At 40.1% G+C, this 57,671-nt stretch carries 53 protein-coding genes (1 of these 53 cut by a window edge); 21 read left to right on the forward strand and 32 right to left on the reverse strand.

All coding sequences use genetic code 11. From position 1 onward, the window contains the following. Together R2Q80_RS05745 and R2Q80_RS05750 are read right to left on the reverse strand one after the other, a co-directional pair. Positions 1-775: the 5' portion of an esterase-like activity of phytase family protein gene (locus R2Q80_RS05745; RefSeq protein WP_316798684.1), read on the reverse strand. 383 nt of this gene lie to the left of the window's left edge; the window shows 775 of its 1,158 coding nt (coding positions 1-775); the start codon lies at positions 773-775; the stop codon falls past the left edge of the window. Positions 776-933: 158 nt separating this feature from the next. Then, positions 934-1,800, reverse strand: a complete 867-nt coding sequence (locus tag R2Q80_RS05750; RefSeq protein ID WP_316798685.1) for a DUF6515 family protein — start codon at positions 1,798-1,800, stop codon at positions 934-936. Between the two features lie 193 nt (positions 1,801-1,993). Here R2Q80_RS05750 and R2Q80_RS05755 point away from each other — a divergent pair, with 193 nt between their 5' ends. The 4 genes from R2Q80_RS05755 to R2Q80_RS05770 all read left to right on the forward strand — a co-directional run bounded on the left by R2Q80_RS05755 (position 1,994) and on the right by R2Q80_RS05770 (position 8,277). After that, positions 1,994-3,862, forward strand: a complete 1,869-nt coding sequence (locus tag R2Q80_RS05755) for a CocE/NonD family hydrolase (RefSeq protein ID WP_316798686.1) — start codon at positions 1,994-1,996, stop codon at positions 3,860-3,862. Positions 3,863-3,868: 6 nt separating this feature from the next. Then, entirely contained in the window at positions 3,869-5,731 is a 1,863-nt protein-coding gene (locus R2Q80_RS05760; protein WP_316798687.1) for a CocE/NonD family hydrolase, read from the forward strand. Positions 5,732-5,789: 58 nt separating this feature from the next. Then, positions 5,790-7,439: a M1 family metallopeptidase gene (locus R2Q80_RS05765; RefSeq protein ID WP_316798688.1), complete on the forward strand. Its 1,650-nt coding sequence runs from the start codon at positions 5,790-5,792 to the stop codon at positions 7,437-7,439. A gap of 106 nt (positions 7,440-7,545) precedes the next feature. Continuing rightward, positions 7,546-8,277 carry a head GIN domain-containing protein gene (locus tag R2Q80_RS05770; RefSeq protein ID WP_316798689.1) on the forward strand — a complete coding sequence of 244 codons (732 nt, stop codon included), beginning with the start codon at positions 7,546-7,548 and terminating at the stop codon, positions 8,275-8,277. Between the two features lie 66 nt (positions 8,278-8,343). Here the strand turns inward: R2Q80_RS05770 and R2Q80_RS05775 are convergent, their stop codons facing one another. Further along, on the reverse strand, positions 8,344-9,114 hold the full coding sequence (locus tag R2Q80_RS05775) for a patatin-like phospholipase family protein (protein WP_316798690.1): 771 nt from the start codon (positions 9,112-9,114) through the stop codon (positions 8,344-8,346). A 17-nt stretch (positions 9,115-9,131) separates the two neighbouring features. Then, positions 9,132-10,166, reverse strand: a complete 1,035-nt coding sequence (gldB, locus tag R2Q80_RS05780) for a gliding motility lipoprotein GldB (RefSeq protein ID WP_316798691.1) — start codon at positions 10,164-10,166, stop codon at positions 9,132-9,134. A gap of 26 nt (positions 10,167-10,192) precedes the next feature. Here gldB and R2Q80_RS05785 point away from each other — a divergent pair, with 26 nt between their 5' ends. Together R2Q80_RS05785 and R2Q80_RS05790 are read left to right on the forward strand one after the other, a co-directional pair. After that, entirely contained in the window at positions 10,193-10,864 is a 672-nt protein-coding gene (locus tag R2Q80_RS05785) for a porin family protein (protein WP_316798692.1), read from the forward strand. Between the two features lie 81 nt (positions 10,865-10,945). Beyond that, the gene (locus R2Q80_RS05790; RefSeq protein WP_316798693.1) at positions 10,946-12,586 is read left to right on the forward strand and encodes an NAD+ synthase; all 1,641 of its coding nucleotides are present in this window, start codon (positions 10,946-10,948) and stop codon (positions 12,584-12,586) included. 41 nt (positions 12,587-12,627) lie between these two features. Here R2Q80_RS05790 and R2Q80_RS05795 read toward each other — a convergent pair whose 3' ends face one another. The 5 genes from R2Q80_RS05795 to rsmI form a co-directional block, all read right to left on the reverse strand. Next, the gene (locus R2Q80_RS05795; RefSeq protein ID WP_316798694.1) at positions 12,628-13,044 is read right to left on the reverse strand and encodes an OsmC family protein; all 417 of its coding nucleotides are present in this window, start codon (positions 13,042-13,044) and stop codon (positions 12,628-12,630) included. 104 nt (positions 13,045-13,148) lie between these two features. Then, complete coding sequence (gene lspA, locus R2Q80_RS05800; RefSeq protein ID WP_316798695.1) at positions 13,149-13,670, reverse strand: signal peptidase II; 522 nt, start codon at positions 13,668-13,670, stop codon at positions 13,149-13,151. Further along, positions 13,663-15,297, reverse strand: a complete 1,635-nt coding sequence (gene lnt / locus R2Q80_RS05805) for an apolipoprotein N-acyltransferase (protein ID WP_316798696.1) — start codon at positions 15,295-15,297, stop codon at positions 13,663-13,665. Before lnt ends, lspA begins: the two co-directional genes overlap by 8 nt. Position 15,298: 1 nt before the next feature. Further along, positions 15,299-15,943, reverse strand: a complete 645-nt coding sequence (locus tag R2Q80_RS05810) for a PH domain-containing protein (protein WP_316798697.1) — start codon at positions 15,941-15,943, stop codon at positions 15,299-15,301. A 33-nt stretch (positions 15,944-15,976) separates the two neighbouring features. Further along, on the reverse strand, positions 15,977-16,693 hold the full coding sequence (gene rsmI, locus R2Q80_RS05815; protein WP_316798698.1) for a 16S rRNA (cytidine(1402)-2'-O)-methyltransferase: 717 nt from the start codon (positions 16,691-16,693) through the stop codon (positions 15,977-15,979). A 116-nt stretch (positions 16,694-16,809) separates the two neighbouring features. Here rsmI and serS point away from each other — a divergent pair, with 116 nt between their 5' ends. Beyond that, entirely contained in the window at positions 16,810-18,081 is a 1,272-nt protein-coding gene (gene serS, locus R2Q80_RS05820) for a serine--tRNA ligase (RefSeq protein ID WP_316798699.1), read from the forward strand. Between the two features lie 95 nt (positions 18,082-18,176). Here serS and R2Q80_RS05825 read toward each other — a convergent pair whose 3' ends face one another. The 7 genes from R2Q80_RS05825 to R2Q80_RS05855 all read right to left on the reverse strand — a co-directional run bounded on the left by R2Q80_RS05825 (position 18,177) and on the right by R2Q80_RS05855 (position 28,025). Further along, positions 18,177-18,491 (reverse strand): hypothetical protein, encoded by a 315-nt coding sequence (locus R2Q80_RS05825; RefSeq protein WP_316798700.1) that lies wholly within the window; start codon positions 18,489-18,491, stop codon positions 18,177-18,179. Between the two features lie 100 nt (positions 18,492-18,591). Further along, the gene (locus R2Q80_RS05830) at positions 18,592-19,278 is read right to left on the reverse strand and encodes an SIMPL domain-containing protein (protein WP_316798701.1); all 687 of its coding nucleotides are present in this window, start codon (positions 19,276-19,278) and stop codon (positions 18,592-18,594) included. Positions 19,279-19,425: 147 nt separating this feature from the next. After that, positions 19,426-20,166, reverse strand: a complete 741-nt coding sequence (locus R2Q80_RS05835) for a rhamnogalacturonan acetylesterase (protein ID WP_316798702.1) — start codon at positions 20,164-20,166, stop codon at positions 19,426-19,428. A gap of 2 nt (positions 20,167-20,168) precedes the next feature. Further along, positions 20,169-21,194, reverse strand: coding sequence for a pectinesterase family protein (locus tag R2Q80_RS05840; RefSeq protein WP_316798703.1), 1,026 nt, complete (start codon positions 21,192-21,194; stop codon positions 20,169-20,171). Between the two features lie 72 nt (positions 21,195-21,266). Then, positions 21,267-22,913: a DUF4957 domain-containing protein gene (locus R2Q80_RS05845; RefSeq protein ID WP_316798704.1), complete on the reverse strand. Its 1,647-nt coding sequence runs from the start codon at positions 22,911-22,913 to the stop codon at positions 21,267-21,269. A gap of 18 nt (positions 22,914-22,931) precedes the next feature. Beyond that, positions 22,932-24,767, reverse strand: coding sequence for a RagB/SusD family nutrient uptake outer membrane protein (locus tag R2Q80_RS05850; RefSeq protein ID WP_316798705.1), 1,836 nt, complete (start codon positions 24,765-24,767; stop codon positions 22,932-22,934). Positions 24,768-24,785: 18 nt separating this feature from the next. Continuing rightward, the gene (locus R2Q80_RS05855; RefSeq protein ID WP_316798706.1) at positions 24,786-28,025 is read right to left on the reverse strand and encodes a TonB-dependent receptor; all 3,240 of its coding nucleotides are present in this window, start codon (positions 28,023-28,025) and stop codon (positions 24,786-24,788) included. Between the two features lie 263 nt (positions 28,026-28,288). Here R2Q80_RS05855 and R2Q80_RS05860 point away from each other — a divergent pair, with 263 nt between their 5' ends. Together R2Q80_RS05860 and R2Q80_RS05865 are read left to right on the forward strand one after the other, a co-directional pair. Next, positions 28,289-29,311 (forward strand): LacI family DNA-binding transcriptional regulator, encoded by a 1,023-nt coding sequence (locus R2Q80_RS05860; RefSeq protein WP_316798707.1) that lies wholly within the window; start codon positions 28,289-28,291, stop codon positions 29,309-29,311. Between the two features lie 55 nt (positions 29,312-29,366). After that, positions 29,367-30,551: a class I SAM-dependent rRNA methyltransferase gene (locus tag R2Q80_RS05865; RefSeq protein WP_316798708.1), complete on the forward strand. Its 1,185-nt coding sequence runs from the start codon at positions 29,367-29,369 to the stop codon at positions 30,549-30,551. A 62-nt stretch (positions 30,552-30,613) separates the two neighbouring features. Here R2Q80_RS05865 and R2Q80_RS05870 read toward each other — a convergent pair whose 3' ends face one another. After that, complete coding sequence (locus R2Q80_RS05870; protein WP_316798709.1) at positions 30,614-30,865, reverse strand: DUF6814 family protein; 252 nt, start codon at positions 30,863-30,865, stop codon at positions 30,614-30,616. Positions 30,866-30,869: 4 nt separating this feature from the next. Beyond that, positions 30,870-32,390 (reverse strand): MFS transporter, encoded by a 1,521-nt coding sequence (locus R2Q80_RS05875; protein WP_316798710.1) that lies wholly within the window; start codon positions 32,388-32,390, stop codon positions 30,870-30,872. A 135-nt stretch (positions 32,391-32,525) separates the two neighbouring features. On the opposite strand from R2Q80_RS05875, the gene R2Q80_RS05880 reads away from it, so the two are divergent. Beyond that, positions 32,526-33,416: a bestrophin family protein gene (locus R2Q80_RS05880; protein ID WP_410478727.1), complete on the forward strand. Its 891-nt coding sequence runs from the start codon at positions 32,526-32,528 to the stop codon at positions 33,414-33,416. On the opposite strand, the gene R2Q80_RS05885 is transcribed toward R2Q80_RS05880, so the two are convergent. Both R2Q80_RS05885 and R2Q80_RS05890 read right to left on the reverse strand, forming a co-directional pair. Next, positions 33,413-34,042 (reverse strand): Pr6Pr family membrane protein, encoded by a 630-nt coding sequence (locus R2Q80_RS05885; protein ID WP_316798712.1) that lies wholly within the window; start codon positions 34,040-34,042, stop codon positions 33,413-33,415. The two genes, R2Q80_RS05880 and R2Q80_RS05885, sit on opposite strands and share 4 nt — an antisense overlap. Positions 34,043-34,144: 102 nt before the next feature. Next, complete coding sequence (locus R2Q80_RS05890; protein WP_316798713.1) at positions 34,145-35,131, reverse strand: alpha/beta hydrolase; 987 nt, start codon at positions 35,129-35,131, stop codon at positions 34,145-34,147. Between the two features lie 156 nt (positions 35,132-35,287). Here R2Q80_RS05890 and R2Q80_RS05895 point away from each other — a divergent pair, with 156 nt between their 5' ends. The 4 genes from R2Q80_RS05895 (at position 35,288) to R2Q80_RS05910 (ending at position 39,642) form a co-directional block, all read left to right on the forward strand. After that, positions 35,288-36,568: a replication-associated recombination protein A gene (locus R2Q80_RS05895; RefSeq protein ID WP_316798714.1), complete on the forward strand. Its 1,281-nt coding sequence runs from the start codon at positions 35,288-35,290 to the stop codon at positions 36,566-36,568. A gap of 55 nt (positions 36,569-36,623) precedes the next feature. Continuing rightward, on the forward strand, positions 36,624-38,096 hold the full coding sequence (locus tag R2Q80_RS05900; RefSeq protein WP_316798715.1) for a DUF5687 family protein: 1,473 nt from the start codon (positions 36,624-36,626) through the stop codon (positions 38,094-38,096). A gap of 2 nt (positions 38,097-38,098) precedes the next feature. Then, the gene (locus R2Q80_RS05905) at positions 38,099-38,791 is read left to right on the forward strand and encodes an ABC transporter ATP-binding protein (RefSeq protein WP_316798716.1); all 693 of its coding nucleotides are present in this window, start codon (positions 38,099-38,101) and stop codon (positions 38,789-38,791) included. A gap of 173 nt (positions 38,792-38,964) precedes the next feature. Then, positions 38,965-39,642, forward strand: a complete 678-nt coding sequence (locus R2Q80_RS05910; RefSeq protein ID WP_316798717.1) for an OmpA family protein — start codon at positions 38,965-38,967, stop codon at positions 39,640-39,642. 81 nt (positions 39,643-39,723) lie between these two features. Here the strand turns inward: R2Q80_RS05910 and R2Q80_RS05915 are convergent, their stop codons facing one another. Continuing rightward, on the reverse strand, positions 39,724-40,068 hold the full coding sequence (locus R2Q80_RS05915) for a hypothetical protein (RefSeq protein ID WP_316798718.1): 345 nt from the start codon (positions 40,066-40,068) through the stop codon (positions 39,724-39,726). A gap of 139 nt (positions 40,069-40,207) precedes the next feature. Between R2Q80_RS05915 and R2Q80_RS05920 the strand changes: the two genes are divergently transcribed. Genes R2Q80_RS05920 through R2Q80_RS05930 form a run of 3 tightly spaced genes read left to right on the forward strand, consistent with a single transcriptional unit; the run spans position 40,208 to position 42,965 of the window. Further along, entirely contained in the window at positions 40,208-41,233 is a 1,026-nt protein-coding gene (locus R2Q80_RS05920) for a Gfo/Idh/MocA family oxidoreductase (protein ID WP_316798719.1), read from the forward strand. After that, positions 41,199-42,047, forward strand: coding sequence for a zinc-dependent peptidase (locus R2Q80_RS05925; protein ID WP_410478728.1), 849 nt, complete (start codon positions 41,199-41,201; stop codon positions 42,045-42,047). The genes R2Q80_RS05920 and R2Q80_RS05925 overlap by 35 nt, the downstream gene beginning before the upstream one ends. Before the next feature lie 18 nt (positions 42,048-42,065). Continuing rightward, positions 42,066-42,965 carry a DUF6263 family protein gene (locus tag R2Q80_RS05930; RefSeq protein ID WP_316798720.1) on the forward strand — a complete coding sequence of 300 codons (900 nt, stop codon included), beginning with the start codon at positions 42,066-42,068 and terminating at the stop codon, positions 42,963-42,965. Between the two features lie 104 nt (positions 42,966-43,069). Here the strand turns inward: R2Q80_RS05930 and R2Q80_RS05935 are convergent, their stop codons facing one another. The 3 genes from R2Q80_RS05935 to R2Q80_RS05945 all read right to left on the reverse strand — a co-directional run bounded on the left by R2Q80_RS05935 (position 43,070) and on the right by R2Q80_RS05945 (position 45,477). Then, positions 43,070-44,350 (reverse strand): hypothetical protein, encoded by a 1,281-nt coding sequence (locus R2Q80_RS05935; RefSeq protein ID WP_316798721.1) that lies wholly within the window; start codon positions 44,348-44,350, stop codon positions 43,070-43,072. A 79-nt stretch (positions 44,351-44,429) separates the two neighbouring features. Beyond that, the gene (locus R2Q80_RS05940; RefSeq protein WP_316798722.1) at positions 44,430-44,975 is read right to left on the reverse strand and encodes a hypothetical protein; all 546 of its coding nucleotides are present in this window, start codon (positions 44,973-44,975) and stop codon (positions 44,430-44,432) included. Continuing rightward, positions 44,968-45,477, reverse strand: a complete 510-nt coding sequence (locus R2Q80_RS05945; protein ID WP_410478732.1) for an RNA polymerase sigma factor — start codon at positions 45,475-45,477, stop codon at positions 44,968-44,970. Before R2Q80_RS05945 ends, R2Q80_RS05940 begins: the two co-directional genes overlap by 8 nt. 196 nt (positions 45,478-45,673) lie before the next feature. Between R2Q80_RS05945 and R2Q80_RS05950 the strand changes: the two genes are divergently transcribed. Then, a complete protein-coding gene (locus tag R2Q80_RS05950; protein ID WP_316798724.1) occupies positions 45,674-46,078 on the forward strand; it encodes a hypothetical protein in 405 nt (134 codons plus the stop codon). 153 nt (positions 46,079-46,231) lie between these two features. Next, positions 46,232-47,977 (forward strand): aspartate--tRNA ligase, encoded by a 1,746-nt coding sequence (gene aspS / locus R2Q80_RS05955; RefSeq protein WP_316798725.1) that lies wholly within the window; start codon positions 46,232-46,234, stop codon positions 47,975-47,977. 75 nt (positions 47,978-48,052) lie between these two features. Here the strand turns inward: aspS and R2Q80_RS05960 are convergent, their stop codons facing one another. The 7 genes from R2Q80_RS05960 to R2Q80_RS05990 form a co-directional block, all read right to left on the reverse strand. After that, positions 48,053-48,490 (reverse strand): hypothetical protein, encoded by a 438-nt coding sequence (locus R2Q80_RS05960; RefSeq protein ID WP_316798726.1) that lies wholly within the window; start codon positions 48,488-48,490, stop codon positions 48,053-48,055. Next, positions 48,477-48,857, reverse strand: a complete 381-nt coding sequence (locus tag R2Q80_RS05965) for a phage holin family protein (RefSeq protein ID WP_316798727.1) — start codon at positions 48,855-48,857, stop codon at positions 48,477-48,479. The genes R2Q80_RS05960 and R2Q80_RS05965 overlap by 14 nt, the downstream gene beginning before the upstream one ends. 55 nt (positions 48,858-48,912) lie before the next feature. Beyond that, entirely contained in the window at positions 48,913-49,179 is a 267-nt protein-coding gene (locus R2Q80_RS05970; protein ID WP_047800161.1) for a YtxH domain-containing protein, read from the reverse strand. A 74-nt stretch (positions 49,180-49,253) separates the two neighbouring features. After that, positions 49,254-50,303: an AI-2E family transporter gene (locus R2Q80_RS05975; protein ID WP_316798728.1), complete on the reverse strand. Its 1,050-nt coding sequence runs from the start codon at positions 50,301-50,303 to the stop codon at positions 49,254-49,256. Between the two features lie 68 nt (positions 50,304-50,371). Further along, positions 50,372-51,787 (reverse strand): sigma-54 dependent transcriptional regulator, encoded by a 1,416-nt coding sequence (locus R2Q80_RS05980; protein ID WP_316798729.1) that lies wholly within the window; start codon positions 51,785-51,787, stop codon positions 50,372-50,374. Positions 51,788-51,950: 163 nt separating this feature from the next. After that, complete coding sequence (locus R2Q80_RS05985) at positions 51,951-52,730, reverse strand: enoyl-CoA hydratase/isomerase family protein (protein WP_316798730.1); 780 nt, start codon at positions 52,728-52,730, stop codon at positions 51,951-51,953. Between the two features lie 3 nt (positions 52,731-52,733). Next, positions 52,734-53,156 (reverse strand): cobalamin B12-binding domain-containing protein, encoded by a 423-nt coding sequence (locus tag R2Q80_RS05990; RefSeq protein ID WP_316798731.1) that lies wholly within the window; start codon positions 53,154-53,156, stop codon positions 52,734-52,736. A 112-nt stretch (positions 53,157-53,268) separates the two neighbouring features. Between R2Q80_RS05990 and R2Q80_RS05995 the strand changes: the two genes are divergently transcribed. Next, positions 53,269-54,924 (forward strand): glutamine--tRNA ligase/YqeY domain fusion protein, encoded by a 1,656-nt coding sequence (locus R2Q80_RS05995; protein ID WP_316798732.1) that lies wholly within the window; start codon positions 53,269-53,271, stop codon positions 54,922-54,924. Positions 54,925-55,026: 102 nt separating this feature from the next. Here R2Q80_RS05995 and R2Q80_RS06000 read toward each other — a convergent pair whose 3' ends face one another. Beyond that, complete coding sequence (locus R2Q80_RS06000; RefSeq protein WP_316798733.1) at positions 55,027-55,863, reverse strand: N-acetylmuramoyl-L-alanine amidase; 837 nt, start codon at positions 55,861-55,863, stop codon at positions 55,027-55,029. Positions 55,864-55,976: 113 nt separating this feature from the next. Between R2Q80_RS06000 and R2Q80_RS06005 the strand changes: the two genes are divergently transcribed. Beyond that, positions 55,977-57,656, forward strand: coding sequence for a dipeptidyl-peptidase 3 family protein (locus R2Q80_RS06005; protein ID WP_316798734.1), 1,680 nt, complete (start codon positions 55,977-55,979; stop codon positions 57,654-57,656). Positions 57,657-57,671: the final 15 nt, after the last annotated feature.

The following is a 57,671-nucleotide window of genomic DNA, read 5'->3' on the forward strand; positions in this document are numbered from 1 at the left end:
GCAACGCATCCAGACGATAAGCATACTGTGCAGTATTCTTTTTTGTTTTTATATTAAACTTCAAAATCCGGGTCACTGCTCTGTCAAAGCCAAAATGTGATTGCTCCCCGTCCTGATAAAGTGGCTCTTCCAGACTCGCAAATAAGGTTTTATAGTCGCTGGTGTAGCTCAATCCTTCAAAAAACGCATTCTTTCTCACCCCATATGCCCTTTTGGTGATGTGAAAACCTGCGGGTAGTGGAATCGTATCTATATATTTACCAGAAGTAGAAATAAGAGTCAACGCCGGCTGCACAATAGTGGTATCTGTTTTCCGGAACAAACGCTCTCCCTCATTGCTCCAGATAAAGGTTTTGTTTCGGGGATTGTATCTCAGGGATTCTCCATCAGCCTTTGAGTTTTTACCATACTCATATTTTGGATACGGTAATCCGTTCTCCTGCAATATAGAGGTAACCCCGGTGATATTTAACGTATCTATTTTATTTCTGCTGATATCAATCTTCGCCGTATAAATCCTTGCCGGACTAAATTGCGAAGGATCATCACTGATCAGGTAGTATTGATCTTCTTTACCATCGTAATCGATACCAGATAACCCGCCAACCAGGGTGTTCTGAAAAGTTTCGTTAAGCGGCAGAACGTATTCATCCAGAAAATGAACTGCTGATATGTTAAGTTCCTGTTTCTTTGTAGAAATACTTTTAATGGAGGCACAGGAAGAAATAATAGCAGCAAGTAATAACAGAATAATGCTAAAGGATGTTTTTTTCAAACCGGAACATTTTATTGGTAAAAGTATGGAAGCATATTGGAATTAAAAAACAAATGAAATTTAATAACCAAAGATTTGATTCCAAAAACCGATGAGTCGTCGCAAACAAAAAAAGCCGTTCCAAATGGAACAGCTTTTTTTGTTTTATCAGATATTTATTAAAAAAGCTTACCAATAACCCTGTACGAAATACTGCTTCCATCAACAACTTCTTCATAGTATACGTCATCAGGAGAAACATAATATTTCTCATTTTTGATGGTCACTTCTCTGCATCCTTCAGGTAGCTGCGTAATGATATCACCAATCTGGTGAGTATCTACCGGTCCGTCAGTCGTATTGAGTACGCCATCCTTTCCTGCAACAACATACACCGGCTTACCATCCGCATTTTCTCCCTGGGTGTAATAAACCCCTTTATATTCATAATAATCTACGCCATTGATGGTAACCAGATTCGCATCCTGAGGTAGCGATGGTACTTCTGCACCTACCGGTGGGATAACTACTTCGTATTGATTGTTATTTTGCTGATAAAACAAACCTCCCGAGTAATAGAACTGTGCATTGCCGTAATAAAAAGGATAATAACCATAGGGCAAAACACCTATCCGGAAACCTAGAAATGGTCTGTAGAAATTATAGTAGCTGTAATACGGGCGATAATAGGGTCTGCCATATCCCGGGCGACCACCATATCCTGGACGACCTCCAAAACCTGGACGATAACCCGGTCCGGGGCGATAACCTGGTCGGTTGTAACCGTAGCTCGGTCTGCCCGGCCTGCCTGGTGCCGGAGCATAATTACCACGATTAGGGGCCAGTGAAATTCTGTTTCCTGATTGTGCCTGACCTCCGCCTCTTGAAACAGAGCTACCTCTCGAGGGTGCTGCACTGGATCTGCTACCACCTGAAGAACCACCTCCCCTGCCAGGACGCTGAGCAAAAACACTTTCAGTACTCCATGTTGCAATCATCGCTGCTGCAGCGAAAACAACCAATCCTTTATTTAATAACCTATTCATCTTTTGTGTCTAATTCAATTGATAGTATGACGGGAAAAATTTCCTAAAGATTATCCCTTAACACAATTTAACTAAATTTTGATAAAGTGATGACGAATAGCTTTGTTCATGCTAACAAACCTTTTACGGGATGTTTTTTCTAATCAAATCTTAATCGCCTATATTTAAAGTTTATTCCTAAATATTAAATTAAATGAACTTTTCAAGATTTTTCAGCCTCCTGTTTTGTCTGTTTATTTCTCATCAATTGCTGGCTCAACAATCTGATTCGGCTTATGTACGGGAAAACTACAACAAAATAGAACGCCAGATTCCCATGCGAGATGGGGTCAAACTTTTTACCTCGATTTACATACCCAAAAATCAAACCAAAAAATACCCTTTTCTGATTAACAGAACCCCCTATACCGTAGCACCTTATGGTGCAGATAAGTACAAGATGACTCTTGGAAATTTCCCTGCCATGATGCGGGAGGGATTTATTTTCGTTTATCAGGACGTACGGGGAAGGTGGATGAGCGAAGGCAACTTTGCCGATATCCGGCCACAAACCACAAAAAAAAGTAAAAAAGATATTGATGAGAGCACGGACACCTACGACACTATAGATTGGTTGGTAAAGAACATCAAGGGGAACAACGGAAATGCCGGCATATACGGAATTTCTTATCCGGGATTTTACTCCACAACATCATTACCTAATGCACATCCTGCTTTAAAAGCAGTTTCGCCACAAGCACCCGTAACGGACTGGTTCATGGGCGATGATTTTCACCATCGTGGCACTTTGTTCCTGATGGATGCCTTCGGATTTATGAGCAGTTTCGGGGTACCACGTCCGAAGCCAATTACTCCAGATAAAGGGCCAAAAGGTTTTGAATTTCCTATTCAGGACAACTACCGTTTTTACCTGGAATCGGGTTCGGTTAAAAACCTGAAAGATAAATATTTTGCCGACAGCATTAAATTCTGGAATGACCTGTTTAAACACCCTAACCTCGATACTTTCTGGAAAGCCAGATTAATTACACCTCATTTAAAAAATGTGAAACCGGCAGTAATGGTTGTAGGTGGTTTTTTTGATGCTGAAGATGCTTACGGTACATTCGATACCTATAAAGCCATTGAAAAACAAAACCCTGGTGCCAACAACATTCTGGTAGCCGGCCCTTGGTTTCATGGCGGTTGGGTTAGAAGTGACGGTTCGTATTTCGGAGATATCCCCTTTGGACGAACAACCAGCATCGACTATCAGGAACAATATGAATTGCCTTTTTTTAAACACTATCTAAAGAATGAAGGTGATTTCAATGCGGCTGAAGCGAACATCTTTGTCACCGGATCTAATGAATGGAAAAAGTTTAAAACCTGGCCACCGCAGGATATAGAAAGCAAAAATCTTTACCTGCAGCCCAATGGAAAACTTAGTTTTGAAAAAGTGGGCAGAACCGACAGCTGGGATGAATATGTGAGTGATCCGAACAATCCCGTACCCTATCAGGATGGTATCCAGGCGCGACGTACACGCGAGTACATGATAGATGATCAGCGTTTTGCAGCACGCAGACCAGACGTTAAAACCTATCAAACCGATGCTTTAAGTGAAGACATCACCCTAACCGGACCCGTATTGGCTAACCTGGTGGTTTCAACAAGTGGTACAGATGCCGACTATGTTGTTAAACTTATTGATGTTTATCCTGAAGACGCACCAAACCCCAGTCCAAATCCTAAAAACCTGATTATGGGCGGATACCAAATGTTGGTTCGCGGTGAAATTATGCGTGGAAAGTACCGAAATAGCTTTGAAAAACCAGAAGCTTTCACTCCCGGAGTGGTGACTAAAGTGAATTATCCACTTCCTGATGTAGCGCATACTTTTAAAAAAGGGCATAAAATCATGATCCAGATTCAGAATACCTGGTTTCCTTTAGCGGACCGAAATCCCCAAAAATTTATGGATATTTATCAGGCTGAGCCGGCTGACTTTCAAAAAGCGACACACAGGATCTTTCACGACGTAAATAATAGTTCATTCATCACCATTTCTGTTTTAAAATAAACCCACATGAAATACCTCATTCTGTTTATCACGCTTTTTTCTGCTGCAACAACATTTGCACAGGAAGCTGGTTACCCTAAATCGAATTATGTAAAAAAAGAAGTGTATATCCCCATGCGCGATGGCACTAAGCTTTTTACCGCAATTTATAGCCCTAAAGACGCCGCAAAAGACAAAAAATACCCGGTGATCATGCAGCGCACCTGTTACAGTGTTGCACCTTATGGAGAAGACAAATTTCCGGTGCGTTTGGGCCCATCGGAATTAATGATGAAGGAGGGATACATTTTTGTTTATCAGGATGTACGCGGACGCTGGAAAAGTGAAGGCACCTGGACCAACATGACCCCGGTAATCGATAACAAAAAAACTAAAAAAGATGTAGACGAAGGTTCAGATACCTATGACACCGTTGATTGGCTGGTGAAGAATGTAGCCAATAATAACGGTAAGGTGGGGCAGTGGGGTATTTCCTATCCGGGCTTTTACACCGCAGCAGGTATTTTAAGTAACCATCCTGCGTTGAAGGCTTCTTCCCCACAGGCACCGATCTCAGATTTCTTCTTCGATGATTTTCACCATAACGGATCTTTCCTGCAAAGTTATTTTTCTACTTTCCCGGTTTTTGGCGTTCAAAAAACAGATACTACATCAAAGCCATGGTACAACATGCAAATGATCAATCCAAAAACAAAAGATGGGTATCAGTTTGCTTTAGATTTAGGACCTTTAACCAATGCCGACAAATACTATAAAGACAATTTCTTCTGGCAGGAAACAGTGAACCACCCTAATTACGATGAATTTTGGCAAAAACGGGGTTTATTAAAGCATTATAATACTGTAAAACCGGCCATAATGGTTGTAGGTGGATGGTATGATGCAGAAGATCTGTCTGGCCCATTAAACATTTACAAAACTATTGAGAAGAAAAACCCGAATGCCTATAACACGATTGTGATGGGTCCATTCGGACATGGCAGGTGGAGCCGTGAAACCGGGCATACGATGCATAGTAACGTATATTTCGGTGATAGCATCGCTACCTTTTATCAAAAAGAAATTGAGTCTAAATTCTTCAATCACTTCCTGAAAGGTAATGGCGATAAAAACACAGGTTTACCGGAGGCCTATATGTTTGATACCGGTAAAAAGCAATGGGAAACCTTTTCCAAATGGCCAACAGAAAAAGCAATAAAACAAAAACTGTATTTAGGCGCTGATGGTAAACTGACTTTCAGTCCTCCATCTTCGGCAGCCTTGGTAACTTACATCAGCGATCCTGCTAAACCTGTGCCCTACACCGAAGATATTACTACAACGCTCGGCTTCACGCCACACAATTACATGAGCGAAGATCAGCGCTTCGCAGGAAGGAGACCAGACGTCCTCGTTTTTCAGACTGACATTTTGGAAGATGATATTACCCTGGGCGGAGAAATCATGTCGCATCTTAAGATTGCCACAACCGGTACCGATGCTGATTTTATCGTCAAGCTAATTGATGTTTATCCGGCAGATGAGCCAAACAACCCATACATGCCAAGCAAAAGCATCACCTTGAGTAACTACTGGCAAATGGTGCGTTCGGAAATCATGCCCGCGCGTTTTCGCAATAGCTTTGAAAAGCCTGAGGCCCTGGTAGCAAACCAGAAAACTGATGTGAATTTCAAGTTACAGGATGTACTGCACACATTTAAAAAAGGGCATAGGTTAATGATTCAGGTACAAAGTACAGCCTTCCCATTATTTGCCCGTAATCCTCAAAAATTTGTAGATAACCCTTATAAGGCTACTGAGGCTGACTATATAAAGGCAACGCAATCTGTTTTTAATGATAGCTTTGTGGAGGTTGATGTAATTAAATAATGAACGTTGCGTCATTGCCTGTAACATATTAGGAAGCAATGATGAAAATGATAAATAAATGAAAAAATTCTTAATTCTTTTTATTGCAGCATTAGGTATATCTACCTCAAAAGCACAGATGCTGGGTAAAGACCAGGTTAACTCCACAGCAGACAGCCTGCGTGGAACACTTACCCCACTCAGGACGTGTTACGACATTAATTACTACCACTTAGATGTTAAAATCGATATTGACCACAAATCGGTTTCTGGAAGTAATCAATTTGCTTTTACGGCTATTCAGGATTTCACCAGACTGCAATTTGATTTATTTGATAATCTACAGGTAGAAAAGGTTGTTTACAATGGTCAAGACATCCCCTTCACACGCAAATATAATGCAGTATTCGTCACTTTCCCCAAAACGATAAAAAAAGGGAGCAGAGATCAATTTACAGTATTCTACAGTGGCAATCCACGCGTAGCCAAAAATGCACCCTGGGATGGAGGCTTTATCTTCAAAAAAGATCCAGCCGGAAATCCGTTTGTTTCTGTAGCCTGCCAGGGATTAGGGGCAAGTGTTTGGTGGCCAAATAAAGACCATCAAAGTGATGAAGTAGACAGCATGCTGATTAGTATCAGTGTTCCTGGAGATTTGCAGGAGATTTCAAACGGAAGGCTCCGAAATACAATAAACAAGCCAGATGGATACAAGCAATACAATTGGTTCGTAAAAAATCCAATCAACAATTACGATGTGACTTTCTATATTGGTAAATATGCACATTGGACTGATCAGTACGAAGGAGAAAAAGGGAAACTCAGCATTGATTTCTGGGCCTTGCAAACCGACAGCGCCAGGGCGCGCCCGCACTGGGGTGCTGATGTTAAGCCTATGCTAAAATGTTTCGAATACTGGTTTGGGCCATATCCATGGTATGAAGACGGGTATAAGCTGGTAGAGGCTCCGCATCTGGGCATGGAACACCAAAGTGCAGTGGCATACGGTAACAAATTTATGAAAGGATACCTGGGAAGAGATTTGAGTGGCACGGGACTGGGTTTAAAATTTGATTTCATTACCGTGCATGAGAGTGGTCATGAATGGTTCGGCAATAACATTACGGCGAAAGATATTGCTGATATGTGGATACATGAAGGCTTTACAAATTATTCTGAAGTACTGTTCTCAGAATGTATAGGATCAAAAACCGCTGGTGATGAATATGCAATCGGCCTGAGAAAGGGAATCAATAATGATGTACCGGTTATCGGTCCTTATGGCGTGAACAAGGAGGGCTCAGGAGACATGTACCCTAAAGGTGCAAACCTGATCCACACCATCCGTCAGTTGATTGATAATGATGAGAAGTTCAGGCAAATTCTTCGCGGACTGAACAAAGCCTTTTATCATAAAACCGTTACTACTGCTGAAGTCGAAAATTATATCTCTAAACAAAGCGGATTGAAACTGGATAAAGTTTTCGACCAATACCTTCGCTTTACGAAAATTCCGGTTTTTGAATATAAAATCAGTAATGACATCCTTTCTTATAAATGGAATACCGATGTTAAAGGTTTTGACATGCCGGTAAAGGTAAGTCTTAATTCAGGTGGGTATACGTTAATTAAACCTGGAAACGATTGGAAAACAATCAATCTTAGTGGCATTACGGCCGAGAATTTCAAAGTTGATCCTTCATTTTATGTTGAGGTAAAGAAAGATTGATAAATGATACAAATTTTCTTTCCTGTGCAACTTTTTGATCATCTATCCGTCTTATAGAAAAGAATACATTATCATCTATTAAACTAACATTTATTCTCCTGAAATTATGAAAAAGATATTTTCCACACTATTAGTTGCTTTAACACTTACTGCAACTATTGATGCAATCGCGAAAGACCAGATTAACATTTCCTCATCAAAACGTTTTGAAGACGAGCGTGCTGTAAAAAGCTTTAATGGTGTTGCTGCGGCAGGTCCGATTAATGTAGTGCTAACCATTGGCAATACCGAAAGTTGCCGGTTAGAGGGCGATGAAGAAGCTTTGGAAACGATTGTAACTGAGGTTAAAGGAAACATACTGATCATTCGCCCACAAACCAGTATTACCAGCTGGTCGAGAAAGTATGATGGCAAGAAAATCACTGCCTATGTTACCGCAAAAAGCATTAGCAGTTTAGCGGTAAGTGGTTCAGGGAGCATGGTGGTGAATGGTAAAGTGGATGCACAGTCTTTAGCAACTACAATTAGTGGTTCTGGAAGTATCAAAGCTACTGCGGATGTTGATAATCTGAGTGCAGTAATCAGCGGATCAGGATCAATCAACCTCAGCGGGACTGCGGAGCATGCTAAAATTGTAATGAGCAGCTCAGGTGCTTTTGCTGGTAAGTCATTTTCAGTAAGCACGCTGTCTGCCACCATCAGCGGCTCAGGCCAGGTAAACATTAAAGCAGATGAAAGTATCAAAGCAGTCATCAGCGGGTCGGGAAGTATTAATTATTCCGGCAACGCCACAGTAGAAAAAACGGTGATTGGATCTGGCGGTGTTAGAAAGGTTTAACTAATTACTAACAAAGCAAAAAGCCCCGATTAATTCGGGGCTTTTTGCTTTACAGCATACTGCGTATTATTTAGTAATCAACTCTCTTATTGTCGGACTGTTTTTGATCGTAATCAATGCCTCCTCATGGGCCAGCCAGTAAATGTCTTCCGCACGCTTCATATCAAAAGTACTGATCGCTCCCAGTCCCTTAGGTTCAATCATTACATTACAAAACTTTGCTTTTCTTTCCATATCGTGGTTAATAGACATCACTCCCGCTCTCCCCATCAGATTGGTAATACCTGTAATCTTATCCACTGGTTTAAGGTGATTGCAGGAAGAGCCAATGATGAAATCGCAATTCTGCATTAGCGGTTCGACCGGAAAATTATTTAGAATTCCACCGTCTACATACATCTGCCCGTCAATCATAATAGGCTTAAAAATCCCAGGGATACAGCTTGAAGCATGTATAGACCTGATTAATGGACCTTTTGTAAAATACACCAGTCTTCCCTCACTAAAATTAACGGCTGCAATAGTTAGTGGAATTTTAAGTTTTTCTATTGAATCTTCAGGAAAATACTCTTTTAAAATTAAAGCCGTATTTTCGATATTGATGAGACCCAAAGAACCTACCGCCGGACGAACAAAGCGCCACAGTTTGGTTTTTAGAAAAATACTTAATCCCTCTTCCGGATCAATACCAGCTGCAAAGAAAGCACCAGCTATTGCACCCGCACTTGTTCCGCTAATGTGACTGAAAGTGATACCAAGATTACTGAACGCTTTTAAAACACCCAAATGTGCTATCCCCCTGATTCCTCCTCCAGATAATACGATTCCTACTTTCATTGATCAGATTTTTGTGTCTATTTCTGTTTAGGTTTATACTTTGACTGGTTTAGAATTTTCTGCGCATCATTATCAGCCATGAGTTGTTGCAAAGTAGTCTTCGGATTTTCCTGCATGTACTTTTTAACGATTTGCCAACCAGTGTAAACACCTAACTTGGGAGCAGAATCTCTGTTTTCCCCAAGGCCTGGGGTAAACGGGCCTTCCGATAAAAAAACCTGAATCTTCTGGTAATCCGTTTCATACAGAAAGTTGTTCTCCAAAAAGTATGCCCATATATCGCCTTCAAAATTCTGTGCCCACTTCAACTGTTCTGCACTATAGCCTATCTTTACAGAGTCCGCCATATTTTCTGGTAAAACCTGATCAAGAAAATAAAGAATCTTACCCTGAAAGATCATTTTAGCAAGCAAAGATCTGTCTTCATCAGGCTCCTGAAAAAGCTCCTCGTGCGCATAGGTTTCAGCTACCCTTGGAACAATGTATTCAGGACTAAAGCGCCTCGAAAGGTATAGAGGGACGCTTTGTACTATGGCCTTATAAAACTTGCTGTCTTTCCCCAAAAACATGTCAAGGCCAATGCCCAGATACTGATCTCCTACCGGCATCTGGTAGGCAAAACCAGAAACGAAAGCTATAAATTTTGGAAGCTTTGCTTTTGGGTAGTAATATCTGATATATTTAAAAGTTTCAGTAAGTCCTTCTTCCTGAATTTTCAGATTAGGATAAACACTGTCTACCTCTTTAGTCAGATCGGTATAGGCCTGATCTCTGAAAAGGGTGTTCAGTACCTCTCCATTGCTATAATCTGGCGACCCCACCATCTTTTTGATGTAGTCATCGTAAAAGAAACCATATTTATTCGACAGTAATGTGTTTGTTTTTTCAACATCTTTACCCTTCCGGGCAAATAGTTCCTGATCAAATCTTTGAATCTTCACGTCGACATTTACCTGGCTAACATCTGGCCGCTTACTTTCATTGCAGGAAATAAATGCAAGGGCAAAAAGAAAAATTAGATAAATTTGCTTAGCTTTTACGTTGTACATCATGTAAAGCAAATATAATCACATAAAGCATGAAAAAACTAGCGACAATTTTAATTTTATCATTTATAAGTACAGGCCTTTGGGCACAAATTTCACCCCTAACCAGTTATGGTTTCAGATTGGGACTTACTGCTACTCCTACTGTGGGATGGATAAAACCTGAACAAGGAAAAACCAATGGAATCAGTCTGGGTTTCTCATACGGTTTAATGGGTGATTTTAATTTTGCCCCGAATTACAGCTTTTCCACAGCCTTAACCATTACTACTATTAACGGAAAAAGTACAGAAGCCAACGTAATGCCTTATTTCGGCGTAAGCGGCAGTACAGACCCGAAAGCGTACGATCTGAAGTATAAGCTTCAGTATGTTGATTTACCGCTTACCATTAAACTTAAAACTGTTAAAAACAACGACACCAGATGGTATGGCCAGTTTGGGTTATCCAATTCTGTAAATATCAGCGCCAAACAGGATGCAATTTCAAACGGCGTCAAAATTGCAGACGGTACTAAAATATCAGATCAAACCAGATTTTACCGTGCTGGTTTAATTATTGGAGGCGGAGGTGAATTTGACATTAGCGGTAATGCCAGTATCATGGCTGGTTTAACCTTTAACAACGGTTTTACAAATATTGTAACTGACGGCAGAACGGTCAAAAACCATTATCTTGCCCTTAATTTCGGCGTATTTTTTTAAACAGCCTATACCTGGCAATTGGCTATCTGATACCCGCCTTTTGATACTTGATACTAATACTTAATACCTGATACGACTAACATGAAAATAGCCTTAGCGCAACTCAATTACCATATTGGAAATTTTGAGTCTAATACACAAAAGATTATTGAAAACATTCATACTGCAAGAAAAAAAGGTGCAGATCTGGTTGTTTTTGCGGAGCTCGCCATCTGTGGCTATCCTCCACGTGATTTTTTAGAGTTTGATGAATTTATTGCACTGTGTGATCAGGCAGCTCTGGAGATTGCCAAACATTGCGGCGACATTGCCTGCATTGTCGGTCTACCCATCAAAAATGAGGTGTTGCAGGGTAAGGATTTGTTCAATGCAGCCTATTTCATAGCAGATGGAAAGGTACAATCGGTGACTAAAAAAGCATTGCTTCCTACCTATGATGTATTTGATGAATACCGCTACTTTGAGCCTGCTACCTCTTTCAATTGTATCGATTTTAAAGGAAAGAAAATTGCCTTAACCATCTGTGAAGATTTATGGAATATTAATGATAACCCCTTGTATGTTTCGAATCCTATGGATGAGCTCATCAAAGAGCAACCTGATCTGATGATAAACATTGCAGCTTCGCCATTTTCTTATACGCATGATGATGAACGGATCAAAGTGCTTTCAGATAATGCCAGAAAATACCAGTTGCCTGTTTTCTACGTTAACCAGGTAGGTGCACAAACCGAAATCATCTTCGATGGTGGCTCATTGGTTTTTGATGCTGAAGGAACAATAAAAGCGGAAATGAAGTATTTCGAGGAAGACTTACAGGTATTTGATCTGGAAGAAGTCGAAAACGTCCGTAATAAATATCCGCAGCCACAAAGATTAACTGATATCGAACAAATTCATGATGCGCTTATTTTAGGGATTCAGGATTATTTTCAAAAATCAGGCTTTAAAAAGGCTGTTTTAGGACTTTCAGGCGGAATTGATTCAGCGGTAGTTTGTGCACTGGCTTGCCGGGCACTGGGGCCGGAAAATGTCATGTCAGTTTTAATGCCATCGAAGTTTTCATCCGACCACTCTGTTCAGGATGCTTTAGACCTCGTGAACAATATCGGCTGTATGCATGAGATCATTCCGATCAAAGAAGTTGCAGAATCATTTGATCATATCCTGGCGCCTGCATTTAAAGGCTTGCCTTTTAATCTTGCCGAGGAGAATATTCAGGCCCGCATCCGTGGAATTATAAATATGGCCATGAGCAATAAGTTTGGCTATATTTTACTGAACACTTCCAACAAAAGTGAATGTGCGGTTGGTTATGGAACCCTTTATGGCGATATGTGCGGCGCAATTGGAGTAATTGGCGATGTGTATAAAACCCAGGTTTTTGAACTGGCGAGATACATTAATAAAGAAAGAGAAATCATCCCCATCAACACCATCGTTAAACCACCTTCAGCTGAATTAAGACCTGATCAGAAAGACTCCGACTCCTTACCTGACTACGATATTCTAGATCAGATCTTGTACCAGCATATCGAGAAAAAACAAGGCTCTAAAGCAATTATCGCACAGGGTTTCGATGCGGCGCTTGTACAAAGAATTTTGAAAATGGTTAATGTGGCAGAATTTAAACGCTATCAGACACCACCAATTTTAAGGGTATCGCCAAAGGCTTTCGGCATGGGGCGACGGATGCCAATTGTAGGAAAGTATATGGCATAGAAAAAGCTTAGACAACCTGAAGTTGTCTAAGCTTTTTTTGTTTATGCTAAAGTGGCATCAACAGTAATTGTTGTATTTAATAATTTCGAAATCGGGCAGTTTTTTTCAGCGTCTGTAACCAGTTCATCGAACTTTTCTTTTGATAAGTCTGGAACACTTGCAGTTAAAGTTAAGTGCGATTCTACAATTTCACCTTTAGAAGGATCAAGATTAATTTCACATTTGGTTTCCAGTTTATCAGCAGTAAAACCGGCTTCTGCCAGGTTAGCTGAAAGTTTCATGGTGAAACAGCCTGCGTGTGCTGCAGCAATTAATTCTTCCGGGTTGGTACCTACACCTTCAGCAAACCGTGAATTAAAAGAATATTGAGTATCATTCAAAGTGGTACTTTGAGTGGTTAATTTACCACTACCTTCTTTGATGGAACCTTGCCATACGGCTGATGCGTGTCTTTTCATAATATGATCTTATTGTTGAATGTTTTTAGATGGTTAAACACCTAAAGATAATGATATGTTTGATCAAAATATGGGGATGCCGTTAAGAAAAAAACAACTTTACATTATGCTTCGTCCGAATGATGCTCTACCTGTTTGACCACCTTTCCTTTAATTGAAAGAACAAACAAAATCCCAATCCCGATCATAATGGAAATATCGGCAAAATTGAACACGCCAGTCTGAAAAATGTAAAAGTCCATGTGCATGAAATCAGTTACGGAACCATACATTACCCTGTCATAAAGGTTACCAATCCCCCCTCCAATTAAGAAGCAAAGGGCGATCTGCATGCCAGGGGCTAAATTCCGCCTGGCAAATAAATAATAGGTGCCATACCCCAACAACAGAAGCGGAAAGCCCGTAAGGATAATTAACCGAACGAGATAGGGCATCTCATCTCCCAGACTTAAAAAAGCACCTGAATTTTCTACCTTTAAAAGGGTAAAATGATTTTTTATAATGCTGATATGCTCAAACTCCCCAATCTCAGTTCTCGCTACCTTTTTTGTAATCTGATCGCACCCAAAATTTAGTGTTAATAATAACAGTAGAATAGACCAGCGTAAGTTCTTTATTTTATCCATAAATTGATTTCGATCGCCCGATCCATTTTTTGTAGGGAATAATCAGGGCCAGTACAAACGCCAGAATACATAATAACTTTGCAATTACATCGCCGCTTTTTACATAAAAAGTTATTTCATCATTCAGATTGACATCCCCTTTCAATGCTGTTCTGGTCCACCATTCGGTATGTTGTGTAATATCTCCGCGCTGATTAATGAAACAAGAAATCCCGGTATTTGCAGATCTTGCTACATCCCGACGGCTTTCTATAGCCCTAAGCCGCGCATACATCTCATGCTGATCTTTGCCTGAGGTATTTCCCCACCAGCCATCATTGGTAATGATAGCAATAAATTGTGCGCCATCCTTCACCTGCTGACCAATCCAGTCGCCCCATAAGCTTTCATAGCAAACCACCGGAGCTGCACCTATCCCACTTCTGGAATACAGTACACTCGGTTTTTCCTGCCAGCCCCAACCACTCACGCTCCCGCCTAATTGAGAGAAAACGGCATCCATAAATGAAAATACCTTCGGAAAAGGCATTTTTTCAGCGCCCGGAACGAGTTTTGATTTATGATAAAACTGGATATTGGCAGAGTTTTCGAGCTGCATGGCCGAATTAAAGTTATCCCAGTATTGTGCACTGCGCTGATCGTACTTTGCAGATAGGGTTCGTTTATCCGGATAAACTTTAACGGTTTCTATTCCTGTTATCAGCGTTCCGTTTTTATACTTATTCATATAATTCTGTAAACTCTCAATTTCAGGATAGGTCCTGATCTTGTCTTCATCAGCATAAATAGGTAAGGCGGTTTCAGGCCATAGGATATATTCTGTATCAGGTTGCGCTAAAGAATCAGTTAAATGAGTTAATATGCCAATCTGCTCCGCAGGGGGAATTTCGCTCAACTTCAGGTAAGGATCTATGTTAGGCTGTACCACTACCACATTACTGGGCGTACCTTTTTGTTCAGCCGTAAAATATTTTGTTAAGGAAATCACCACCGGAATGAAGACAACCAAAGCCCAGACACCAGTACCTCTGAACCTCAGATAGCCGGTTTGAGTTTTATATTTCTGATAGGCTTCAAAAGCCAGGATATTACTTAACAAGATCCACAGCGAACCTCCGTAAACGCCTGTATAGTCATACCATTGTGCCAGCTGATGCATACCCGCCAAACCATTCCCTAAGGTCATCCACGGAAATGCGAGATCCCAGGTTTGCTGCAGATATTCTAAAGCAATATAAAAGGCAATAAGACCCAGATAAGCCAGCTTTTTCACGGTGTATTTCCCCAGGCGATAATACAACCAGAAAGCAAATGTCATCAAAAGAGCACCTAGTCCGTAAGGAATTAATGAAACCGGAATCGCTACAATCGTCCCGTTATAAGCACTGATGGCATTATATACCCAATAAATTGAAGCAGTATTCCACAGCAAAAAAGTTATTCCAGCTGTTAAAAAAACGCGTCTTCCGCTTTTTGCAGTTTCACTTTTTGAAATATCATCAACCGCGATGAGCAATGGTACCAGGGCAATTAAAAGCAATGGAGTGGTAAAGGGCATGGGCGGCCAGGCCAGCCAAAGCAAAAATGCGCTCATTAATCCGAGCAGGTAAGTTTGTCTGGATTTCATTTTACAAGCTATCTAAAATAGCCGCCTTTTTAGCTTCGTATTCTTCCTGTGTAATCAGGTGTTTATCATACAGTGTTTTGAGCTTACGCAACTTTAATGTTGTTTCATCTTCCGGCTCCTCAACAACCTCAGCTATCTGAATCAACTCAGGTTCAGCCTTTTCCAAAAGCGGAACATCTAGAAATGGTTGCGCAGAAAGATTAATAGGCGAAGCGGTTGCCCTGTTTTCTTCCAGTTTCTGCTGGCGCAACAATTCTTTATATTCCTCCAGCTGCTGGTTTGCTGCCTGATGTAGTTTGCGCGCCTGCACCTTCGGTATAAATTCGGTCACAATATTTTCACCCTGTTGGGGTACACAAATAAATTTCGAACCAAAAAACTCTTCTTTGAAAGAAACTTCCTTGATATTTTTCCAGGAAATATCTTTAAAATTCATCGTTAACCCCAGGTTACCAGGCTCACAGTAGAAAATTCTCTTATTAGAAATCGCTATACTATCCGGCAATAAGTTTACAGCAGGCTTTTTTTGTACCGCCAGGTATAAAAGCTCCTCGCCGGAAGTTAATAGATCATTTAATTTACCAATAACCTTTTCAACTGCCTTTGGGTCTTGCTCGTCACTAAGAAATCTATCTATGCTAATCATAATATTTTTAATTGATTGGAAATTATGGTGATGCTATTCTTCAGCATCACTGTATTTATTTTTGTTTTTTACTGTTGCAGGTTTCCCGGCAATGCAAATTACAAATTCTCCTTTTAAAGTATTGTTCTCGAAATGTGATTTTATTTCTACTAATGTCCCGCGGACAGTTTCTTCAAACATCTTGGTTAGCTCCCTGCTTACCGATGCCTGCCTCTCCTCTCCTAGGTATTGTGCAAATTCCTCTAAAGTTTTTAACAAACGATGCGGACTTTCATAAAGTATAATGGTACGATCTTCTTCCGCCAGTTTTTTAAATTTGGTTTGTCTGCCTTTTTTCACAGGAAGAAATCCCTCAAAACAAAATGCATCTGCCGGTAATCCCGAATTCACTAATGCAGGTACAAAGGCTGTTGCACCCGGCAAACATTCTACAGCAATCTCATTTTTAATGGCCTCACGTACCAAAAAAAAACCCGGATCAGAAATCGCAGGGGTTCCCGCGTCGGAAATCAACGCAATCTGCTGGCCTTCATTTAAAAATCTGATGATCTCTGCAGTTGCTTTGTGTTCATTATGCTGATGATGGGAAAACACGCGTTTGTCAATGCCAAAATGCTTCAACATCGGCGCACTCGTACGGGTATCCTCTGCCAGAATTAAGTCGCATTCTTTTAAGATACGGATTGCCCTGAAAGTCATGTCTTCCAAATTGCCAATCGGAGTAGGTACGAGATATAATTTGCCGTTCATAGTGCCTGTATAGCCGTCATTTCGGGTAGAACCAACTGAGCAATCTTTTAAAGAGAGATTGCAGCACTACGTTCGCAATGACGACTTAATTATTATCTTTGTAAAAAAATTAAATAATGCTGCAAGTTAATTATATCCGCGAAAATAGAGAGAAAGTTTTAGAACGTTTAAGTGTGCGTAACTTTAAACAACCTGAGTTGGTAGATGAAATCATCAAAATTGATGAAGAGCGCCGTTCCACTCAAACTTCACTTGATCAGATTTCCGCAGAAGCGAATGCAGCAGCAAAACAAATTGGCGATTTAATGCGTACAGGTAAAAAGGATGAGGCAGAAGCGATTAAATTGAATACCGCCACGCATAAAGACACCATCAAAAACTTATCTGAAAAACTAACTGAACTGGAAACAGCTCAATTTAACTTAGTTGTTCAGTTGCCCAACTTACCCTACGAATTAGTACCTGCAGGATCAACTGCTGAGGAAAATGAAGTGGTTTTTGTACATGGTGCACCCGCGGAATTGCCAACAAAGGCACTGCCACATTGGGAGCTTGCCGCGAAATACGACATTATTGATTTTGAACTGGGTGTGAAAATCACTGGTGCAGGTTTTCCGGTTTATAAAGGTAAGGGTGCCAGACTGCAACGTGCTTTGATTAATTTCTTTTTAGATCATGCTACAGCTGCAGGTTATAAAGAAATGCAGGTACCCCATCTGGTAAATGCTGCATCGGGGTTTGGAACCGGCCAGTTACCTGATAAAGAAGGTCAGATGTACCACTCAACGGTCGATGATTTATATTTAATTCCAACAGCAGAAGTTCCGGTAACCAATTTATACCGTGATGTGATTCTGAAAGAGGAGGATTTACCGGTTAAGAATACCGCCTATACGCCTTGTTTCCGCCGCGAAGCAGGTTCTTATGGTGCACACGTCCGCGGATTGAACCGATTACATCAGTTTGATAAAGTGGAAGTGGTACAAATCACTCACCCTGAAAAATCTTATGAAACTTTGGAAGACATGAGTCAGTACGTGCAGTCATTGCTTAAAGAATTGGGTTTACATTACCGTGTATTGCGTTTATGTGGTGGCGATATGGGCTTTACATCTGCAATGACATACGACATGGAGGTGTGGAGTGCCGCGCAGAAACGGTGGTTAGAAGTATCATCGGTTTCAAATTTCGAAACTTATCAGAGTAACCGGTTAAAACTTCGTTTTAAAGGAAAAGAAGGAAAAGCACAACTGGCACACTCCCTTAATGGAAGTGCCCTCGCGCTACCGCGTATTGTGGCTTCAATATTGGAAAACTACCAGACTGAAAAAGGAATCAGAATTCCGGAAGCATTGGTAAAATATACAGGTTTTGATATGATTGATTAGGTTTTTTTAAATCCAATCTGAAATGTCTGAACATAAAAAAAGCTTTGCATCGCTGCAAAGCTTTTTTTATTTATAGGTAGATGTAGTTGTTTTGATTATAAAATCAAGATCAATAATAAGATGATGATGATAATTGCACCAACTGAAAGGTAAACACCTCCAGACATTGCACGTGCCTGATTTTTCATCTCTTTTAATTCCTTACGTAAAGCTTTACGCTCTGCAGAAGTTAAATTAGATTTATCCATCGATTTAATCTCTTCTACACGATCTTTAATCTTTTCCAGTTGCACAGTTTGTTCCGCAGTTAATTCTGATGGATTTTTAGCGGGCTTGTCAGCTGCTTGCACTGAATTGAAACTGATTCCTAATGTGAAAATAAGGGCAAGGGTGTAAATGAATTTTTTCATAATATTTAATTTTTTAGTGTTTCGATGTGTACTTAACAAAAAACCTACCAATTTGTGTTGGTAGGTTTTAAAAAAAGCGTTAAACTAAATGTTAAATAATTTACTTGATCTCAAAAACCACATTTACAGTGAAATTAAGTTTAATTTTTTTGAAATCTATTTCCGGTGCAGTGTCTGCTTCAGCCACTGATGATTTGAGCATGTAATTTCTGTAAACAGGTTGTATAATATTGTCGCCACCATCCTGTATATCGATTACGCTACCCAGTTTATCTCCCAGTGCTTCTACCATGTAAGCAGCTTTTTCTTTAGCTGCGAGTAATGCTTTTATTTTTAACTCCTTTTTCAGGCCTTCAATCTTTGAATAATCATAACTCTCTATATTTGTGCTCGCAATACCTTTTGCATCAATCGCATCGATGATTGCGTTAAATTTATTCAGGTCGTTCACTTTCAGGCGATATTGTTTACTGGCCAGAAAATCAGGATTTTTCTTTTTCTCTGTTGCATAATTCCAGCTACTCAGGTTACTGATGGTCAGATTTTCTTTCGTAATACCGGCTTTTTGTACCGCAGCATAGAGTTGTTTTTCCAGTTCAGTAATTTCGACCTTCTTCTTTCCGTTTAAATACTCTTTAAGAGATATACTGATATAAATGATATCCGGTGTAACTTCCGTTTCTGCTGAACCACTTACATTAATTTTCCTGCGTAAATCTGCTTGTTGTGCCATTGCCGATGAGAGCCCTAAAAATGCAACGAATGCAATTGCTAATAACTTTTTCATAATGATGTTTTTCTTTGTGTGTATTCTATAGATGTGAAAGTGGCACAAATTCCACACCGGTTTTGATAATATTTGGTTTGTATCAGAACATTATTGGCAGACAGAACAGCTAATCAATTGATTTACAAAAGCTAAATAGCAAAATTATTATTTTAACTGTTTCGCCAAACCCAGTTTCAGTTCTTTAACGCCTTTGGCTGCCAGGCCTGCAATTTCTTTTGCACCATAGGGACTTAAATGGGTATCGTCTTTTTTGCCCTTGGGATAGTTAACATTCCCCGAATCTACATGATTAAATAATTTAACAGACTCCTGCTCTCCCAATCGGGTCAAAAGTGATTCGGTTTTCAATAGCAAATCAATCAATGGCACTTTCAATGAATCAGCTACTTGCCGTGTGATGCGGGGATAGTCCCCATGAGTATCGATCAATACTCCGTTTTTAAAACTTCTCCTTGCAATTGGCGTAAGGAGTACAGGAAGTGCTTTTTTACTTCTTGTCTCATTTACATAATTCACCAGATTAATTTTAAAATCATTTAATGAAACCCCAACAGTTGGCTTGTCTACCTTTTCATCATTGTGGCCAAACTCTATAAAAACGTAATCACCAGGTTTCAAATTTTCAAAAACAGGTTGCCACCTTTTCTCAGCCCGGAACGACTTTGTGCTTCTTCCATTCAACGCACGGTTATCAACTTTAATCTGTTCTTTAAAAAAAGATTGGAATTCCATTCCCCAGCCCGTTTCCGGATAGGCATTAGGACTTTTATTGGCAGCGGTTGAATCACCAATAATGTATACGGTGGTTTGTTTTTGCACTAATCTAAAGGCGCTTAATCCAAGGAGGATGGAAACCGCAATCAAAGTATAAAGTTTTGTTCTCATTATTATTCAGAAATTAGCGGATTCCAGGAATCTGTTCCACTGAGTATATTTTTTATGGTATATTTTTTATTTTCCTTTTCGCTCAACTGCCTGGCCCACGGCACCCTGCTTTGAGTAGATGCACCAGCGCCGGTATTATAGTACTCGGCATAAAATGTTGTTTTTTCCTTTTCAGGGAACATTAAATCCCCCTTCCATGGATTCCATCCCGCAGGCACAATATGTTTACCTAAATCGCATCTGAGAAATACAGTTTTCGCGTATGGTCGCCACGGCCTCCCCAGATAGACTTTGGTTACCAGTGAATCGGCAATGAGTTTACAATTCAAAAATACAAATCCGAAAGGCTGATTTTTGGAGGTAGATGCGGCAGTTACGTAAGAATCTGATAAACTTTTAATTGTGCAATCCTGAAATACAACCGTTGCGGTACCAAATATGAAATCTGTGGTACCTTCAATAAAACAGTTCTTATAAAATTGCCTGCTGTTCTCTGTAGCTGCATAGAGTGTGTCCTGGTTTCCTCTTAAACTACAATTCACGGAGATAAAACGATCACCCTCTATATGCAGTGCAACAGCCTGCCCCACCCGCCCTGAAGCATTAACAATTGTCAAATTCATCAGTTTTATATCATTAGCCTGTACCAGAACAGTGTAAGAGTTATAGGTCGTAAACTTATCTTTCCCAAATTCATCTTTCCCTGCTGGAATAATTTTCCCCGAATAATCATTAAAATTGATTATGGTATTTTCCCTGCTCTCACCAATTAAGGTGATCTTCGTTTTCCACGATGGTATGATCACTTTTTCATGATAAACTCCATTTTTGATATAAATCTTAACTTCTTTCTCACCAAGATCGCGCACAGCATTAACAGCTTCCTGGATCGTTTTGTAGTGAGCTGATCCATCTTTAGATACCGTGATTTCTGAGGGATATTTTGGGTCTTGTGCAAGGGCTTTTTCCCACGGATTTGTAGTGAATAATATAAAAACAAAAAAAAGATTAAAGACAGATTTCTTCATCTGATTAGCATGTAATAGTTAGGATAAATTTCAACAAAAAAGGGCAGAAAAATCTGCCCTTGAAAAAATAAATTAATATGTCCACCTTGGATCGCCGATTGCTGTAGCGGTATTACTAGCCGTTCTCAGCGCAGAACCAGCTGGAAGCTGAAAGTTAGTTGTGGAGGCTGTCCAGCCTAAATCTATTGTCTGGTTACCGGTTAATGTAGCTGTGCCAAAAGTTAATGCTGTGCCTCCGGTAAGTGCTGTAGATAAGTTGAAATAGTTGCTGTTGGAGATATTCTGCGAACTTCCGGTTCCGGTACCTCTGATGGCTGAGGCATTCACCGTAGATGATTTTGGTGTGTTGGCAATAATACTGTTTTGAATACTAAAGATAACCGGATTAGTATTCGCATCAAGTAAAGCATATTTAGCGCTTCCGCCAAAACCATTTATCGTTGAATAACTGATTTGTACTGAAGGAGTCTGATCTCCAGTAGCAATAGTAGAAGCCAATACCAAACCAGGGCCACAATTATAGAATGTTGATTTTGAAACGATAATACTATTAAACTGAAGTTTTGTGATGTTGAAAGTATAGTAGGTTGAAGTTCCGTTCGCCCCCATATCGTAAACTAGAGAATTGTTAACAGTAATCCCGGTAATTTTAAAATCTTTAGCATTTGTTCCCCGGTCACCGCGCAAAAATGCTGTGGTAGATCCATGGGCAATACAGTTGTCGACAACGATATTGGTGAAGGTAGCCGCAGAACCATTCGCGGCCTGCGACCCGATCAGGTTAAGAAAATACAAGGATGCACCGGCAGTTCCGTCAAATTCAATACCGGATAAAGTAATTCCGGCTCCGGTTCCTTCCAGATCGAACTCTTTATAATTAACTTTAGTATCAGATGGGTTACCCGAGGTTGATTTAATGGTTATTGATTTTTGGGTGATGAAAGAAGTAGCGCTTAACGCGTAGGTCCCTGGATTTAATCCGATAACAGCTCCGTTCGCGGCTCCGGTTATTGCCGCTGCCAGATCATCCCCAGGATTAAGTCTTACCGTATAGGTTGTGGGTGCAAGGGTAGTGAAGGTGGAGATGCCTTTGCTTTTAGTCCCGTCGAAAAGCTCCGCAGTATATTTGGTGGCAGCAGTTAAACCTGTGATAGATTTTAAACCGGCAGAAGCATCTGCAGGGCTCAAGGTTGTAATTATTGCAGTTCCGGTTGCCGGAGTTAAAACAATAGTACTCAAGCCTACAGTTGGCGTATAACGCAACACTACATTATTTTCTTTTACTTCGCTATCCCGTATGGGTAAAAACAACTGGATACCCGTTAACTGGAAACCACCGCTTCGTACATATTTTGATTCAGGTTGTGTTTCCGTTGCATTGGCCTTAATCCTTGCATAATATTTTGTACGTACGGCAAGATTATCCTCGGTAACTGTCACCCCCGCAGTATCCGCGGTTGTACTGTATTTAATCGTCGAGAACAGTGAATCGGTTGAAAAATCGATACTGTATTTTAAAACCTTACCAGTAGACATTAAGGGCAATGTCCATGTTAATTTAGCAGACGTTTCGCCTGCAGAAATTTTAACATCGCTAGGCTTAAAAATCCGGGCCGGGTCTGTTGGTGCATCATCGGTCTTTTTACAAGATGAGGCCAGCATTACAATTACTGATAAAAACATCAGCTTAACCCCTGTTTGCAATATAATTTTTTTCATGATTAGGATGTAAATAAATTAGTAACCATTATTCTGAATAATATTCGGGTTTTCAATCAAAACCGTTTTCGGATAAGGAAAAAGTTCTTTCTTATTCGCTTCGAAGTAATATGCTAAACCCGTAGATGTTCCTGTAATTGAATTATCTTCAGTCACCGCTTTTCTCCAGTTTTTAGTGGTATAACCCGTTGGCGCAGTTGAGCTACCCAGTCCTGTTGATACAAATACATTGTTAGGTGTACCCCCATACAGGTCTAAGGTTGCAACTTCATTTACACTGGTTCCCTGAAGGTAGTTCCCTTCTTTTGCATATAAATAATCTGGCACACCCGTGTATGCACCGGTTCCGGCAATTAAGGCCCTTAATTTTGTCCTGGTTTCATCAAATTTGCTCCCCAGCAAATTCCAGCGGATCAAATCATACTTACGTATTCCCTCGCCACCAAATTCCAAAAGTCTTTCTTTAACAATTGAGGTGAAGAAGCCTGCTTTATCAGTTGGTGTAGCCGGAATTTGAGTCTCAAAGCCTGCATAGGCACGCCTTTGTACTTCTTGCAAAGCGCTGACAGCTGCAGCGGATGGCGCACCATTGATTTCGTTATCTGCTTCAGCATACATCAGTAAAACATCTGAAAACCTCAGTATCGGCCAGTTAATGGCAAAGTTTTGAGACGATGAAGAGCCGTTAAAAGCGGTCCACGATTTGCGAAATTTCGCATCAGTCATATTAAATAAGGTATTGATGATCTTTTTAGAGGTCGCTGTGATTTCAAAAACTCCAATAGTAACATCTCTTCTGCAATCTTTCGTTACATCAAACTCATAGAAATATGTCGGGATGGCATTCATACCGCCACCGCCTGAGCCAAAAGTAGACGCTGAATTGAATCGGATACCATTATAGTAACCCAGTTTACTATCAGTTGAGGCATTGCTTCCATAAGCTGCTACCTCCATCATTAACTCATGAGCATCATCGTACCGGGTTCCATGCAGGGATTTAAAAACGTTTTCGTAAACCGGATTTAATGTATGCTGAGAACGGTTGTTCATCAGATCCAAACATTCATCATAGGCAATTTTATAATAAGTGATGTAATCATTTGCACGAACATTTTGTGTTCCTTTCAGGGAATAACCACCTCGTGCCAGTGCAATTCTTGCCCTCAATCCTTTAATGGCACCTTTGGTAAACCTAAAACTGCCATACTCGGTTAGGGCACTTCTCCATGGAACTAAATCTTCAGCTATTTTCAGGTCGGCGATGATCTGGTCATAGGTTTTGTTGCGATCAACATTTGCGCCGTAAAGCGTTTCGCCATCAGCTGCAGGGACAAATGATGCCGGTACATCTCCCCAGTTTCTGATCAACTCATAAAAAAACTGTGCTCTCAGTGCCAGTGCCTCACCGTAATAGCGTTTCATCAGTGCCTGTTCAGCAGCAGAACCGCTGCTATATAACCTGGATGCAGGGATATATTTAATACAGATGTTAGCCCTTTCTATACCTGCATATAACTGCAGAAATGGATTGATGAGATCTGTATTATCCGAACTTGCACCATACATACTTATCCCTCTGCGATCAGAAGAACTGTAACTGCCTGAGGTCTTGAAATCATCAGCACTTAATCCAAACAGCGTGGAAATCCGGCTGCCATACCCATTGTCACCACAAAGGCGATTATAAACGGCAATCAGAGCTGCATTCGTATAAGTTGTACTTTCAAAAACCACATCCGGTGAAGAAGTTGACGGTGATTCTACATCCAGATATTTTTTACAGGAAGTAGTTATACTCAATGCTCCAACAGCAATTACCATTAAAGCAGATTTTATAAATTTATTGTTCATTGTTCTTTAATGTTGATGTTAAAATACCATGTTGATTCCAGCAAGGATATACCTGCTTCTTGGGTATGCTGCATAATCTACCCCCGGAGTAAGTGGATTGGTTCTGCGGGTATTGGCTTCGGGATCATAACCGGTATAACCGGTAATGGTATAAAGATTATTCACTGTTCCGTACACCCGTAATTTAGAAATGAAGCCTGTCTTTTTAATTAATGATGAAGGCAGGGTATAACCTAAGGTAACGTTGCTTATTCTCAGGAATGATCCGTCTTCGATTGCATAAGATGTTAAAGCGTAATTACCGGTTGTTGGCGTCCACATGCTGGTATTGGCATTCATGGCAGTTAACAATGCCGGATCAGTAACCTTTACACCATTGGCATCGAAGTTTTGCCAGCGATCATTCATTACAGCCAGTAAATTATTATCCTTTACATTATACTGGGAAGTAAATTCAAGCTTATTTGCGTTATACACTTTACTTCCGTAACTAAAGTTTACGAAAACAGTGAGGTCAAAATTCTTGTAAGCAAACTGATTGTTAAAGCCACCTGTGAATTTCGGCTGTGCATTCCCTAAAACTGTTCTGTCATCATCGCCGATGATCATGCTTGATGATGAAGATAACTTTTTAACTTTCATATCACCTGGCTGTGGATTCTTATTACCCAGCAAAGCATAACTATTGGCAATTCCCGATTTTAAAGTGTAGGTATAGCTTCCATTTGTATTTTGCACATAGGTAAAATCATCAACCGTATAACGCCCATCTGATACAAAGCCATAGAATTGCCCTACCGGCTGACCGACCTCTACTTTAAAATCGCCCAAACTATTTACCCAGCCCGACTGGGTAATATATGAACTTACACCATTTTGGAGCGCAACAATTTTGTTCTTATTAAATGAAATATTGAAGCTTGTATTGTACGTAAAGTTTTTAGTTTTAACTGCCTGATAGTTCAACTGAAATTCCCATCCTGTATTCTGGGTTTTACCCACATTTTGCTGCTGGGTAGTGTAACCTGTAGTTTGTGGTACATTAGCATTCAATAATAGGTTTTTTGTTTTGTTATCGTAATAATCAACAGTTAGTGTCAACTTGTTTTTAAACAGATCAATATCCAAACCTGCATTAGTCGACGTGTTGGTTTCCCAGGTAATGTTTGGATTTGACAGAATTGTTCCTGTACTGGAACCGGTAATGAGTCCGGTTGTAACACCTGCGTCAGAAGCTGCATAGCCTCCTGCGGTCGAATTTGAATAAAACAATGTTCTGAATAAATCCTGTCCGATGCGGTTATTTCCTGCAGCACCATAACTTAGGCGAACCTTTAGGTTATCCAGCCAGTTCAAGTCCAGCCCTTTGAAAAATTTCTCTTCTGATGCACGCCAGGCTACCTGACCTGATGGAAAATATCCCCATTGCTTACCTTCAGCAAATAACGACGATGCATCTGTACGGAAATTGAAGGTAGCAAAATACTTATTTTTAAATCCGTAAGATGCCCTTCCAAACAAAGAAAATTGTCTTGTTCCGGAAATTAATGAAGTTGGTTTATCCTGCACGGAACCTGCTGGCGGCTCTGCTTTCTGAATACTGCCAAATGCCTCGTCTGCAGTAATGTTTACCGGGAACCACTTAATGGTCGAACTTCCTGAATTTACATCAATCATGTTTGTTTCCTCACCAATGAGTAAATCCAGGTTGTGGTCTTTACCCAGGGTAGGTTTATAATTTAATGTATTGGTATTTAAGATGCTTTTTGTGCTGGAGTTATCCAGTTGAATAGCTGGTAAGCCTGCATTGTTTCTCGCCACATTACTCACCGGTCCGTTAAACGTATTGATTTTCCTGTCAGAGAATGTCATCCCCACAGTACTCTTAAAAGTTAAATTCTTAAGGATCGTATATTGCAAATATCCACTGCTGATCAGGTCATTTCTGTAATCGTATTTTAACTCCTGATTAGCCAGCGTAATGGGGTTGGTTAACCCGGTTGTTAAATAATCTGCATCAAATAAATCTCCCGAATCGCTACCACCGTTATAAGGTTGATAACGAACGGAATTCCTCAGGCGATTGGTTCCCTGCGAACCTGTAGATGAGGTTCCGACCCCATCAATACGCTGGCGACTATAACGAACATTCACCCCCATTCTGAGCTTATCTGAAATTCTATGATCGAAACGGAAAGATGCAAAAGTCCTTTTATAACCGGAATTAAGCATGATGCCATCTTCTCCTGTATTATTTATTGAGAAATTATAGGTTGTCTTTTCGTTACCGCCTGATAAATTGAGGATCTGGGTATTGCTCCATGCCTGACGGCCGAAAACTTTATCCTGCCAGTCGATATTCTGGATATTTTTATAAATGTCCAGATCCTCAAAAGTTCCATATTTCTTGGTAAAAGTATCTTTTACATCCTGTGCTGTATTGTTGTTATACAATTCATACTGGTACCTAACAAACTCGTAAGGGTTCATCACATCAAGCTTGTTCACAATTTGCCTCGCACCTGCATAAGCATCGAATGAAACAATCGTCCGACCATTTTTACCACTTTTAGTCGTAATGATGAGTACACCATTGGCGCCACGGCTACCGTAAATGGATGTAGAAGCGACATCTTTCAGCAAATCCATACTCTCAATCTCGTTCGGCGATAAGATCGAAAGTGCATTCTCAACCTGAATACCATCTACGATATACAAGGGAGAATTGTCACCTGTTAAGGAACTTCCGCCGCGAACTTTAATCACCACCTCTGCTCCCGGGCTCCCCTCGGTAGAGGCTACCGATACGCCGGCCATTTTACCTGCCAAAGCCTGAGCTACAGTACTTACCGGAAACTGATCTATATCTTTACCTTTGATAGATGACACTGAACCTGTTAAGGCTTCCTTTCTAACAGACCCATAACCAATATTCACCGTTACTTCCTGTAAGGTGTTGGCATCTTCTTCAAGGGAAACATCGAGTTTCGTTTGGTCGGTAACCCCAACACTTTTGGTTTTATAACCAATGTAAGTGAAGGTCAGTATCGCACCTTTGGCAGGGATACTGATTTTGTAAACACCATTGCCATCTGTACTGGCTCCTGTTTTCGAATCCCTGACGGTGATGCTCACACCAACAAGTGGCTGGCCGTCAGATTTATCCTTCACCGTACCTGTTAATTGTTTGGTTTGTGCCTGAGCCACAGAAAATCCGGAAAAAGATAGAAATGCAAAAAAGAGTAGAACTCTGCTCATAACTGTTATTTTAAAATATTTGGTTGCTTTTTAATGGCATACATTCGCATGCCTGTAGAATTGAATTCTATTTCGAAATGTTATTGTTTATTAATATTTGGTTACGTTGCGAAAACAATTTTACAAACTTAAAACGGTATGAAACTTAATTTAACTAAAAAAGTGTGCAAACGTTCCCAAAAACGTAGTTTAAACGTTTATTAATCTTCACTACAAAACCAGTAGAAGAGATATTTTTTGTAACTTGTAACCCAATACGAAAGATGAGATTTGAAACTTCGACCATAAAAGATATTGCTAAAGCTTTGGGCCTTTCCACATCGACTGTCTCCAGGGCTTTAAGAGACCGTTACGAAATCAGTGAAGAAACAAAAAAGCTGGTACTGGCATATGCTGAGAAGGTAAATTACAGGGCAAACCCGATTGCACGCAGCCTTAAAGAAAGAAGAAGCTACTCCATTGGTATTATCGTAAGTGAGATAGCCAATAATTTCTTTTCACAGGTAATCAATGGCATCGAATCAATTGCATACGCAAAAGACTACCATGTCATCATTTCGCAAAGTCACGAATCTTTTGCGCAGGAAAAACTCAATGTTGAACACCTGGCATCCAGATCTATTGACGGTTTGCTGATCGCCCTTTCATCGGAAACACAAGACCTTCACTATCTTCGAGATTTATATTCGAAAGGCCTCCCTATCGTATTTTTCGACCGGGTTCCACAAGATTTTGAAACGCATAAAGTCATTGCCAACAACTTTAAAGGTGCATTTGACGCTACTGAACACCTGATTTTATCAGGCAAGCGCACCATTGCTCATTTAACAAATTCCGAAAACCTCTCCATAACCCGTGAACGTCTGAAGGGTTACCAGGCCGCATTAAACAAATACCACATCGGGTTTAATCCTGATCTGGTAAAATATTGCCAGCACGGAGGAATGCACAGTGAAGAGCTTGAACAAGCGGTGAAAGAGCTTTTACCTCTAAAACCTGATGGCATTTTTATATCAAGCGACCGCCTCACAACAGGTTGTATCATGGCTTTAAAAAAGACCAATCCTGAAGTCGCAAACACAATCGCTATAGCTGGCTTTACCAATTCCAATCTGGTTGAACTCTTTTCTCCTTCCCTGACTTCAGTTAAGCAACCCGCCTTTGAAATGGGCCAGGTAGCTACCGAACTACTGATATCGATGATCGAAGCCAAGCGTCCCGTAACTGAATTTCAAACTAAAATATTAGATACTGAACTGGTTAAAATGGTAAAACCTAAGCTATAACCATTCGATTCCTTACTCAAACACCTATCTCCAAACTAATTACTACCTTTGCAAAATGGTAGAAATCGTATTAAAAAAGGGAAAAGAAAAAGCTGCACTGCAAAGACATCCATGGGTATTTTCTGGTGCTTTGGAAAAAGTTAAAGGAAAACCTGAAGATGGGGAAGTAGTTAAAGTTTTTGCTTTTGATAATGAATTTCTAGCCTACGGCTATTATAATAGTAATTCGCGTGTAGCCGTTCGCCTTTTAGAATGGGATGAAGCGCAGGCGATTGACAAAAAATGGTATGAAAACAGACTGAGACAAGCTATTGCTTCGCGCCAGTTCATATTAAGCGAACAAACCAATACCTGCAGACTGGTGTTCAGTGAGGCTGACTTTCTACCAGGCCTAATCGTAGATAAATATGCAGATTTCCTATCCTTACAGATTTTAAGTTCAGGAATTGAGAAAGAGAAAGCCACGATTGTTGAAATACTTAGAAACCAGTTGCGACCGAGGGGTATTTTTGATAAGAGTGATGCTACTGCAAGAACTCACGAAGGCCTTCCTATTGAAAATGGACTGTTGTGGGGTGAAACGCCCCCCGAATTTCTTGAAGTAAAAGAAAATGGCATTGCCTACAACATTAATATTGCCGAAGGCCAGAAATCTGGATTCTATTGTGATCAGCGTGATAACAGGCAAATTCTGGCTGGCTACACAAAGGGTAAAAAAGTATTAGATTGTTTTAGTTATAGCGGTGGCTTTAGCCTGAATAGTTTAGCAAAGGAGGCAAAAAGTGTAACCAGTGTGGATAGTTCGGGTTTAGCAATTGAAACCTTGAAACAAAATGTGGAACTCAACAAATTTGATGTAAGTAAGGTCAACACCGTCCAGTCTGACGTGAACAAACAATTAAGGGCTTTTAAAGAAGCTGGTGAGTTATTCGATGTAATCGTGCTTGACCCACCTAAGTACGCTCCTTCACGTTCGGCATTAGATCGTGCGGCGCGCGCTTACAAGGATTTAAACAGACTTGGAATGCTTCTTCTCGAAAAAGGTGGCTTACTGGCTACTTTTTCATGTTCGGGCGCAGTGGACATCGAAACCTTTAAGCAGATAATTGCCTGGGCGGCACTCGACGCAGGTAAAGAAGTGCAGATCATTAAACAATTCTGTCAGCCGGAAGATCATCCTGTCCGCATTTCTTTCCCGGAAGGGGAATATCTGAAAGGACTTTTACTGAGGGTTTTATAATTTCATTCTACAGATATTTGTGACACGAAAACACGGAGCTCCGTTTTTTCGTGTCAGAAGGTCTATATCTCTTCCGAACTGTCCGGAAGCTTATCATACTCCCCTTTCCAGGCATAAAAGCCAAAAATCATCAGGCCCAGGCTTATTGGTAAAAAGATAAATAGAATAATTGCCCACTGTAACATGGTATTTGTTCTTTCAATATCCGTATGGGTTAAGCCAACTTTGTCTATTGCCTGCAGAAACAAAAAAGTCATCGCAACCGGGCCCAATACCATCCATACTAATCCTAAAAATTTCTTTAAAATATTCATCCTTTTAATCATTAATGTGTTCGTCCTTTTTGTTTGATAGATATATTGTTCCGATGATTAAGCTGAGTGTAGCAATCCCGATAGGATACCACAAACCTGACAACGGAGTGGAACCTGCAAAACTTGCAATCAGGGTTGCGATAAAGGGTACAAGCCCCCCGAAAACACCATTACCGATATGGTAAGGTAACGACATAGAGGTATATCTGATTTTCGTAGGAAACAATTCAACCAGAAAGGCTGCAATTGGCCCGTACACCATAGTAACCAGCAAAATCTGAAAAAATATTAAGCCAACAAACTTCCAGAAAACAGGTTTCGAGAGTATCTTATCCTTTATTACTTCTTTTGCTGGCAAAACTCCCCGGCTTGCAGATACCGTATCAACCTGGACTTTCCTAAATGAAGTTCCATTTACAAGAATTACCTGGGTTACCGAAGTATGTAAACTGTCTGGCGTGCCCGCAATAAGTTCATGGTTTACCTTTGGCTTCATTAAAGTAGCTCCATTCATATCCATTTTTGCCACATCTGTATCATCCAGGAACATCTGGTACACCGGGCGGTAAAAAATAATACCTAAAAGCATTCCGGTAAGCATGATCCATTTTCTACCTACCTTATCGCTCCATGCCCCAAATACAACAAAAAACGGTGTGGCAAAAGCAATTCCCCAAAGCAAAATGTACCGGGAATCATTGAAATCAAGTTTGCAGGTGTTTTCCAAAAATGATTGTGCATAGAACTGTCCCGTATACCAGATTACCCCCTGGCCCATTGTGGCACCAAAAAGGGCCAGCAACACCATTTTAAAATTGGCTTTATTATTAAAGCTTTCTTTCAAGGGATTTTTTGAGATGTTCCCTTCAGCTTTGAGTTTAGAGAAGAGCGGCGATTCATGCATCTTCATCCTGATGTATATTGATACCACCACGAGCACAATGGAGAGCAAAAATGGTATTCTCCATCCCCAGTCGCCGAAAGTGTCGGCCCCCAGAATATTTTTTGTAATCACAATTACGCCTAGCGACAAAAACAAACCAAGCGTTGCCGTTGTTTGAATCCAGCTGGTAAAGAAACCTCTCCGGTTTTCCGGGGCATGCTCTGCAACATAAGTTGCGGCGCCCCCATACTCACCTCCCAGGGCTAAACCCTGTATCAACCTCAATATCAGCACCAGGATTGGCGCAGCATAGCCAATACTTTTATATGAAGGAATTAAACCAATAAAAAAAGTTGAGCCACCCATCAACACCAGGGTCAGAAGAAAAGTATATTTTCTTCCGATCAAATCGCCCAACCGGCCAAATACCAGCGCACCAAAAGGGCGTACAATAAAGCCTGCAGCAAAAATAGCCAGGGTATTAATCAGTGCGGATGCCCCCGCATCCTCAGGAAAAAGCTGATGTCCGATGATAACAGCTAAGCTGCCAAAGATGTAAAAATCGTACCATTCGATTAAGGTGCCCAAAGATGATGCACCGATAACTTTGAAGATGTTATTCTTCGGCAAGGTTTCGCTCATAAGTTAAAAATATTTGGTTTTCCTAATATAAACATAGCAAATCCAAACGGCAACCTGTACTGTCGGCTTTTAAAATTTTATTGTTTCCAAACATTTCGACTTTTCTTTTGTATTTTCATTTTCCAGTTCAAGAATATGCTCATTATACAGAATATCCGACTTAGTAGAATTTTAAGAAATACGTGGCAGGTTGATTTAATTATGATTGCCTCCTGCACCGCAGCTTACTTTGTAAGGGAATATCTTATTGCACATCACTTTGTTATTCCAACAATCATCCCAACGGTTTTAGGTACTGCTATCGCATTCTTTATCGGTTTTAACAATAACCAGGCTTACGACAGGTGGTGGGAAGCCCGCAAAATATGGGGTGCACTGGTGAATGATTCACGGTCTTTTGCGCGGGCACTGATTAATTACGTTGATGAAGATGAAGCAGCTGTAAAAAGGATGGTGTTCAGGCATATTGCATTCCTCTATGCGCTAAAAGCAAGCCTTCGTGGAACAGTAGATGAAATCTATATTAAATACCTCCCAGAGGAAGATCTCAAAGAAATTGCTAAGCACAACAACGCACATAACGCCATCCTTAATATTCAATCCAGGGATTTGCAGAAATTATCAAAAGCCAACGCAATTGATGGGTTCCGCTTCATGGAAATCAACGAAATGCTGGTTCGTTTTTCTGATTCAATGGGGATGAGTGAAAGGATAAAGAATACCATATTCCCTACAACATACTCTTATTTAACTAAAGTATTTATCTGGCTTTTCGTCGTTACCTTTACCCTGGTTATTAGTCAGGATGCAGGACCCGCCTCCATATTTTTAGGCTGGCTGATCGGATTTGTTTTTGTATCTACACAAGTTAACGGTATGAGCCTGGTTGATCCGTTTGAAAATAATTCCGCCGGCGTTCCATTGAATTCCATCACCAGAACCATCGAAATCAACCTGTTACAAATGCTGGAAGAGACTGATGTTCCGGACCCGGTGAAACCCATTAATGATGAATATATTCTCTAAAGTTTACTACTCCTTTTACCAATCCAGATCAGCAGTACAGAAAGCAGCCAGAACAATACCACACAAAAAAAAGCATTCACAATGGCTTTGGGGTACCCAAGATTTACGACATTAATAAAGGGGTAAGGGTATTGATTAATGATTAAGCCTCTCACAACTACGAAGGCAATATAAGCCAGCGGATAGATTAACCATTGCTTTGCAGAGCTATAGCGAAGCGTGGATTTATCGACGAAAAATATCCAGAAGATCAACACCAGCAAAGGACTTAAAACATGCAGGAGTTCATCCGCCACACGCGACCACCCTTCTTGTACAACCAGACCACGCAGCAACAAGTTATAGATTAATCCAACCACAACAATATAAACCGTAATGGCTGTAATGGTTGACGGGCTGCGGAAAAACGCACCAATTTTACCTTTCGGAAAAATACTGATTACCAGAAAGCAGCTCCCCACAATCATGTTTGTGGTAACAGTAAAAAATGAAAGGAATATTTTCAGGGTTTCTACATAATTGTAGTTAGCTTGTTTTAAACTGATCACAAACTGCAATACAATGGAAAAACACACAATCATTGTTGTAGCTGTTGCGTAAATCTTTGCGGCCAGGGAACACTTCATAATAATAATCAGGAAATAAAAAATGCTTATCAGATTCAAGATAAGCATTTCATATTTTATTTAAAGCTTGTTTTAAAAAAAGCAAATGGCGCAGGCCTGATTTTATAAACTGCCTGTAAGTGCCACTAAAAATTCCGTGGGTATTTCAATATGGGGAATGTGCCCGCAGGACTCAAATTCAACGATTTTTGCTCCAGGTATTTTTGCCGCAGTTTGCTTGCCCAACAAGCGGTACTGCCCGTGTAACGCTTGTTGATCAGCACTTAATAATGCTTTACCAACAATGGTTTTATCTTCTTTGCCAATAAATAAAATGGTAGGCACCCTGATATTCTGGAACTCATACACTACGGGTTGTTCATAAATCATCGTAAAAGTAAGGGCTGCTACTTTTGCCCAGCGTGGGTAATCAGCACTTGCGGTTACCCCTCCGGCAATATTCACGAGGTATTCGTAGTCAGGTTTCCAATAGGTGAAATAAGAGGTTTGATAATATTTGCGAACACTTTCAGCAGACGTTTTCAGCTCAGTTTGATATTGCTGGGCAGTGGTAACATATGGTACAAATGTCCTGTAGTCCTCTAAGCCAATCGGGTTTTCCAAAAGCAGCTTTTCGGTTCTATCGGGATAAAGCAAAGCGAATCTGGTTGCCAGCATCCCTCCCATACTATGACCCAGTACCACAGCTTTCTGTACTCCAAGGGTATCCAATAATTTTTTGTTCCATGCGGCCAGCTGATGAAAGCTGTAGTGAATAAAGGGTTTGGATGATTTACCAAATCCAATCTGATCGGGCACCAATACTCTGTAGCCAATGTCAGTTAATGCCTTAATTACATTTGTCCAGTAATATCCGCCGAAGCTTTTACCATGAAAAAGTATGGCCGTTTTGCCATTTGCATTTGTTGTTGGAGCAACGTCCATATACGCCATTCTCACATCCTGGTTTTCAACCGTGACCGGAAGATATTTAACAGGATAAGGGTATTTTACATTCTCCAGGGTAATGGAAAGCGTATCCGGCTTTTGTGCATTTGATACACTAAAAATACAAACTGAAAGGGCTAGTAAAAGCAAAAATTTCTTCATAAAAAGATTTGAACTTGATCTATAAACAATGAGCATGATTAGGCTTAAAAACCATGCCTGTTTTGAAGTGTTATCACATAAATGACAAAATTATGCCTGTACCTTGTGGAGAAAATAGTTAAGTAGCAAGGTAACCAATTTTATATATTTACCATTATGCAAAGTCAAGCCCCTCTAGCCGAAAGAATGCGTCCTCAAAACCTCGATGAATACGTAGGTCAAAAACATCTTGTGGGGCAAGGTGCGGTTTTGCGAAAGGCCATTGAAAGCAGCCAGCTTCCTTCCATGATTTTCTGGGGTCCACCGGGGGTTGGCAAAACAACACTGGCCAACATCATATCGCAGGCATTAGACCGTCCTTTTTTTAATTTGAGTGCCATTAATAGCGGCGTGAAAGACATACGCGAGGTAATTGACCGTGCAGCACAACTGAAAGACAGTTTTCTTGGTCTACCCATATTATTTATTGACGAGATTCACCGCTTCAGCAAATCACAGCAGGATAGCTTACTGGGTGCTGTAGAGCGTGGTTTAGTTACCCTGATCGGTGCCACTACAGAAAACCCGTCATTTGAAGTGATCTCCGCCTTGCTTTCCCGCTGTCAGGTTTACATTTTGAAATCACTCACTGAAGAAGAACTTGCTGGTTTACTTCAAACCGCTATAAAAAAGGATCCTGTTCTCAGGGAAAAGAAGATAACCATTAAGGAGCATGAAGCGCTGATCAGGCTAAGTGGAGGCGATGCCCGAAAATTGCTCAATGTATTGGAAATAGCCATCAATGGTATCGGCGGCAATAAAATTACCCTCACCAACGACAATGTACTTGCCCATGCCCAGCAGAATCTGGCACTATATGATAAAGCGGGAGAGCAACATTATGATATCATCTCGGCCTTTATCAAATCTATCCGTGGCAGCGATCCAAATGCGGCAGTATATTGGCTGGCGAGAATGATTGAAGGTGGTGAAGACCCGTTGTTCATCGCACGAAGGCTTTTAATTCTGTCATCAGAAGATATCGGCAATGCCAATCCAAATGCGCTGCTATTGGCCAACAACTGCTTTACGGCAGTAAATGTGATCGGATACCCTGAGGCCAGAATTATCCTTTCCCAATGCGTAACTTACCTGGCCAGTTCTGCAAAAAGCAATTCTTCTTATGAGGCAATTAACCACGCACAGGCATTGGTGAAGCAAACCGGCAATTTACCAGTTCCCCTACACATCCGGAATGCACCCACCAAACTGATGAAAAACATAGGCTATGGAAAAGACTATAAATATTCACACAGCTATGATGGTAATTTCGAAGCGCAGGAATATTTTCCTGATGAGCTAAGCGGAACCAAACTTTATGATCCCGGTAAAAATGCCGCTGAAGAAAAGCTACGGGAAAAGCTGCGCCAGAACTGGAAAGATAAATACAACTATTAGTGTAACATTTAACCGCAAATGGCTACTAAATAAAAGAACTAATACCTAAACTTATATGTTGAGTACTTTTTTAAGCCACCAGCGAAAAGGCTTTTGGCGCTCCCGAAATCGTGGTGGCAGCATTGCCACCCAAATTCTGCTCGGTTTTTTCATGCTTTATTTCCTTGCCGTAGCACTTGGAATTGGTTTCGGGATGACGGTCTTTCTTCCGAAAATTTTTCCTAATCAAGACATTCTCAGGAGTTTTAACGGTTTAATCCTTTATTATTTTGCACTCGACTTTATGATGAGGCTGCAACTACAGGAGTTGCCAACACTAAGTATTATACCCTACCTGCACCTAAAGGTTTCGAAAAATAAAATCATTAACTTCCTGAATATAAAGGCGCTTTTTTCGGCTTTCAATATCTGGCCTGTATTTTTATTCTTCCCTTTCATTTTTATCGAAATTGCGGATATCTATGGTGGCTTCACTACGGTGATGTATATCGTTTCGATATTATCGCTCACCATTTTCAATAATTATCTGATCCTTTATATTAAAAGGAAATCGATTACAAACGCATTATACACTGTTGCAGGTTTAGTGGTTATTGCAGCATTTGCCGCCCTGGAATATTTTAAAGTGATATCACTGATGAAAGCAGCAGATATGGTTTTTAAAACCCTTGCCGCACATCCTTACATCGGCTTCGGTTTTACCATTGCAGCAATCATCATCTATATCCTTAATTCGAGGTTTCTGTTGAGCAACCTCTATGTAGAAGAACTTAGCTCAAAAAAGGAAAAGAAAGTCAGCACAGACTACGCCTTTTTAAACCGGTTTGGAAAGGTGGGTGAGCTCGCGGCGCTGGAGTTGAAATTAATTTTACGCCATAAGCGTTCCCGTTCATCATTAATTTTAGGCGTCCTTTTCCTCTTCTATGGATTCATATTTTATAAACAACCTATGATCGCTTCTGACTCATTCGGCAAAATGATGTTCGCAGCCATATTTATGACCGGTGTTTCCATCATCATCTACGGACAGTTCATGTTCGCCTGGCAAAGTGGCCATTTTGATGGCCTGCTGAGTAATAAAATCAATTTCAAAGATTTCATTAAGGCCAAGTTCCTGCTTTTCACCATCGCTTCAACCATTATGACCTTGCTGTCAACTTTCTACGGTTTTCTAAGCCCGAAACTGTTGCTCCTGCACCTGGTCTGCTACCTTTACAACATTGGCTTCGGAACCGTGATTGTTCTTTATCTGGCTACCTTAAATTACAAACGACTCGACATTACCAAAGCAGCTAGCTTCAATTACCAGGGAACAGGCGCAACGCAATGGTTATTAATGTTTCCCTATGCACTAACCCCTATCTTGATGTATATGCCATTTGGCTTGCTAAAAATGCCTTACTGGGGCTTAGCGGTAATAGGAATTTTTGGGGTAATTATGTTATTGCTCCGTAACTTCTGGATCAACCTGATTACCGCTAAATTTGAAAAACAACGTTATAAAATAGCCGAAGGCTTTAGAGAATAATTATGATTATAGAAGTAAAAAATTTGAAGAAAGTTTACGGCGATAAAACTGTTGTAAACATTAATAGTATACAGATTGAAAAGGGCGAAACTGTTGGTTTGGTTGGGAATAACGGAGCTGGCAAAACCACATTTTTTCGCATGCTTTTAGATCTGATTCGTCCTACAGAAGGAGAAGTACTATCTAAAGGTCAAAATGTGATGAAAAACGGAACCTGGAAAGATTACACAGCGTCTTTTCTGGATGAAGGTTTCCTGATTGATTACCTCACGCCAGAAGAATATTTTATTTTTATTGGCAGCCTGCACGATCTGTCCGTAGCAGATGTTTCAGCTTATCTCACTCAGTACAATGAATTTTTTAACGGGGAGATATTAAACAGCGGCAAGTATATCCGTGATTTCAGTAAAGGAAATCAGGTGAAGGTAGGAATAGCCGCTGCGTTAATGCAGAAGCCAGAAATCCTGATTCTCGATGAACCCTTTGCCAACCTCGATCCAACCACACAGATTCGGCTAAAAAATTTGCTTAAAGCCCAAACCGGCAGCATGACTACCTTTATTTCAAGTCACGATTTAAACCATGTAACCGATGTGTGTAACCGGATTATACTGGTAGAAAAAGGACAGGTAATCAAGGATTTCAAAACCGATGAAAACACCTTAAAAGAACTGGAGAGTTATTTCTCTGCATAGTTTGTACTAAGAATGATACAATTTGAGATCACCGGATATCCGGTGATCTTTTTTTTAACTGCTAAATTTTAAAATTTCTATCATTATTAATTCAAATCATAAAAAAAATGAATAGACCGGATTTTTGGCATCGTGTTTGACTACGAACCATTAGAATTTAAAATCTAATCATCATGAGTATTTCGAAAGTAAAAATAGCAACATTAAGTATAGGTTTAGCGGTAGGTTCAATGGCGTTCCAAAGTTGTGATAGCTTGACTAAAACACAAAAAGGTGCTGGTATTGGTGCGGCTGCTGGTGGTGTTGTAGGTGCATTAATTGGTAAAAAAGCGGGTAACACTGCTGTTGGAGCATTGATTGGCGGTGCCATTGGTGGTACAGCAGGTGCATTTATCGGACGTAGAATGGATAGACAGGCTGCTGAAATTCAGAAAGCAATTCCAAATGCGGAGGTAATTCGCGAAGGTGAAGGTATTATCGTGAAATTTGATAGCGGTATTCTATTTGACTTTGATAAAACAGCCTTAAAAGATGCGGCAAAAACCAATGTACAGAGTTTAGCGGCATCATTGAATCAATATCCGGATACAGACATTAAAATTATCGGTCACACAGACAGTAAAGGTACTGAGCAATACAATCAAGGTTTATCTGAAAGAAGAGCTGCAGCCGTTAAAGCCTACGCTGTTTCTCAAGGTGTACCGTCTTCAAGATTGGTTACCATCGGAAAAGGTTTCTCTGAGCCAATTGCCGATAATGAAACAGATGCAGGTCGTGCAGCTAACCGTCGTGTAGAAATTGTAATTGTAGCTAACGATGCCTTAAAATCAACAGCACAAAAACAAGGATAGTATAGCATATTCCCTCTACCTATGAGGTCATTATATATCCAACCCCAATGTTTAACATTGGGGTTTTTTATTGTTTAAAATTTAGGAATAGATATCCTGAAAGTAATTAACCACCAACGATTTCATGAGCATCTCCTGCTCAAGCATGGTATAAGGCGGAATGGCCTTAACCAGTTTCCAATGTGGCCAGCCATCCTGGTCTACTCCTTCTAACTCATAAAAGTCCATTTCACTTAAAAGTCTGCAGGTCGCAATATGCATCAGCTCTTCCTTCTGGCGCTTACTATACTTTTTCGCTCCCTTTCCTAACTCCTGTACACCAATCAGGAAAAGCATCACTTTTAAATCGGGAAAATCTGAATCGAATTCCCGAGCAATACGTTCTTGCAGTATTTTCCACTTTGCATTAATCTCCGAAGGTTTCATGGCCCAAAGATAGTGTTAAAATGAATGATGCTGTAAGTTCCCTTTCAAATCAAAATAAATTGACTTCATAATGTAAAAGTTAACTGTTTGGTCATATTGGATACAGGGCAAAAAATATTTTTGGTTACATTTATAACCTATGAGTACAAATTCTGATAAAATAATACAAGCCGGACTATTGGCTTATGGCATGTCGGGAAAAGTTTTCCATGCTCCGTTTTTAAATACCCACAAAGGTTTTCAACTGAAAGCAGTGGTAGAAAGAAATCAAAAAAAAGCTGCTGCAGACTATCCTGAAATTATTAGCTATAACAGTATTGATGAATTGCTAAATGACAAAGAAATCGAACTCATTGTCATTAACACCCCAAACAACCTGCATTTTGAGCACGCAAAAGCAGCCTTACAAAGTGGGAAAAACATCCTGGTTGAAAAGCCATTTACAGCAACTTCTGCACAAGCTAAAGAACTTTTCCAACTTGCAGACCAGGTTGGCAAACAGATTCTATTCTACCAGAACCGCAGGTGGGACAGCGATTTTGCTGCGGTTAAAAAGGTATTGGCTAGTGGCAAATTGGGTAAGTTAAATGAAATACATTTACGTTACGATCGGTATAGAAATGAAATTGGTGTAAAAGTTTTTAAGGAAGAAGCAATTGAGGCAAGTGGCCTGCTTTACGATCTGGGGCCTCACTTGCTGGATCAGGTGATTAGCATATTCGGTAAACCACTCAGCTTTAATAAAATCCTGGGTAAAAATCGAAAAGATACCAAGGTTGATGATTATTTCGCTATACAGCTGAGCTATCCTGATAGCGTAAACGTCTTCGTCACTTCAAGTATGCTGGTAGTTAATCCTCAGCCCGCATTCGTGTTACACGGAGTTTCGGGCAGCTTCATTAAAAAACGAACAGACATTCAGGAAGAGCAGTTGCTAAGTGGCAAAAAGCTAACCGATGAGGGCTTTGGTATCGAGGCCGCCGGATCGGAAGGCCTGTTAACTACTATTGACGGTAAAGGAAACAAAACCAATGAAATCATTCCATCTGAAGTTGGCAGCTACCTGCCATTATTCGATGCCGTCTATCAGGCTCTCGCAAACGGTGTTGCTTATCCGGTAAGCAGACTTGATGTCATCACCCAGCTGGAAATTCTCGAAAGCTAATCCTGTATTCATTAACGTAAACTCCCTTAACGCACAAACAATGAATTCATTGCCCTTTGGTTACCTTATTCCGATATTCCTGATCGTTCTGTATTTTATTCTAAGAAAAAAGAAGCAACATATCGAACCGCTGACAGAAACCGACAAGCAGATTTTAAATGATTATGTAGCCTATTATCATCACCTGGATTCCACTGATAAACTACGTTTTGAACAAAAGGTTGCAGATTTCTTTGCCATTGTAAAAATAGAGGCTGTTGGTTTAGAAATGACTACACTTGATGAATTGCTGATTGCCTCAAGTGCTGTTATTCCAATTTTTGGTTTTCCAGACTGGCAGTATAAAAACTTATCGAGTGTATTACTATATCCCGATACCTTTGATAAGGATTTTCAGTTCGAAGGTGGAGAAAGGAATATTATGGGAATGGTAGGCAGTGGTTATATGAACGGGCAGATGATTTTATCCCGTTCAGCCTTAAGACATGGCTTTTCTAAAAGTGCAGGTAAAGAAAATACAGCGATTCATGAGTTTGTACACCTCCTTGATAAGAGTGATGGCGCAACCGATGGTGTTCCGGAAAATTTACTGAGCCATGAATATACCCTACCATGGATTAAAATGATGCACGATGAAATGGAAAAAATAGAAGATAATAAGTCGGATATCAATCCATACGCCATCACCAATCAGGCTGAATTCTTCGCCGTAGTTTCCGAATACTTCTTCGAGAAACCTGAATTATTGAAAGATAAACACCCGGACCTGTACCATCAGTTAACCCGTATCTTTACTCAGCAACCTGCAGGATAACGCCTAAAAATAAAACCAATGAAGAAGACCCCTTTTCTTACTGTATTATACACTTTAACTATATCTGTAAGTTGCTTTGCTCAAAAATCTTTTACCCTGAAGCAAAATCTTCCGATAGGAAAAAAATATGATTTCAATATGCTTTCCGACCAGATCATCACTCAACAAATAGGTGATAAGAAGATTTTATTAAACCAGAATATTGGAACTGATTATACCTTTTCGATTAAAAACGGCGATAACCTGGAGAAAGATATTGAGGTGATTTATAACCGCATTTTCATGAAGTCGTCGGCTGGCGGGAATGTAATGCAAATGGATTCTGATGACCAGGACACCACAAAGCAAAACCCATTTAGCGGATTAAAGGGTGCATTTTTCACCATGACCATGACATCAGACGGATCGGTAAAATCAATTAACGGACTGGATCAGATGTTAAATTCGATAGCTGATAAAATGACAAAAGATACCGCACTGGTCAATTCCATAAAAACACAGCTGGCGAAACAGTTTAATAGTGAGGCGATGAAGCAAACCATGGAATCATCGTTAAAGATATATCCGGAAAAACCTGTAAAAATTGGAGATAGCTGGACTGTAGATACTAAAATGCAAATGACAATGCCAATAGAAACCATCACAAAATACACGCTTAAAGAGGTCAAAGACGGCATTGCCTACCTTAACATCAATGGATCCCTGATTTCTAAAGGTGCATTTGAAACCATGGGAAACAAAATGGAGACAGATTTAACAGGTACCAATAACGGCGATGCCGAACTGGATGTTAAAACAGGTTTGATTCTGGATAGCCATCTTCGGATAGAAATGTCGGGTACAATGCAATCAATGGGGCAGAAAATTAATTTCGATTTACAAGGCATCAATAAAATAAAAGGTAAAGCAATTAACTAAGGTCTTTACCCCCTAATGGAATCATCAATATGGTTCCCCTAAAAAATGAGAACAAAAAAGTCCTGCTCAAAAAGCAGGACTTATAGTTTGTTTGACCTAAATTCTTATTTAAAGGTTACTGACCCGTATTCAGTCTTCACCGAAACATTGGCAGTGCCTCCACTACCTATTTTACCTGTGTATTTTTTGTCTTCATCATCTTTACTGGCAAGACTAGCCGTAACGTTAGCCCCGTATTTGAATCCTGCATATGACGTTGAAACATTAAAATTAGCATTATAACGATCAGCAAAGCCAAGACCAACACTTACGTATTCCCCGTCAAAGCTAAAGTTCCTGCACGCAGGCGTAATTTCACTCACACTGAGCTTATTGTAGTCCATACTAATATTAGCATCTCCATTCAAAGTTCCCAATGTAACATTTGAATATTCAGCGTTGATGCCTGTTTTACCTGCTGAGGCTATATTTAAATCGCCATAGGCTTGTTTGATAACTGCGTTTCCTTTTACCGTATTGATATTCACCTTTGCATATTCAGCATTCAGCAGTAAGTTCCCTCCTATAGTACCTACAGTTAAACCTTTACCATATTGAACTTTAATATCGGCAGACTTCCTGATGGTGTTGATATTAACCCCAACATATTCAGCCTCTAACTGAAGGGTACCCACAGCTCCAATCGTTACAGGGCCATTATATTCATGTTTGATTACTGCCGCATTCAAATCCTGAATATCGCATTTACCATACTGAACATTAATATAGTTGTTACCATTGCTTAGGTTTCCCGCAACAAGATTGCCATACTGAACCTTCAGCGAAGTGGGGCCGGAAAAATTCCCTAATTCTACATTACCGTATTGCTGGAGTATACTTAAAGGATTAACAGCAGGCATAAATACCACATAATTAATCTTAACTTCGCGTCGCCAGGTCGTTACTCCATTTTTAACGCTCCTGCCATATCTCCCGCTTCTGTCAGACATATTGGTTTTCACCGTGATGACATCCCCGTTTTTTGAAGCATCTATGTTTACAGCGTCGATTAATTTCTGAACGTCGCTATCAGAACTGCTGTAGGCCTTAATATCTACATCTACCTTAACCTCTTTCTTATCCCATGTTTTGATGGTTACAGATCCATACTGGTTGTTCAGGTTTACTTTGTCGTTGTTATCTACACTAAAGCTTTTGCTAAATGATTTCGATCGTTCTCCATCTGCGCCAGTTTGGATATCCTGTGGTAAAATAACACGGGCACTTACGTTAACATTATTCGATGCATAAGTATCGCCTGTAGCTACTGAAACCGATTGTTGTTGTGCATAGCTTTTTCCGGCAATGATGACCATAGCGGCCAGAAATATTGTTAGTTTTTTCATTTTTTTATTTTTTAATACACCCTCTGAACCACAGTCTGCCGACCGACTAAAAGCATGAAGAGCGTGCGTAAATGGAGTACTAAATTTGATTTACCCTTTTATAATCGTCAACCTGATTAATAATCAACAACTGCTGTTTTAATAATTGCAGCTGTATTTCCCTGTTTTTCACCATCGCTTTTACCACGAAAGTTTGGTTTGGGGAATTCGGCAATTCTGCCTTCAACCGTTCATATTCCTCATCCAGTTTCACCAGATCTGCTGTAAACTTTTTATATAATTCAGGATTTGCCGAAGCAAAAATGGCCAGACTATCTCGTTTTTCGGTGATTAAACCTGCGTAATGAACCTCCTTCTGCGCATAACCAGGATTCACATCGGCCAGTTCAACGTCTTTACCCTGTATTTTACCGGCATAAAGCCAGCCTAAAGCAAAAACTACCACTACAGCTGCCGCAGCACTCATCCATAAATAAAGTTTTACAGGCTTTTTTTTAATGGTTTGTTTTAACTTTTGTTGTGCATCAAGCTCCACTTCTATTTTTGCCCATAGTTCCATCGGCGGTTCCATCACATCAAACGACCTGCGGTTTTCTTTAACAAAGGTTTCTAATCTATTATTCATCTCTCATCCCTTTCTGTTCTAAAATACTTTTTAGTTTCTTCTTCGCCCTCATGTATTGTGTGCGACTGGTGTTTTCACTTATTTTTAAAATGTGTGCAATTTCTTCATGGTCATAGCCCTCCAGCAGGTATAAACTCAGTACCACACGGTATCCGTCAGGAAGTTCGGTAATGGCATTTCTGATTTCCTCTGCCTGCAGCTTTACCTCATATTCATCATAGCCAAGCTCATCAGGTACTTCTGAAATTTCTTCTGTACCAACAAATTCAAATTTTCGCTTACGCAGATAGTTGATTGACTTGTTGATCACAATTTGTTTAAGCCATAAACCAAACGTAGTCTCCTGTCTGAAATCTATAATTCTGGTAAAAGCATCCAAAAAAGATTCCTGCAAAACATCTTGTGCTTCTTCCTCGTAATTTAAAATGCGTAATGCGACGTTGTACATGGCCTTTGCATACAGCTTGTATAAATCAAACTGTGCTGCACGGCTGCCTTGCATGCATTCTTTAACTAATTCCAGGTTTTTATCTACGTAAACAGCTTCCAAAATTTCGAATATTCTGATTATAAGACATGGGGGATTTTAAAACGTTGCATCAAGGTAGAAAATATTTACTAGAATATATATTTATGGATACAATCATAGTGATGCATCATATTTTTGTATTCTATTAACAAAGCCTTAACTTCATGCCATGGATATCGACTCAACTATCTCAGACATTAACGCCTTACATCAAAAATCCAATCAGGCCTTTCAGGATAAAGACATGGAAACCTATGCAGCCATTTTCGACTATAACTTTGAATTTAAAGGAGTGGATGCCAAACCGGTTAACCTGAGAGATTATAAGCTCGACATTCAAAGCCTGTTTAAAAATTCAAAAAGTCTCGAAACAAGTCATTACAGAATTAAATCCTCATTCGAGGATGGGATATTTACAGAAAAGATCGCCCGTAAGTCGGTTATTATCAAATCAAACTTAATCCTGCTTACTAAAAAGGAAACCATTCAAACCGAAGAAGTTTACCATTGGAAAAATGTGAATGGCGAGTGGAAGGTAATCAGCATCGAAGTAGTTTTAGAAGAGAAATACTAAATTGCATCATAAATCCATTAAGGATTAATGCCTGATTTTTATAGTGAACTGGCCAGAAAGCAGAAAAATTAAGCTGTAAAATTTCCTTCAATCTTCATTTCCAAACTTTAAAACAAAATCGGTATTTTTGCCGCTCAATTTAGATTACAAAATATGTTAAGAACAGTAACTTGTGGTGCATTAACCCTTAATAACTTAGGCGATAATGTAACCTTGTGTGGTTGGGTACAAAAATCAAGAGATTTAGGCGGAATGACATTTATAGATATCCGCGATCGTTACGGTATTACACAGCTTGTTTTTAACATGGACGACAACCGCGAACTGTGCGAAGCCGCACGTTCCCTGGGTCGTGAGTTCGTAATCAAAGCAACCGGCATTGTGGTTGAACGAAGCAACAAAAACCCGAAAATGCTTACAGGTGATGTGGAGATTAAAATTACCGCATTAGAGATTTTAAATGCCGCAAAATTGCCGCCATTTATGATCGATGACGAAACAGATGGCGGGGATGAGTTACGCATGAAATATCGTTATCTCGACTTACGCCGTAATCCGGTTAGAAATAACCTGGTTTTACGTCATAAAATGGCCCAGTCTGTGCGCCGCTATCTGGACGCATTAGATTTCATCGAAGTGGAAACACCGGTGCTGATTAAATCAACGCCAGAAGGTGCAAGAGATTTCGTTGTGCCAAGCAGAATGAATGAGGGTGAGTTTTATGCTTTGCCTCAATCGCCACAAACTTTCAAGCAATTATTAATGGTTTCCGGCTTTGACCGGTATTTCCAGATCGTAAAATGTTTCAGGGATGAAGATTTACGGGCAGACCGCCAGCCGGAGTTTACACAGATCGATTGTGAAATGTCGTTTATCGAACAGGAAGATATCTTAAATACTTTTGAAGGCCTGATCCGTACACTGTTTAAGGAAGTTCGTAACTACGACTTACCTGAAGTTCCACGGATGCAATATGCTGACGCAATGCGCTTATATGGCTCAGATAAACCCGATACACGTTTCGCCATGCAATTTGTTGAGTTGAATCACCTCGTTAAAGGTAAAGGTTTCCCGGTTTTCGATAATGCAGAACTCGTTGTAGGAATCAATGCAAAAGGTGCAGCGGGCTATACCCGTAAGCAACTGGATGAACTCACAGATTTCATCAAACGTCCACAAATTGGTGCTACTGGTTTAATTTATGCCCGTCATAATGATGACGACACCATTAAATCTTCTGTAGATAAATTCTTTAACGAAAGCGATCTTAAACAATGGAGTGAAGCTTTTGAAACCAAAAAGGGCGATTTGATATTGATTTTAGCGGGTTCTACTGATAAAGTGCGCAAACAGCTGAACGAGCTTCGTTTGGAAATGGGGAATCGTTTAGGTCTCCGCGACAAAAATACATTCTCTGCGCTTTGGGTACTCGATTTTCCTCTTTTAGAGTGGGATGAAGAAACAGAACGTTACCACGCCATGCACCATCCATTTACCTCACCTAAACCTGAAGACATTGCATTATTGGATACCGATCCGAAAAATGTGCGTGCAAATGCTTACGACATGGTGATTAATGGCACCGAAGTTGGCGGAGGCTCTATCCGTATTCACGACAGAGCATTGCAGGCACTCATGTTCAAACACTTAGGATTTAGCGCTGAAGAAGCTCAGAAACAATTTGGTTTCTTGATGGATGCTTTCGAATTTGGTGCACCTCCACACGGCGGTATCGCCTTTGGCTTCGACCGCTTAACCTCGATTTTTGCAGGTTTAGACTCGATCCGTGATGTGATCGCTTTCCCTAAAAACAATTCCGGAAGAGATGTAATGATCGATAGTCCGAGTACAATTGACGATAAGCAATTGAAAGAATTAAAGATCAAAACAGATCTTTAGCATTATTCCCGGTTCAAGCATAAAAAAGCCACTTAGCGTAAGTTAAGTGGCTTATATTTTATGGGGATAAATGAACTAAAAAGTCTCACTATCCGGCGGAATGCCATAGTCGATAAACTTCTTATCCTTCTTTTCTTTCTTTTTACCAAACCAGCCCTTTACAGAGTTGAAAATGGCAGACAGATGTTCTGCATCGAGCGATTTACCCACTTTACCCGACACCAGCCCTACTGCAGCCTTAGTCAAAAAGCCTGCGCCACGGAAAAGCGTTTTATTCATAAACATCGGCAAAAGCAATGACATTGCTGTCCCGCTGATATTTAATTTATCATCCACTTTAAACAGATTATTCGGAGTTGCATATTTTTTAATTAATGCACCCAGCGTAAACTGTTTAGCATAAGATTTTGAGTCAGCAAAAAGCATTTTCTGCTTTAAAGTGTATTCTACTTTAAGTTCAAGTTTTTTGGCCTGCAGATCGTCCAGATTACGAATAGTTTTATAACTTCTCATCTTCCTCCTCCTTATCAGCAAGTTTGTCAAAATATTTTCTTATCGCCACATTGATGATGGCTTTTTCAATGTATTTATCTTTGGTCAGATATACAATCACTGCAATTAAAATATAAAATAGGGATACGCATCCAAAGCCTCCGGCATAGCTGCCAAGTACCTCACCCAGGTAAAGCGCCAGGGTAACCGAACCCAATAAGAAAGCCAGAATAAAGCAAACAATTACCGTAGTATTGGTTACCAAATCAGCAAATATCTTCGACACCTTTTCTACAAGGTATAGCCTGGTATATTCTACTCTGGCATCCAGGTAGCCTTTGGCATCGTCGATGATATCTTCGATACTTTTTTCTTTGTTTTCTTGCATAGTTTAGATGAAATTTAACTGGACAGCCATACTGTCCAGTTATATCTTTATATTTTTAAGCGTGCTCCACGTCATCACTGTATTCTTCTTCAACACTTCTCAATTTGGTTTTAATCGAGTCTACTACTTTGTCTTTCAGGCTCGCTAAATTATTAATTTCATCAGCAGCCTTATCTTTGATAGAATCACCCAAATCTTTTAAAGACTGGCTTAACTTATCACGGGTTTCATCACCTTTATCTGGTGCGAATAAAATGCCTAAAGCGGCACCGGCAGCTAGTCCTGCTAATAGAGCAACTACAACTTTTGAATTATCATTCATAATCTATGTATTTAAGGGTTAAACAATGTATGCACAATATAACAATACTATATTATTTAACTGTTAAGCTATATTTATAACTCACCAAGTTCATTATTTGTTTTAATTCTTTCTAATCTTTCTGAGGCAAGTGTACTCGTCTCATAAATTTTAACAAGCAATATAAAATAAGATAGCAGCAGCGGTCCAAAAACAAGACCCAGTATTCCAAATAAAGGGATACCAATAATTACGCCAATTACTGTAATGATCGGATGAATGTTACCAACTTTTTTGGCTATAATAAAGCGGAGTACATTATCAATGTTGATAATAACCACAAAACCGAATATCAGCATGGCCCATCCGGCAAAGTTATTCCCATTGGCAATCTGCAAAATTGCGGCAGGAACGAAAACTACAGGAGGTCCTAACACAGGCACAAAAGAAATAAAGGTGGTAATCACCCCCCAGAATACGGGATCCTTGTATCCCAGTACATAAAACGATAAGCTTACCAGCGAGCCCTGTACCAAACAAATGAGTCCCTGTCCCAGCACATTAGCATAGGTTGTATTTCTCATCTCATCACCAAATCTCAGCGCATTCTGTTCTCTTAAAGGGGCATATTTAATTAACGAATGCTCAAATTTTTTACGCTCTATCAGCATAAAGTAGAGTAAAAAGTACATCACCAGCAAGCTCAGAATAATATTTACTGCACTCGATATCAGAGACGGGAAAAGTTGCGTAGCCCAGTTCCCTAAGCGGTTCATACCTTCCTGAATTAAATCCTGATTAATTTTAATCGGAATGAGGTGTTGCAGTTTTACCAGCAGGTTTTTGAAGAAAATTTCGTTATTTCTGAGCTCAGAAATTTTACTGATCACCATACTGCTGAGGGCGTAAAATGGCAAAACAATCAATATAATACTAAAAGCAATTAATGAAATGGCCACTACCCGTTTGTTCCACCCTTTAATTTCGGCCATATGAATATACGCAGGGCGCATAATGGTGTAAAGAACAAGTGTACTTAAAATTGCACTGAATATACTCTGTAACGAATACGCAATTAATATACCCAGCGCTATAATAATTACAAGATTAATATTATTTCGCTGTTTATAAGAGAATACTGACATGATCTGAAAGGTGTTGCTACTCCTTAAATGTAAAAAAGAAACATATTGTTTTGTTCAACACGAAATTATTATTCGTTTTCAGCCTGATTTGCTTTTATCTTGTTATAGAGTGTTTTACGGTCAATATTGAGAATCTTGGCAGCTTTCGATTTATTAAAACTAACCTCTTTTAAAACCCTCAGTATGGTATCGTACTCTGCTTCCTGACTGGCATTTTTTAAATTCCTCGGATGATCAGCATTTCTTGTTTTGATCAGGGGAACAGGGAAATCATGATTATAGTTTTTGATTCCGTTTGATAACTCGAGCGGCAGCACCTCCACCTGAATTTCCCTCCCGTCAGTTAATAATGCTATTCTCCTGATCACATTTTTAAGCTCTCTTACATTGCCCGGCCAGTTATAATTCAAAAGACAGGTCTGAACCCCTTCCGAGAAGCCCCTGATGTCTTTATTTAATTCCTGGTTAGCAATTGCTAGAAACTTATTCGCAAAAATCAAAATATCATTCCCACGCTTTTTTAAAGATGGGATATGAATCGAAAACTCGTTAAACCGGTGATATAAATCTTCCCTGAATGTGCCCTTTCCTATATTATTAACCAGGTTTTCATTTGTTGCTACAATGATCCGTACGTCGAGATCAATTTCCCTGGTACTTCCAATCCGCTTCAACTTTCTCTCCTGCACAGTACGCAGTAAGCTTGCCTGTATTTCATATGATAAATTGCCAATCTCGTCAAGAAATAATGTACCCCCGTTTGCCTGTTCGAAGTGACCGATTTTGGTGTACAATGCGCCCGTGAAAGATCCCTTCTCATGACCAAAAAACTCACTCCCCGCAAGCTCTTTTGTCAGGGAGCCGCAGTCCATGGCCACAAAAGGTTTATCCCGCCTTAAACTATTCATGTGAATGGTCTTCGCTACACATTCTTTTCCAGTTCCGCTTTTACCGGTTAAAATAATGCTGTATGAGGTAGGAGCAATTAACTGGATTTGTTTAAACAAAGCCGCTGATGCTTCGCTGGTGCCATCAATGTATTCTGTATAGTTGATATAATCGGCACCTGAATCAGCATTATTCTTTTTCTTTGATGATGCCTGATCAGCATTAAGCGCCCGCTGTGTTTCGAGGGCCTTATTAATGGTATTTAAAATCTCATCCGGATACAAGGGTTTAATAATGTAGTCATAAGCCCCCAGCTTGATCAGTTCAACAGCCAGCTTGATATCTGAGTAGCCTGTAATAATGATTACTCCTGTTAAAGGATAGAGATCTTTTATTTTAATTAAAATTTCTCTGCCATCTGTATCATCCAGACGGTAATCGCAGAGTACAAGATCAAATGTTTCTTTTGCAAGTATATCGAAAGCCCCTCCGCCCGTGATAACAGTCGAAACATCAAAGCCGTTCTTGCCTAAAAACTTGGATAACAATGATCCGATGTTTACTTCATCATCTATTATGAGTATTCTTTTTTTCATCCGGTTAAACTGTCATTCATTTTAATAAAAACAATCCAACAGCCATGTTATGGATAGGGATTTTTATTTTAATCGACACAACATAAGTAATGAAAAAAAATGAGATTGGGAATTATTTTCCACACTTTTTTCTCAAAAAAATCAAATTAATCATACAAACCTACTACTTTCCAGAGAAAACTGCCTTTCTTTTTTCCAGGAAGGCGGTTGTACCTTCCTGGAAATCAGCTGTATCAAAACACTTTCCAAACGACTCTATTTCAACCTCATAACCATCTGTTTCATTTAAAGAAGCTATCACCGATCTGATCGCTCTTGCTACGGCCAGGGGAGCCCGCAGCTTTACCAGGCTAAGTATTTCCTCCGCTTTGCTGATCAGGTCACCCTGAGGCACAACATAATTCACAAGACCAATCTTCTCTGCCTCTGTTGCCGTAATCATACCAGCGGTAATAATCATTTCAATCGCCTTACCCTTTCCTACCAGTTGGGTCAAACGCTGGGTTCCACCATAACCGGGAATCAAACCCAGGGTTACCTCTGGAAGTCCTAATTTTGCCTGATCAGCAGCAACCCGTATGTGGCAGGCCATAGCCAGTTCTAAACCTCCGCCCAGGGCAAATCCGTTGATCGCTGCTATAAAAGGTTTTGGAGAATTTTCTATTGCATTAAAAACAGCTGCTTGTCCATCTCTGGCTAACTGCTCCCCTTGCGAAGCATCGTAATCTGAAAACTCTTTAATATCGGCACCGGCAACAAACGCCTTATCTCCGGCACCAGTTAAAATTACTCCCTTCACCTCTGCCGTATCTCCGGCAAACTGAATCACCTGGGCAAGCTCCTTTAGCGTATCTCTGTTCAATGCATTTAATGCCTTTTCCCTGTTTATCGTAATATAAAGAATGTTTTCTTTTACTTCTGATATTAAATTCTGATACGTCATGATTTAAAAATTTCTATGTTCTGTAACCCAGTTTTGAATATATTCCACTATGCTTGCCATGGTAGTTCCCGGAGGAAATAACTCCCCAACCCCAATATCGGCAAGTTTTTCCCTGTCTGCTTCCGGTATGATCCCTCCGCCGGTTAATAACACATCATCAAGCTGTTTTTCTTTCATAAATTGTATAATTTTTGGAAAAACAGTCATATGTGCCCCCGAAAGAATGGAAATACCTATCGCATCCACATCTTCCTGCAGAGCAGTATTTACCACCATTTCAGGCGTTTGGCGCAAGCCGGTATAAATCACTTCCATACCCGCATCACGCAGGGAGGTGGCGATCACCTTAGCACCCCTGTCGTGGCCATCAAGCCCAACTTTAGCTACTAAAACACGTATTGGCCGGTTTAATGCTTTGCTCATCATTCCTATTTAGTTATGTAAATGTATTCATTTTGATGTTTAAATTAATCATTAACTAAAACAACCAGAATTGCACTAATCTTTTTACATTTGCATTCCTAATTTACAGGTTTTTATGAGTGAAGAAAAGTCATTGAACTTTATTGAAGAAATTGTTGAGAACGACCTAAATAGTGGTAAGTATGAAACCCTGGTTACGCGTTTCCCGCCTGAACCTAACGGTTATTTACACATCGGCCACGCTAAAGCGATATGCTTAAACTTCGGACTAACACAAAAATATGGCGGTTACACCAACCTCCGTTTTGACGATACCAATCCCGTTACAGAGAAGACAGAATATGTAAACAGCCAGCAGGAAGATATCAAATGGCTCGGTTTCAACTGGAAAAACGAATTATATGCTTCTGATTATTTTGATCAGTTATATGCATTCGCAGTAACACTGATCGAAAAAGGATTAGCCTATGTTGATGAAAGTTCAGCAGATGAGATTGCAGCATTAAAGGGTACGCCAACAGAACCTGGTAAAGATAGTCCGCACCGCAACCGCAGTGTAGCAGAAAACCTGGATATTTTCACTAAAATGAAAAACGGTGAATTTGCCGACGGTGCTTATATCCTGAGAGCAAAAATTGATATGGCCAGTCCGAATATGCTCATGCGCGATCCGATTATCTATCGCATCAAACATGCTGAGCATCACCGTACAGGAAACAAATGGTGTATTTATCCAATGTACGATTTTGCCCATGGTCAGAGTGATAGTATAGAGAACATCACCCACTCCATCTGCACATTGGAGTATGTATCACACCGCGAATTATATGATTGGTTTATCGAAAAACTGGAAATTTTTCCTTCAAAACAATACGAGTTTGCCCGTTTAAACCTTACCTCTACGGTAATGAGTAAACGCAAGCTTCTTCAGCTGGTTAACGAAAATCTGGTAAGCGGGTGGGACGATCCTCGTATGCCTACTATTTCGGGTTTACGCCGCAGGGGGTTCACCCCAAAAAGTGTTCGCGAATTCTGTGAACGAATTGGTATTGCCAAACGCGAAAATTTAATCGAACTCAGTTTATTGGAGTTTTGTATCCGCGAAGATCTGAACAAAACAGCCAATCGGGTAATGGCAGTTTTAGATCCCATTAAACTGGTTATCACTAACTACGATAAAGGAACAGAAGATTTAATCGGCGAGAATAATCCTGAAGCAGAAGACGGTGGCGGCACACGCGTGATCCCCTTCAGCAATGAGCTTTATATCGAGCGCGAAGATTTCATGGAAGTTCCGGCAAAAAAATGGTTCCGTTTAGCCCCGGGCGCAATGGTTCGTTTAAAGTTTGCTTATATCGTAAAATGCGAGGATTTTATAAAAGATGAAAATGGGAACGTCACTGAAATCAGGTGTACTTACATTCCGGAATCGAAAAGCGGTAGCGACACCAGCGGCATCAATGTAAAAGGTACTATTCACTGGGTAAGTGCTCCACACGCAAAAACTGCCGAAATCAGATTATACGACCGTTTATTCACATCTGAAACACCCGATGCGGAGGAAGGGGATTTCAAAGACTATTTGAATCCGCAAAGCTTAACGCTATTGCCAAATGCCTACATCGAGCCGGCTTTGGCCGAAGCTGATTTAGACGGCCGCTACCAGTTTATCAGAAAAGGTTATTTCTGCTTAGATAAAGATTCAACTGCAGAGAAACTGGTTTTCAACAGAACAGTAACTTTGAAGGATACGTTTAAAAAGCCTAACTAGATTTAGCGCTTTAACAAAATACAGGCACGGATGAACACAGATTCATCCGTGCTTTTTTATACCCCCTGGCAAAATACAGCCCATAGCAGGTAAATTCCTACGTTAATATTTCGTATAAACATTATACAATACCAGAATATCAACCGGTGTTAATTTTGGTGTAATGTCACTTTGTATAAAATGAATCTTAAAGGCCGTAATGGCAGCAGGTAGATTGCTGGTATCGTAACCGATATATTTTAATGCCATTTCGGCATTAAAATCAAGCGGTGGATTTTTCAGGATGCTATCATACCAATATCCAAAACCTGCATCGGCCAGTTTTTTCCAGGGAAAGTTCCTGGGGTCATTTTTTCTTTTTGGTGCAATATCGGCATGACCGATGAAGTTAGCCACCGGAATATTATATGTTTTCTTCAAGGTGGCCAGCAACTTAATTAAACTGTTAATCTGTGCATCAGGCCACACATCGGTAGTTCCATTATTATCCAGTTCAATCCCGATTGAGGAAGAATTCAGGTCAGTATCCTTTCCCCATTTACTTACACCAGCATGATTGGCTCTCAGATAATCGTTAACCATATGTACCACTTTGCCATCTCTACTGATCACGTAGTGTGCACTCGTTCCCGCTGTTGTAGAGAAAAAAGTCTTAACCGTTTGCGTTAAACTATTCTGGGCAGTATGGTGTATCACCACAAAATTCGGTTTACGTATCCCGAAATTTACAGATCCGATCCACTCCTGATTTGCCGTATTTAACGAATCATAAAGCTGCCCTTTAGGAGGCGTACTGCTAATAATTTCAGAGAAGTCTTTGGCTTTGTTTTTATAGATTTTTTCGGTTACGGCATATTTTTTGGAGCTGCAAGCCGAAATGAAAGTCGCCAGAGACAGAAAGAAAATGGATAAATACCTGCTAGATTGGAAAGATAACATGTGCTGAATAATTGATTTGCTGATCTGCAAAGTTATACTAAACTCGGAGCAATGCATCAAACTTTATACAAAGCTTTCAATTTTTACTAATTTAGCGCTATTATCTGTTAACTATGAATAAATTATACAAATCAACGATATTACTTTCAGCAGTAGCCCTTTCAACAGGCTTGTTTTCTGCTTGCTCAAACAATGGTAAATCAAATACCACTGAAGGTGCAATAGTTCAAAAAGATAGCCTTACAGACTACGTAGAACAACGTTTACCCATCTACGAACGGGTAAAATTAACTACCAACCTCAATCAGTTAAGCGTTAACGATCGTAAAATCCTCCCGCTCCTTATTCAGGCTGCAGAAATTATGGATGAGCTGTACTGGAAACAGGCTTACCCCCAGCGAGACAGTCTGCTGGCGACCATTAAAGATGAAAAAACCCGTGATTTCGTCAATATCAATTATGGCCCGTGGGACAGGCTAAACAATGATAAACCTTTCGTAGCTGGCATTGGTACTAAACCTGAAGGGGCCTCATTTTATCCTTATGGCATTACAAAGGCTGAAATTGAAAAATCGGATCTGGCCGACAAGTTTGGCGCCTATTCGGTGGTTCAAAAGGATACGGCAGGAAAACTCACTACAGTACCTTACCATGTGCTCTTTGCTTCTGAATTGCAGAAAGTAAGCTCATTGTTAAAACAAGCTGCCTTAATTGCTGAAGATGCCGGATTAAAAAAGTATTTAAACCTGCGTGCCGATGCATTGGTTACAGACAATTTTACCGCGAGCGATTATGCATGGCTCGACATGAAGTCTAACGGACTTGATATCATTATTGGCCCGATTGAAAATTATGAAGATAAACTCTTCAATGCCCGCACCAGTTATGAAGCCTATGTTTTAATTAAAGATAAGGAATGGAGCAAACGTTTGGCAAAATATGTAAAGCTTCTTCCCGAACTTCAAAAAAACCTCCCTGTTGCAGCAAAGTATAAAACGGAAACTCCCGGAACAGATTCAGAACTGAATGCCTACGATGTGGTGTATTATGCCGGAGATTGTAACGCCGGATCGAAAACAATTGCTGTAAACTTACCTAACGATGAAAAAATTCAGCAGGAAAAGGGAACACGCAGGTCGCAGCTAAAAAATGCCATGCAGGCCAAGTTTGATAAAATTCTTGTCCCGATTTCAAAAGAACTGATTGAGGCTGATCAGCAAAAATATATCAAATTCGACGCTTTCTTTGCTAATGTAATGTTCCACGAAGTTGCACACGGATTAGGCATTAAAAAAACCATTAACGGTAAAGGTTTTGTGCGCGAAGCACTAAAAGAACAATACAGCTGGCTTGAGGAAGGCAAGGCCGATATTCTGGGCCTGTACATGGTAACCGGTCTGCTTAAAAAAGGCGAACTGCAGGGCGATATAAAAGATTACTACACTACTTTCATGGCGGGCATTTTACGTTCCGTTCGTTTTGGTGTTTCCGAAGCACATGGCAAAGCCAATATGCAATGTTTTAACTATTTCCAGGAGAAAGGAGCTTTCGAGCGCACTTCAAAAGGAACTTACAAAGTAAATTTCGAAAAATTTGCATCCGCCATGAATGACTTAAGTGCTTTCATTATTACGCTGCAAGGCAACGGCGACAAAGTGGCTGTTGAAAAGGCGCAAAAAGAAAAAGCAGTAATCTCCTCTACCCTTCAGCAGGATTTAGACCGCCTGACTAAAAAGAATATCCCGGTTGATGTGGTGTTCGAACAAGGAGTGGATGTACTGGGGGTAAAATAATATTACAGTGATCAA

This window comes from Pedobacter frigidisoli, from assembly GCF_032678525.1.
GTDB lineage: Bacteria > Bacteroidota > Bacteroidia > Sphingobacteriales > Sphingobacteriaceae > Pedobacter > Pedobacter frigidisoli_A.

Coding starts and splice junctions, on each gene's coding strand:
- rsmI (WP_316798698.1), bottom strand. CDS start 16,693: ATGAACGGCAAATTATATCTCGTACCTACTCCGATTGGCAATTTGGAA.
- R2Q80_RS05990 (WP_316798731.1), bottom strand. CDS start 53,156: ATGATGAGCAAAGCATTAAACCGGCCAATACGTGTTTTAGTAGCTAAA.
- R2Q80_RS05930 (WP_316798720.1), top strand. CDS start 42,066: ATGAAGAAGACCCCTTTTCTTACTGTATTATACACTTTAACTATATCT.
- R2Q80_RS05905 (WP_316798716.1), top strand. CDS start 38,099: ATGATTATAGAAGTAAAAAATTTGAAGAAAGTTTACGGCGATAAAACT.
- R2Q80_RS05885 (WP_316798712.1), bottom strand. CDS start 34,042: ATGAAGTGTTCCCTGGCCGCAAAGATTTACGCAACAGCTACAACAATG.
- R2Q80_RS05935 (WP_316798721.1), bottom strand. CDS start 44,350: ATGAAAAAACTAACAATATTTCTGGCCGCTATGGTCATCATTGCCGGA.
- R2Q80_RS05950 (WP_316798724.1), top strand. CDS start 45,674: ATGGATATCGACTCAACTATCTCAGACATTAACGCCTTACATCAAAAA.
- R2Q80_RS06005 (WP_316798734.1), top strand. CDS start 55,977: ATGAATAAATTATACAAATCAACGATATTACTTTCAGCAGTAGCCCTT.
- R2Q80_RS05775 (WP_316798690.1), bottom strand. CDS start 9,114: ATGAAAGTAGGAATCGTATTATCTGGAGGAGGAATCAGGGGGATAGCA.
- R2Q80_RS05920 (WP_316798719.1), top strand. CDS start 40,208: ATGAGTACAAATTCTGATAAAATAATACAAGCCGGACTATTGGCTTAT.
- R2Q80_RS05925 (WP_410478728.1), top strand. CDS start 41,199: ATGTCATCACCCAGCTGGAAATTCTCGAAAGCTAATCCTGTATTCATT.
- R2Q80_RS05785 (WP_316798692.1), top strand. CDS start 10,193: ATGAAAAAACTAGCGACAATTTTAATTTTATCATTTATAAGTACAGGC.
- R2Q80_RS05890 (WP_316798713.1), bottom strand. CDS start 35,131: ATGAAGAAATTTTTGCTTTTACTAGCCCTTTCAGTTTGTATTTTTAGT.
- R2Q80_RS05765 (WP_316798688.1), top strand. CDS start 5,790: ATGAAAAAATTCTTAATTCTTTTTATTGCAGCATTAGGTATATCTACC.
- R2Q80_RS05865 (WP_316798708.1), top strand. CDS start 29,367: ATGGTAGAAATCGTATTAAAAAAGGGAAAAGAAAAAGCTGCACTGCAA.
- R2Q80_RS05755 (WP_316798686.1), top strand. CDS start 1,994: ATGAACTTTTCAAGATTTTTCAGCCTCCTGTTTTGTCTGTTTATTTCT.
- R2Q80_RS05965 (WP_316798727.1), bottom strand. CDS start 48,857: ATGCAAGAAAACAAAGAAAAAAGTATCGAAGATATCATCGACGATGCC.
- R2Q80_RS05975 (WP_316798728.1), bottom strand. CDS start 50,303: ATGTCAGTATTCTCTTATAAACAGCGAAATAATATTAATCTTGTAATT.
- R2Q80_RS05835 (WP_316798702.1), bottom strand. CDS start 20,166: ATGAGAACAAAACTTTATACTTTGATTGCGGTTTCCATCCTCCTTGGA.
- R2Q80_RS05900 (WP_316798715.1), top strand. CDS start 36,624: ATGTTGAGTACTTTTTTAAGCCACCAGCGAAAAGGCTTTTGGCGCTCC.
- R2Q80_RS05995 (WP_316798732.1), top strand. CDS start 53,269: ATGAGTGAAGAAAAGTCATTGAACTTTATTGAAGAAATTGTTGAGAAC.
- R2Q80_RS05850 (WP_316798705.1), bottom strand. CDS start 24,767: ATGAACAATAAATTTATAAAATCTGCTTTAATGGTAATTGCTGTTGGA.
- R2Q80_RS05875 (WP_316798710.1), bottom strand. CDS start 32,390: ATGAGCGAAACCTTGCCGAAGAATAACATCTTCAAAGTTATCGGTGCA.
- R2Q80_RS05810 (WP_316798697.1), bottom strand. CDS start 15,943: ATGATTAGCATAGATAGATTTCTTAGTGACGAGCAAGACCCAAAGGCA.
- R2Q80_RS06000 (WP_316798733.1), bottom strand. CDS start 55,863: ATGTTATCTTTCCAATCTAGCAGGTATTTATCCATTTTCTTTCTGTCT.
- R2Q80_RS05945 (WP_410478732.1), bottom strand. CDS start 45,477: ATGCAAGGCAGCCGTGCAGCACAGTTTGATTTATACAAGCTGTATGCA.
- R2Q80_RS05970 (WP_047800161.1), bottom strand. CDS start 49,179: ATGAATGATAATTCAAAAGTTGTAGTTGCTCTATTAGCAGGACTAGCT.
- R2Q80_RS05910 (WP_316798717.1), top strand. CDS start 38,965: ATGAGTATTTCGAAAGTAAAAATAGCAACATTAAGTATAGGTTTAGCG.
- gldB (WP_316798691.1), bottom strand. CDS start 10,166: ATGATGTACAACGTAAAAGCTAAGCAAATTTATCTAATTTTTCTTTTT.
- lspA (WP_316798695.1), bottom strand. CDS start 13,670: ATGGATAAAATAAAGAACTTACGCTGGTCTATTCTACTGTTATTATTA.
- R2Q80_RS05845 (WP_316798704.1), bottom strand. CDS start 22,913: ATGAAAAAAATTATATTGCAAACAGGGGTTAAGCTGATGTTTTTATCA.
- R2Q80_RS05960 (WP_316798726.1), bottom strand. CDS start 48,490: ATGAGAAGTTATAAAACTATTCGTAATCTGGACGATCTGCAGGCCAAA.
- R2Q80_RS05860 (WP_316798707.1), top strand. CDS start 28,289: ATGAGATTTGAAACTTCGACCATAAAAGATATTGCTAAAGCTTTGGGC.
- R2Q80_RS05880 (WP_410478727.1), top strand. CDS start 32,526: ATGCTCATTATACAGAATATCCGACTTAGTAGAATTTTAAGAAATACG.
- R2Q80_RS05915 (WP_316798718.1), bottom strand. CDS start 40,068: ATGAAACCTTCGGAGATTAATGCAAAGTGGAAAATACTGCAAGAACGT.
- R2Q80_RS05760 (WP_316798687.1), top strand. CDS start 3,869: ATGAAATACCTCATTCTGTTTATCACGCTTTTTTCTGCTGCAACAACA.
- R2Q80_RS05940 (WP_316798722.1), bottom strand. CDS start 44,975: ATGAATAATAGATTAGAAACCTTTGTTAAAGAAAACCGCAGGTCGTTT.
- R2Q80_RS05795 (WP_316798694.1), bottom strand. CDS start 13,044: ATGAAAAGACACGCATCAGCCGTATGGCAAGGTTCCATCAAAGAAGGT.
- R2Q80_RS05840 (WP_316798703.1), bottom strand. CDS start 21,194: ATGAAGAAATCTGTCTTTAATCTTTTTTTTGTTTTTATATTATTCACT.
- R2Q80_RS05855 (WP_316798706.1), bottom strand. CDS start 28,025: ATGAGCAGAGTTCTACTCTTTTTTGCATTTCTATCTTTTTCCGGATTT.
- R2Q80_RS05750 (WP_316798685.1), bottom strand. CDS start 1,800: ATGAATAGGTTATTAAATAAAGGATTGGTTGTTTTCGCTGCAGCAGCG.
- aspS (WP_316798725.1), top strand. CDS start 46,232: ATGTTAAGAACAGTAACTTGTGGTGCATTAACCCTTAATAACTTAGGC.
- R2Q80_RS05830 (WP_316798701.1), bottom strand. CDS start 19,278: ATGAAAAAGTTATTAGCAATTGCATTCGTTGCATTTTTAGGGCTCTCA.
- serS (WP_316798699.1), top strand. CDS start 16,810: ATGCTGCAAGTTAATTATATCCGCGAAAATAGAGAGAAAGTTTTAGAA.
- R2Q80_RS05895 (WP_316798714.1), top strand. CDS start 35,288: ATGCAAAGTCAAGCCCCTCTAGCCGAAAGAATGCGTCCTCAAAACCTC.
- R2Q80_RS05985 (WP_316798730.1), bottom strand. CDS start 52,730: ATGACGTATCAGAATTTAATATCAGAAGTAAAAGAAAACATTCTTTAT.
- R2Q80_RS05770 (WP_316798689.1), top strand. CDS start 7,546: ATGAAAAAGATATTTTCCACACTATTAGTTGCTTTAACACTTACTGCA.
- R2Q80_RS05825 (WP_316798700.1), bottom strand. CDS start 18,491: ATGAAAAAATTCATTTACACCCTTGCCCTTATTTTCACATTAGGAATC.
- R2Q80_RS05980 (WP_316798729.1), bottom strand. CDS start 51,787: ATGAAAAAAAGAATACTCATAATAGATGATGAAGTAAACATCGGATCA.
- lnt (WP_316798696.1), bottom strand. CDS start 15,297: ATGAAATCCAGACAAACTTACCTGCTCGGATTAATGAGCGCATTTTTG.
- R2Q80_RS05790 (WP_316798693.1), top strand. CDS start 10,946: ATGAAAATAGCCTTAGCGCAACTCAATTACCATATTGGAAATTTTGAG.
- R2Q80_RS05870 (WP_316798709.1), bottom strand. CDS start 30,865: ATGAATATTTTAAAGAAATTTTTAGGATTAGTATGGATGGTATTGGGC.